The organism is Rouxiella sp. T17 (genome assembly GCF_036663475.1).
Classification (GTDB): domain Bacteria; phylum Pseudomonadota; class Gammaproteobacteria; order Enterobacterales; family Enterobacteriaceae; genus Rouxiella.
Map to the genome: position 1 here is coordinate 55,644 of NZ_JAWUEA010000008.1, position 49,090 is coordinate 104,733.

Annotated in this window: 39 protein-coding genes and 1 pseudogene (1 of these 40 running past the window's edge); 23 read left to right on the forward strand and 17 right to left on the reverse strand. The window is 51.8% G+C overall.

Going from position 1 to position 49,090, the window contains the following annotated elements; genetic code table 11:
- Positions 1-186, reverse strand: partial view of a DUF4236 domain-containing protein gene (locus SC206_RS02205; RefSeq protein WP_332733759.1) — the beginning only. The gene continues 909 nt to the left of window position 1, outside the view; 186 of the gene's 1,095 nt are visible here — the first part of the coding sequence; the start codon lies at positions 184-186; the stop codon falls past the left edge of the window.
- A gap of 284 nt (positions 187-470) precedes the next feature.
- Here SC206_RS02205 and SC206_RS02210 point away from each other — a divergent pair.
- Positions 471-1,299: pseudogene (locus tag SC206_RS02210) on the forward strand (IS3 family transposase); the annotation flags it as partial.
- 517 nt (positions 1,300-1,816) lie between these two features.
- On the opposite strand, the gene SC206_RS02215 reads toward SC206_RS02210, so the two are convergent.
- Together SC206_RS02215 and SC206_RS02220 are read right to left on the reverse strand one after the other, a co-directional pair.
- Entirely contained in the window at positions 1,817-2,410 is a 594-nt protein-coding gene (locus tag SC206_RS02215; protein WP_332733761.1) for a hypothetical protein, read from the reverse strand.
- Complete coding sequence (locus SC206_RS02220; protein WP_332733763.1) at positions 2,389-3,396, reverse strand: hypothetical protein; 1,008 nt, start codon at positions 3,394-3,396, stop codon at positions 2,389-2,391. The genes SC206_RS02215 and SC206_RS02220 overlap by 22 nt, the downstream gene beginning before the upstream one ends.
- A 460-nt stretch (positions 3,397-3,856) precedes the next feature.
- On the opposite strand from SC206_RS02220, the gene sbcB reads away from it, so the two are divergent.
- Positions 3,857-5,287, forward strand: a complete 1,431-nt coding sequence (gene sbcB / locus SC206_RS02225) for an exodeoxyribonuclease I (RefSeq protein ID WP_332733765.1) — start codon at positions 3,857-3,859, stop codon at positions 5,285-5,287.
- A gap of 88 nt (positions 5,288-5,375) precedes the next feature.
- On the opposite strand, the gene SC206_RS02230 is transcribed toward sbcB, so the two are convergent.
- Entirely contained in the window at positions 5,376-6,749 is a 1,374-nt protein-coding gene (locus tag SC206_RS02230; RefSeq protein WP_332733767.1) for an APC family permease, read from the reverse strand.
- Positions 6,750-7,247: 498 nt separating this feature from the next.
- Complete coding sequence (locus SC206_RS02235; protein ID WP_442976027.1) at positions 7,248-8,681, reverse strand: glutamine synthetase family protein; 1,434 nt, start codon at positions 8,679-8,681, stop codon at positions 7,248-7,250.
- 388 nt (positions 8,682-9,069) lie between these two features.
- Between SC206_RS02235 and puuD the strand changes: the two genes are divergently transcribed.
- The 5 genes from puuD to SC206_RS02260 all read left to right on the forward strand — a co-directional run bounded on the left by puuD (position 9,070) and on the right by SC206_RS02260 (position 15,307).
- Positions 9,070-9,909 carry a gamma-glutamyl-gamma-aminobutyrate hydrolase gene (gene puuD / locus SC206_RS02240; RefSeq protein WP_332733769.1) on the forward strand — a complete coding sequence of 280 codons (840 nt, stop codon included), beginning with the start codon at positions 9,070-9,072 and terminating at the stop codon, positions 9,907-9,909.
- On the forward strand, positions 9,909-10,463 hold the full coding sequence (puuR, locus tag SC206_RS02245; protein WP_332733771.1) for an HTH-type transcriptional regulator PuuR: 555 nt from the start codon (positions 9,909-9,911) through the stop codon (positions 10,461-10,463). Before puuD ends, puuR begins: the two co-directional genes overlap by 1 nt.
- A 58-nt stretch (positions 10,464-10,521) precedes the next feature.
- Complete coding sequence (locus SC206_RS02250) at positions 10,522-11,850, forward strand: NAD(P)/FAD-dependent oxidoreductase (RefSeq protein WP_332733773.1); 1,329 nt, start codon at positions 10,522-10,524, stop codon at positions 11,848-11,850.
- A 983-nt stretch (positions 11,851-12,833) separates the two neighbouring features.
- Entirely contained in the window at positions 12,834-14,315 is a 1,482-nt protein-coding gene (locus tag SC206_RS02255; RefSeq protein WP_332733833.1) for a sugar ABC transporter ATP-binding protein, read from the forward strand.
- Positions 14,312-15,307 (forward strand): ABC transporter permease, encoded by a 996-nt coding sequence (locus tag SC206_RS02260; protein WP_332733775.1) that lies wholly within the window; start codon positions 14,312-14,314, stop codon positions 15,305-15,307. Before SC206_RS02255 ends, SC206_RS02260 begins: the two co-directional genes overlap by 4 nt.
- 62 nt (positions 15,308-15,369) lie before the next feature.
- Here SC206_RS02260 and SC206_RS02265 read toward each other — a convergent pair whose 3' ends face one another.
- The 4 genes from SC206_RS02265 to yieE all read right to left on the reverse strand — a co-directional run bounded on the left by SC206_RS02265 (position 15,370) and on the right by yieE (position 20,106).
- Positions 15,370-16,194: an ABC transporter ATP-binding protein gene (locus SC206_RS02265; RefSeq protein WP_332733777.1), complete on the reverse strand. Its 825-nt coding sequence runs from the start codon at positions 16,192-16,194 to the stop codon at positions 15,370-15,372.
- Complete coding sequence (locus tag SC206_RS02270) at positions 16,191-17,288, reverse strand: FecCD family ABC transporter permease (protein WP_332733779.1); 1,098 nt, start codon at positions 17,286-17,288, stop codon at positions 16,191-16,193. Before SC206_RS02270 ends, SC206_RS02265 begins: the two co-directional genes overlap by 4 nt.
- 260 nt (positions 17,289-17,548) lie before the next feature.
- Positions 17,549-19,021, reverse strand: coding sequence for an amino acid permease (locus tag SC206_RS02275; RefSeq protein ID WP_332733781.1), 1,473 nt, complete (start codon positions 19,019-19,021; stop codon positions 17,549-17,551).
- 212 nt (positions 19,022-19,233) lie between these two features.
- Positions 19,234-20,106: a DNA-binding transcriptional regulator YeiE gene (gene yieE / locus SC206_RS02280; RefSeq protein WP_332733784.1), complete on the reverse strand. Its 873-nt coding sequence runs from the start codon at positions 20,104-20,106 to the stop codon at positions 19,234-19,236.
- A gap of 338 nt (positions 20,107-20,444) precedes the next feature.
- Between yieE and SC206_RS02285 the strand changes: the two genes are divergently transcribed.
- A complete protein-coding gene (locus SC206_RS02285) occupies positions 20,445-21,509 on the forward strand; it encodes a YeiH family protein (RefSeq protein WP_332733786.1) in 1,065 nt (354 codons plus the stop codon).
- 130 nt (positions 21,510-21,639) lie between these two features.
- Positions 21,640-22,506 carry a deoxyribonuclease IV gene (nfo, locus tag SC206_RS02290; RefSeq protein WP_332733788.1) on the forward strand — a complete coding sequence of 289 codons (867 nt, stop codon included), beginning with the start codon at positions 21,640-21,642 and terminating at the stop codon, positions 22,504-22,506.
- An 80-nt stretch (positions 22,507-22,586) separates the two neighbouring features.
- Here the strand turns inward: nfo and fruA are convergent, their stop codons facing one another.
- From fruA to SC206_RS02310, 4 genes are all read right to left on the reverse strand, one after another.
- Complete coding sequence (fruA, locus tag SC206_RS02295; RefSeq protein WP_332733790.1) at positions 22,587-24,296, reverse strand: PTS fructose transporter subunit IIBC; 1,710 nt, start codon at positions 24,294-24,296, stop codon at positions 22,587-22,589.
- Positions 24,297-24,312: 16 nt separating this feature from the next.
- A complete protein-coding gene (gene fruK, locus SC206_RS02300; protein WP_332733792.1) occupies positions 24,313-25,251 on the reverse strand; it encodes a 1-phosphofructokinase in 939 nt (312 codons plus the stop codon).
- Entirely contained in the window at positions 25,248-26,378 is a 1,131-nt protein-coding gene (gene fruB, locus SC206_RS02305; protein ID WP_332733794.1) for a fused PTS fructose transporter subunit IIA/HPr protein, read from the reverse strand. The genes fruK and fruB overlap by 4 nt, the downstream gene beginning before the upstream one ends.
- 267 nt (positions 26,379-26,645) lie before the next feature.
- Complete coding sequence (locus tag SC206_RS02310) at positions 26,646-26,900, reverse strand: YkgJ family cysteine cluster protein (protein WP_332733796.1); 255 nt, start codon at positions 26,898-26,900, stop codon at positions 26,646-26,648.
- A gap of 221 nt (positions 26,901-27,121) precedes the next feature.
- Between SC206_RS02310 and yeiP the strand changes: the two genes are divergently transcribed.
- A complete protein-coding gene (yeiP, locus tag SC206_RS02315; protein WP_332733798.1) occupies positions 27,122-27,691 on the forward strand; it encodes an elongation factor P-like protein YeiP in 570 nt (189 codons plus the stop codon).
- A gap of 334 nt (positions 27,692-28,025) precedes the next feature.
- Positions 28,026-29,501, forward strand: a complete 1,476-nt coding sequence (locus SC206_RS02320) for a mannitol dehydrogenase family protein (protein ID WP_332733800.1) — start codon at positions 28,026-28,028, stop codon at positions 29,499-29,501.
- Positions 29,502-29,528: 27 nt separating this feature from the next.
- Here the strand turns inward: SC206_RS02320 and SC206_RS02325 are convergent, their stop codons facing one another.
- Positions 29,529-30,260, reverse strand: coding sequence for an FCD domain-containing protein (locus SC206_RS02325; protein ID WP_332733802.1), 732 nt, complete (start codon positions 30,258-30,260; stop codon positions 29,529-29,531).
- A gap of 273 nt (positions 30,261-30,533) precedes the next feature.
- On the opposite strand from SC206_RS02325, the gene SC206_RS02330 reads away from it, so the two are divergent.
- The 7 genes from SC206_RS02330 (at position 30,534) to yejF (ending at position 39,467) form a co-directional block, all read left to right on the forward strand.
- Complete coding sequence (locus tag SC206_RS02330) at positions 30,534-31,523, forward strand: CobW family GTP-binding protein (RefSeq protein WP_332733804.1); 990 nt, start codon at positions 30,534-30,536, stop codon at positions 31,521-31,523.
- Between the two features lie 59 nt (positions 31,524-31,582).
- On the forward strand, positions 31,583-32,284 hold the full coding sequence (locus tag SC206_RS02335) for a phosphatase PAP2 family protein (RefSeq protein ID WP_332733807.1): 702 nt from the start codon (positions 31,583-31,585) through the stop codon (positions 32,282-32,284).
- 604 nt (positions 32,285-32,888) lie between these two features.
- Entirely contained in the window at positions 32,889-33,509 is a 621-nt protein-coding gene (gene mepS / locus SC206_RS02340) for a bifunctional murein DD-endopeptidase/murein LD-carboxypeptidase (protein ID WP_332733809.1), read from the forward strand.
- A gap of 398 nt (positions 33,510-33,907) precedes the next feature.
- Positions 33,908-35,716, forward strand: a complete 1,809-nt coding sequence (locus tag SC206_RS02345) for an extracellular solute-binding protein (RefSeq protein ID WP_332733811.1) — start codon at positions 33,908-33,910, stop codon at positions 35,714-35,716.
- Between the two features lie 10 nt (positions 35,717-35,726).
- Positions 35,727-36,821 (forward strand): microcin C ABC transporter permease YejB, encoded by a 1,095-nt coding sequence (locus tag SC206_RS02350; RefSeq protein WP_332733812.1) that lies wholly within the window; start codon positions 35,727-35,729, stop codon positions 36,819-36,821.
- Positions 36,818-37,843: an ABC transporter permease gene (locus tag SC206_RS02355; protein WP_332733835.1), complete on the forward strand. Its 1,026-nt coding sequence runs from the start codon at positions 36,818-36,820 to the stop codon at positions 37,841-37,843. Before SC206_RS02350 ends, SC206_RS02355 begins: the two co-directional genes overlap by 4 nt.
- 10 nt (positions 37,844-37,853) lie before the next feature.
- Entirely contained in the window at positions 37,854-39,467 is a 1,614-nt protein-coding gene (yejF, locus tag SC206_RS02360) for a microcin C ABC transporter ATP-binding protein YejF (RefSeq protein ID WP_332733814.1), read from the forward strand.
- A gap of 10 nt (positions 39,468-39,477) precedes the next feature.
- On the opposite strand, the gene SC206_RS02365 is transcribed toward yejF, so the two are convergent.
- Positions 39,478-39,828, reverse strand: coding sequence for a YejG family protein (locus SC206_RS02365; protein WP_332733816.1), 351 nt, complete (start codon positions 39,826-39,828; stop codon positions 39,478-39,480).
- Between the two features lie 684 nt (positions 39,829-40,512).
- Between SC206_RS02365 and SC206_RS02370 the strand changes: the two genes are divergently transcribed.
- From SC206_RS02370 to SC206_RS02380, 3 genes are read left to right on the forward strand one after another with little or no spacing between them, the layout of a single operon-like run.
- Positions 40,513-41,130, forward strand: coding sequence for a sorbitol dehydrogenase family protein (locus tag SC206_RS02370; protein WP_332733817.1), 618 nt, complete (start codon positions 40,513-40,515; stop codon positions 41,128-41,130).
- Complete coding sequence (locus tag SC206_RS02375; RefSeq protein WP_332733837.1) at positions 41,130-42,785, forward strand: GMC family oxidoreductase; 1,656 nt, start codon at positions 41,130-41,132, stop codon at positions 42,783-42,785. The genes SC206_RS02370 and SC206_RS02375 overlap by 1 nt, the downstream gene beginning before the upstream one ends.
- The gene (locus SC206_RS02380; protein ID WP_332733819.1) at positions 42,782-44,215 is read left to right on the forward strand and encodes a cytochrome c; all 1,434 of its coding nucleotides are present in this window, start codon (positions 42,782-42,784) and stop codon (positions 44,213-44,215) included. Before SC206_RS02375 ends, SC206_RS02380 begins: the two co-directional genes overlap by 4 nt.
- A 131-nt stretch (positions 44,216-44,346) precedes the next feature.
- Here SC206_RS02380 and SC206_RS02385 read toward each other — a convergent pair whose 3' ends face one another.
- Positions 44,347-45,102 carry an SDR family oxidoreductase gene (locus SC206_RS02385; RefSeq protein WP_332733821.1) on the reverse strand — a complete coding sequence of 252 codons (756 nt, stop codon included), beginning with the start codon at positions 45,100-45,102 and terminating at the stop codon, positions 44,347-44,349.
- A 45-nt stretch (positions 45,103-45,147) separates the two neighbouring features.
- Positions 45,148-45,912 carry a gluconate 5-dehydrogenase gene (gene idnO, locus SC206_RS02390; protein WP_332733823.1) on the reverse strand — a complete coding sequence of 255 codons (765 nt, stop codon included), beginning with the start codon at positions 45,910-45,912 and terminating at the stop codon, positions 45,148-45,150.
- A gap of 357 nt (positions 45,913-46,269) precedes the next feature.
- Between idnO and SC206_RS02395 the strand changes: the two genes are divergently transcribed.
- Positions 46,270-47,253, forward strand: coding sequence for a LacI family DNA-binding transcriptional regulator (locus SC206_RS02395; protein ID WP_332733825.1), 984 nt, complete (start codon positions 46,270-46,272; stop codon positions 47,251-47,253).
- A 250-nt stretch (positions 47,254-47,503) separates the two neighbouring features.
- A complete protein-coding gene (locus tag SC206_RS02400; protein WP_332733827.1) occupies positions 47,504-48,853 on the forward strand; it encodes an MFS transporter in 1,350 nt (449 codons plus the stop codon).
- Positions 48,854-49,090 lie beyond the last annotated feature (237 nt).

Here is a 49,090-nt window from a genome sequence, read left to right on the forward strand (position 1 = left end):
TGAATGCTTACTCATAGTTGACCATGACAGTCCTGAACCGGGTATGCCTAAAGTAGTCTTAACGCCCCTACTACTCAAATTTACTGTTGCGCCTGGTCGCCCAATACTCGTACTTACGCCTGTTTTACTGATGTTAATTTTTACGCCAGGCAAAATTTTTATGCTGCGTCGAAATCTAAATCCCATATCATTTGTATCCTACTAAAATGTTTAGGCAATTTTTCTAACGGGAGAATTATGCGTTTTTTTTCAAATTACACTAGAAAACCAATTTTTTAAACAACAGACCAAAATCTCGTTTTTGGTGAGATAAACTCTCGTTCTATGATTTCTCACCCGTCTTTTTATGTTGAGCAGGTGTCCACTTATCCACCATCCTCTTTTTAAGACCTTTTTTTCTTTTTAAACCTTTTCAAACCCTTTTTAAACCTTTTTAGCTCCCCGCTAGGCCACGCCTGGACTGATCGGGCATCGATATGGAGATAGCCCAAGTTACTGTGGGAAACACCCCAATCATGTGTGAGACAACGGGTCTGTCGCAACGCCGTGCCTCCAGGCTGGCCGGCTTGTCCCTTTCGACCTGCCGTTATTCGGCTCAACGTCCGGCTGCTGACGCGCAACTGTCTCTACGCATCACAGAGCCGGCACTTGAACGCCGCCGATTTGGTTACGCAGTTACTGCGTCGGGAGGACTTTCACGTCAACCACAAGCGGGTTTACCGCATCTATCACCTTAGCGGTCTGGGTGTAAAACGCAGGCGACGCCGTAAGGGTCTGGCGACTGAGCGGCTTTCGCTTCTTCGCCCGGATGCGCCGAACCTGACATGGTCGATGGATTTTGTCATGGATGCACTTGCCAGCGGCCGCCGGATTAAGTGCCTGACCTGCGTGGATGATTTCACGATGGAGTGTCTAACCATCACCGCTGCTTTCGGTATTTCAGGCGTGCAGGTCACGCGTATTCTGGACAGCATTGAGCTGTTTCGCGGCTATCCGGCAACGTAAGAACTGATCAGGGCCCGGAATTTACCTGTCGTGTGCTCGAACAATGATCCTTTGAGCATGGCGTGGAGCATCGATTTATCCAGCCCGGCAAGCTGGCACAGAACGGATTTATTGAGAGTTTTAAGGTTACTTTCACGATGAATGCTTGAATTAACACGGGTTCAGCGAATTAAGCCATGCCAGGAAAACCATCAGGGAATATTGTCAGGATTATATCGAGTGTCGCCCGCACTCCATGCTTAATTTGCGGCGGCCTGGAGAAAGGGTAATTCTGTTAGTGAAGGATCCGACATTCCTAAGCGAGCGTTGTATCTAATCCTAGGGGCAGGTCAGGCGACATCTTATAGATCACAACACAAATTTAAGGCATAAAAAAACCCGCTTATAGCGAGTTTAATGTGTATCAGGAAGCTTATAAAGCAGCTACTTTCCTAACACGACGCGGGCCTTGAACCTCGCGGGTTGGTGCTTGCGCACGCTCTAACAGCTGTGGCATCGATTTGGTTAGAAGCTCGATAGATGCACCGAGGCGGACGTAAGTTCCGACAGTATCGAACTTTGCATCTTTAACATGTGACATGTGGCATCCCCTCTCTAATATTCGCTGCGCTTTGTAACCGGCATTTCAAACAGAAGATTTATTGATACTCAATTAACGTGTTACCAAATACCAAACGTAAACGCTTAGGTGAGTCTGACAGGGTGCCCCTCAACCCAAGACTCTTCATATCGACAGTTTCTAATTCCAACAAACCTAAAAATCTGTTCATATCAGAATATATTTCTTGAGGCAGGATGATCTGGGTTTCGTTTAGCAAAACTGTAAGATGTCATTACGATGCTTAAGAATGTCCTTACTGTCGATTTTTTCTCCCTTCTGCTTTCTTGCAGACAAATCGAGCCAGGCACGCATTTTGAAAGGGATAAGACGATCGGCATTGATGACGGATAACACAGTGTTATGCTCCCGCCCCTCGAGCAAAAAAGAATAATATTCATCATTCAATAAAATTGCCGATAGGCTGGCAATCGCCTCACCAGCCGCGAGTGGCGTGAGTGTCGCTTCGTCTTCTAGTTTTAACCCTTCGGGCATTCTCGAAAAAAACTCAAGCTGATACGGATAGATTTCATTTGAAGGTTTATTGAATCGATAAAATGCAGGCCCCGCTACTCCTTTCAACTGGACCTGATAGCCACCTGCTTTAATAAAACTCCATAGATGGGCAACAAAATCAGGATTTATCACTTCAATAATCAATACAATATCCAGATATTTGGTTGTCCTGAAATGTAAACCCGCATCATCCATCGCCAAGCTAGATGCTACGCCACCTATAAGTACAAAATGCTCTTGCCAATCGCTGAAGTGTTCTGCAAAAATCTTTAATCCCCGGACTTCAGCCATCCTATTTTTTCCTTAATCTCATCAAGTGCTATCTGGATGCGTTCATCTTTATCAGTAGCAAAACTCAGCATAAGTGAAAGCTCGTCGGCGACCTGTTTCTTCTGGCTTTGATAGGTCCCAATCTCGACATAAGCTGCTATTTGGTCGATACCTTCTGCAATTGAAAATTGGCTAATAGACAACCTTTTTGAGAAAGTCTGAGCCGTCATTGCGTAAACAGGAAGAGTGGGTTCAGCCAGCATGCTATAACGCGCCAACGCACTTTCACCCGATACGAATACGTCATCATCGACTTCGATTATGCGATTAATTGCCACGCGATTCTTGATGGGAGATTTTAAGAAAGGATAGGCTTTTTGATAGATATCAGATTCAGATCCTGTGAATTGATAGTGATTAGTTTTGTTACCCGTATCGATAATGCCGTGCGATATAAACTGCTCTACCACTTTTGCTAGCGTGACTCGGCTATAGTTATACGTGCCCATCAACTGCCTTGCGGTGTACTCCTGATTGGTAGACCATCCACTGTGCAGATTTGCTATCAATATCGCCTGCGCCGCAGGGAACAATTTTACTGCGACCCTCTTTTCTCTCCTTATCCGCCTTGCCTCCCTTAAATCCAAAGCCAGTTCCGGGATATACATTTGGAATCCAGGTTGCAGGAAATTGATTTGATCACGGATCATACTTCGGCGATCTGAAGCGCTGAAACAGCTATTGAGAAAGATCAGCGTGTCATCGGTGACTTTTTCTATTTGACCCAAATTTTTTCTGAGGGTGACCACGCCAGGATATGTTCCCGTTACTGGCTCAATCAGCAGTGCGCTAAAGATGGCGTTATCCCCCAGCTTTAAACAAATAGGGAAAAACTTGTAACTATCTTGAATAAAGAAAGGAAGCTTAAACTTTCTTGTGGGCTTGAATTCAACATTTAGTCCTAAAGTTGCCTCAATATATTCTTTTGCCTCATCAATAGCATTCATTAAATATCACCCTTCTGTAAACCCATTTTTTCACTGTAAACCTATTAGATTTACTCGTCAAAAGTCACTTTACAGAATGCGATAACGACTTACTCTACCCTCCAGTTTCTGCCTTTACTTCATCCTATTTTAAATCCCGGCGGTAACGAAATTGGAAGGCCATGGCACCTAGAGATGTTATCCTTACATCTAAGCCACCTGCGTCTAAAAGCACGGAATTGATTGCGTAAGATTCTCATGATGTGCACACAGTCTGGTATTGCCAAGAGCTATACATTTTGTACACACGGATTATTGGATTTTGTACTCACGCTGTACACAATCCTCTTCAGATGTGACTGTAATGCCTGTTTCATCATCAGGCGCGCTAATGAATGGAACAACCTGAGTTTTCAAAGACCTGCTTTTAATCTCATGTTTTTAAAGCCTATTTCCAAACACTTTAAGGCCCGGACCTGTAATGCAAGACAAGAGTGTAGTGCCAAGTTTCTACTTTCATGACTATGAAACCTTCGGAAAGCATCCGGCGCTGGATCGCCCTGCGCAGTTTGCCGGCGTGCGTACCGATGCAGATTTCAATATTATTGAAGAACCTCTGGTCATCTATTGCCGCCCTTCCGATGACTATCTGCCCCAGCCCGAAGCCGTGATGATAACCGGCATTACGCCACAGTTGGCGTTAGCTAAAGGTCTGCGCGAGAACGAATTTGCCGCGCAAATCCACGAGGCGTTTAGCGTGCCGGGCACCTGTATCGTGGGCTATAACAATATTCGCTTTGATGATGAAGTCAGCCGCAACATCTTCTATCGCAACTTTTATGACCCGTATGCTTACAGCTGGCAGAACGGCAATTCACGCTGGGACCTGCTCGACGTGATGCGCGCCTGCTATGCGCTGCGTCCGGAAGGCATTAACTGGCCTGAAAACGATGACGGTTTCCCAAGTTTTCGCCTCGAACATTTGACCAAGGCCAACGGAATCGCTCATGAAAACGCGCACGACGCGATGTCGGACGTTTACGCCACGATTGCGATGGCCAAGCTGGTGAAACAGGCTCAACCGCGATTGTTTGAATATTTGCTCAGCCATCGTGGCAAAAATAAAATTAATACGCTGATCGATATTCCCGCCATGTCGCCGCTGGTCCACGTGTCGGGCATGTTTGGCGCAGCGCGCGGTAACACCAGCTGGGTCGCGCCGCTTGCGTGGCATCCGGAGAACAAAAACGCGGTGATCGTCTGCGATTTGGCGGGCGATATGTCGCCTTTGTTGTCATTAGATTCCGATCAGATGCGCGAGCGTTTATACAGCCGTCGCGAAGATCTTGCGCCGGGCGAGTCGCCGTTGCCGATTAAGCTGGTACACATTAATAAGTGTCCGATTCTGGCTCCGGCCAAAACGCTGCTGCCTGAGAATGCCGAACGGTTGGATATCGATCGCGCACGCTGCCTTGAAAATCTGCAAATCCTGCGCCAAAACACCCAGATTCGGGAAAAAGTGGTGGCGCTGTTCGCCGAAGCCGAACCTTTCGTCGCCTCACAAAATGTCGACGCTCGCCTGTATGACGGCTTTTTTGGCGAGGCGGATCGCGCCACGATGCGAATTATCCAGCAAACCGCGCCCGAAAATCTGCCCGCGCTGGATCTGCGTTTTCAAGATTCTCGCCTCGAAGAGCTGCTGTTCCGCTTCCGCGCGCGTAATTATCCAGAAACGCTGACCGACGCAGAACAGCAGCGCTGGTTGACGCATCGTCAGGAATCACTGACTCCTGAGCAAGTGCAGGATTACGTGTTGCAGCTTGAATCACTGTATAACTTGCACGAAGAAGATAGCGCAAAAACTGCGCTGCTCAAGGCGCTGTTTGATTACGGCAAGAAGCTGGTTGGCTAACAGCAGTCATTCTCGGACAGCATAAACGCAAAAAGGGACTCAAATGAGTCCCTTTTTCTTATCGCTTTGACGCTGTTTTCGTCGCGAATTAGTCGATGTTTTCGCTCATCTGCGGCGGAGACTGGCGGAACATACGGGTGATGTAAGCCAGATAAGCCAGACCGATCGCGCCCCACACCAGACCCAATGTCATTGAGCTGGATTCCAGATTCAGCCACAGCGCGCCTACCGTCAACGCACCGATAACCGGCAGAATCAGGTAATGGATATGATCGCTCACCGTTTTATTACGCTTTTCGCGAATGTAGAACTGGGAGATTACCGACAGGTTAACGAAGGTAAAGGCCACCAGCGCACCGAAGTTAATCAGCGCGGTTGCAGTCACCAGATCAAACCAGATAGCAGACAGCGCAACCAGGCCAACCAGCAGCACGTTGAACGCCGGAGTACGCCAGTTCGGGTGCACGAAACCGAAGATTTTTTCCGGGAACACGCCGTCACGACCCATCACGTAAAGCAGACGAGAAACGCCCGCATGTGCCGCCATGCCTGAGGCCAATACGGTCACGCAGGAGAAGCACAGGATGATGAACTGGAACAGTTTTCCGCCAACGAACAGCATGATTTCCGGCTGGGACGCGTCCGGATCGTGGAAGCGCGCGATAGTCGGGAAATAGAGCTGCAGGAAGTAAGAAACCACCACAAAGATAATGCCACCAATCAGCGCAGTCAGGAAAATCGCGCGTGGAATGACTTTATCCGCGTTTGGCGTCTCTTCGGACAGCGAGCTGATGCCGTCAAAGCCAAGGAACGAGAAGCACAGGATGGTCGCGCCGGTAATCATCGGCACGGTATGCGCGTTTTCAGACCAGAACGGTTTTGAGCTCACCAGCGTGCCGGCACCTTCGCCGTGATAAACGCCGTAAATTAGTAGGCCAACGATCAGCGCCATAATAGCAACCTGCACCACCACAACTACGCTGTTCATGTTGGCAACCAGCTTGATGCCGCGCAGGTTAAAGGCGGTCATCAGGCCGACCAGCGACACGACCCAGATCCACGAAGGCGTGCCCGGGAAAATGGCTTCCAGATAGATTTTCGCCAGCAAGATGTTGATCATCGGCATAAACAGATAATCAAGCAGTGACGACCAGCCCACCATAAAGCCGACGTGCGGGCTAATGGCTTTCTGCGCATAAGTGTAAGCAGAACCGGCCGACGGGAAGCGTTTAACCAGCTTGCCGTAGCTCACCGCGGTAAACAGCACGGCGACCAGCGCGAACAAATAGGCGGTCGCGACGTGGCCGTCAGTCAGGCTGGTGACAATGCCGAAAGTATCGAAAATGGTCATCGGTTGCAGATAGGCGAGGCCCATCATCACGACTTGAACCAGCGTCAAGGTACGACGAAGTTTTACGCGCGGCGGTGCGCCCGTGAGAGTAGCAGTGTGATTATGCGCCATGATTCAGGTTCCCCTTACCGGCTACGTGTTGATTCAGCAAGCTGGCAGGTGACGACCTTCGCGTTAAGCGACTCAATGATAAAAATGGGGGATTGATCTTTACGTCGTGGATGAGTGACGCAAAGGTGGCCGGTAGCGGCGCACGATTAAAAGCAACACCGGAGTGGACCGGTATAGGTGTGAAAAATTGCCCCATCTTACATTTCCTCATAGTGTCGACCGTTATTTATTTGGGGTCGAACACGAAATCTGGTTATCTATCCGGATCTAGGTCCGGCCTCTGTTAAATTAGTGTAAAAAACCATGCAAAAAAAATAACCGGCGCGTTTAGGCGTCGGTTATTTTGCAAGGCCGGTATTTTGCCCCAAGTCGAAGCCTTATTACAAGGTATTGCGGCTTAAATTGGGCAATTAATTTTTATCACTGCAATAGGTCATTTTTATAACGCATTAAGCAGAAACAGCGTGTCTTAATGCGTTATTAATAAGCGGTGTAAAATCAGGCGCTTCTAAGCATCCAATCTATTTCCGTTTCCGTAACGCGGCGTTCGAACTGCAACAGCTCGTCTGATTTACAGCTGTGATAAACGCGACTAAAACGTTCACCCAGATATTTCTGCAGCTCGCCTTGTTGTTCAAATTCATATAATGCATCGCTTTGACGAATAGGTAACGGGATCCCTTCCTGCTCGAGACCATTCCCGGTTACGGGTTCTGGCAGCGGCAAGATATTATCCAGCCCGTACAGCACGCCGGCCAATACGGCGGCGACCACTAAATAAGGATTGGCATCGGCACCGGCAACGCGATATTCCACACGATGATTTTTGGTGTCCGAACACGGCACGCGCAGCGCGACCGTACGATTATTGTGTCCCCACGACGCCTGCACCGGCACGTACATGCCCGGCTGGAATCGACGAAACGCATTAATGTTCGGCGCGAGAACCGCCATCGAGGCAGGCATCAGGGCAATCATGCCGGCCAGCGCGCGTTTCATCAGCGCGGAGTCTTCACCTTCCGGCGTGGAAAACAGATTTTTGCCGTTGTCATCAAGCATGCTGACGTGAATATGCATGCCGCTACCGGCGTATTCGTCATACGGTTTCGCCATAAACGTGGCGTCCATATCGTGATTTTCTGCCACCAGCCGCACCAGCCTTTTCAGGGCGAGCGCGTGGTCGCAGGCAGCAAGAATGTTGTCTGTGTGATGCAAATTAATTTCAAATTGACCCGGGGAGGATTCCGCCACGGCACCGTCGGCCGGTAATCCCTGAATGTGCGCCAGTCGGTCAATATCGCTGAGAACGTCGGCGAAATGGTCTAGATTGTCGAGAGAATAGCACTGACTTTGGGTGTTTCTATCCTGCGTACCCGGCGTGCACGGAGGTTGCAGGGCACCCTCGGCGTCGCGCTGCCTGTCGAGCAGATAAAACTCCAACTCTACCGCTACCACGGGGAATAATCCTCGCTGGCGCAACGTCTGCCAAATGTGATTCAGCACGTTGCGGGGTTCAACGTCAAAGGGAGTACCATCTTCGTCAAGCATGGTGAGCAGCAGTTGCCCAATGTGGTCAGGGTCGGCCGCTGAAGGGGTCAATGTGCCGGGAACAGGGAGACAAATACGGTCGGGTTCGCCCAACTCCTGGCCTAATCCGGCCTCTTCAACCACGTTACCTAAAATATCCATGGCGAAGACGGAAGCAGGGAAATAACAGCCTTTTTCGAGTTTACGAAGTGCCGAGAGGGGAATGCGTTTACCGCGGAAGCTGCCATTTAAATCGGTGAGAAGGACATCTACGTGCTGAGTTAAAGGTTGACGCTCCAGGTACTGAGTAACTTCATCCTGGAACGCGCTACTTCGCGTTTCTTCGCCGGGAGTGACGAAGCTGTCAACTTCGAGATTTTTGGTGATCAGGTCGATTGCTTGCATAGGTTTTCCGCCGTTTGCCTGTGACTGGCGTTTCTCGCATTACCCTTATGGTAATGCACGCCACGGTTAATTCGCTCTATTCAATTGCTTAATTCCCGTGATTGAAGGTGCCTGAGTGAAGGTAAAAACACCGTTAATTTAAATTAATGTGTCGTAAAAACATTATAAATATAGACCAATAACCGCCTGTTACGTAGTCCATAACAAAAACCATAGCGTCATCCGAAACGCTTTGCAATAGTTACAATCCATTTACATTGGCGTTTGAAAAAGCAGCAATGGGCTGGTAGATTGATAAAATATTGAACACGTGAGGTCACTTTTATTGAACCAACGCTGGGCAATGGGAGGGCTGTGAACATTTTAATCAACTCAAAGAGGCGGTAAAATGGACAATATTTCTTCCACAACAGACACTGCAGATCCTATCGCGGAACCTCTTCACTCACTCTATGTCGACGACGCGGCTTACCGGCCAATTATCGGCGTAGTGATGTGCGAAAACTCGATCGACGAAAATCCGGCACTTACGGTGCATGAGAAATATCTCGACGCCATCTTCAACGCCAACGGGCTCCCCGTTGCCCTGCCCCACGATCTTGCTCTGCACGCGGGCGCAATCGACAGCGTTTTGGCGCGCCTCGACGGCATCTTCTTGACCGGCAGTCCGAGCAATATCGAGCCGCATAATTATGGCGAAGAAGGTATTGAGGAGCTGGCAGATCCCGGACGCGACAAGCTAAGCCTCGCGCTCATCAACGCCACGCTGGAAAAAGGCATGCCGCTGTTTGCGGCCTGTCGCGGCATGCAGGAGTTGGTGGTCGCGACCGGCGGTGCGCTGTATCGAAAAGTGCAGGAGCAGCCGGGCTATATGGATCACCGCGAAGACACCTCGCTGCCTCACGATAATCAGTACGATTTAGTGCATCCGGTCGAGATTGCGCCGGGCGGCCTGCTCGCCGAACTGCTGCCCGATTATCAGCATTTTCAGGTTAATTCGCTGCACGGTCAGGGGGCAAAACGGCTCGGGCCGCTGCTTACTGTAGAAGCCGTCGCGCCGGATAATCTGGTCGAAGCCGTCAGCGTTCGTCATCACCCGTTTGCCTTGGGCGTGCAGTGGCATCCGGAGTGGCACAGTCTGACCGATCCCGTTTCCAAACAGCTGTTTGATGCGTTTATCAGCGCCTGTCGAACCCGCCACGAAATTTTCCACGGGAGTGAGGGTTAATGGCGGCAACGGCGCTGGCGCCCGGACGTAAACTTTCGGCAATTCGCCAGCATCTGGGCATGTCCCAACGCAAGGCGGCCGAGCTTTCCGGATTGACGCACAGCGCCATCAGCACTATCGAGCAGGACAAGGTTAGCCCCGCTGTCAGTACATTACAGAAACTGTTGCGGGTTTACGGGCTCTCGCTTGCCGAATTTTTTGCCGAAAAGGAGTCAGAAGGTGAACCCCGCGTCGTGTTCAACGCCGATCAGCTGCTGGAAATTGGCAGCAGCGGCGTCTCGCTGAAGATGCTGAGTCACGACGTTCCTGCTCATTCGACCATCATGCTGCTCGAAACCTATCAACCCGGCAGCCGGATTAGCGAGAAACTTAAACACCACTGCAAGGAGGTCGGCACCCTGCTTGAGGGTGAAATTATTCTTACTCTTGACGGCCTGCGTTATCCGCTGCGTGCGGGCCAAAGTTACATTATTGATTCGGCAGCGCCGCACAGTTTCAGTAATCATTCTACGCGGGTCTGCCGACTCGTCAGCGCACATAGTCCACACCTTTAATCTCTTCTTTTCGTGTCGGTAAGCTGACAAGAACGGGGGCCTGAAGAAGGAAGTCATCATGGATGCTCAAACAAAAAGCATTTTCGCTGTTGATGGTCTTGCACACGTTGAAAGCTATTACGCCGACACGGCTCACGCCACACTACCTTGGCCGCAACTTTCTGAATCTATAGAGTGTGATGTCTGTATCGTGGGGGCCGGATTCACCGGCCTCTCCTCTGCCCTGTTTCTCGCCGAAGCCGGTTATGACGTGGTGGTGCTCGAAGCCAACCACGTGGGCTGGGGGGCCAGCGGCCGAAATGGCGGACAGGTGGTCAACTCTTACAGCCGCGATATTGACGTTATCGAAGACCGCTACGGCAGCCGTACCGCCGACATGCTCGGCAGCATGATGTTTGAAGGCGCCAACATTATTCGCCAACGCATCGATCAATACGCTATCGACTGCGACTATCGCCCCGGCTGCATTTTCGCCGCGCTCACGCCTCGCCAGTTAGGTGGATTACGCGAGCAGCGATTACTCTGGACCCGCTACGGCCACACCGATTTACAGCTGCTCGACAAGCAGGAGATCCAGCAGGAAATTGCCACCGATCGCTACGTCGGCGGGCTGCTTGACCGTAACGGCGGCCACGTTCATCCGCTCAATCTTGCTCTCGGCGAAGCCAACGCCATCAGAAAGCACGGCGGCAGAATCTTCGAACAATCTGCCGTCACGCAGATAGACAGCGGCAATCCGGCGTTAGTCCACACCTCAAAAGGTCAGGTGCGCGCCCGATATGTCCTTTTGGCCGGCAATGCCTATCTGGGTCACAATCTCGGGCATAAATCCTTGCCGCGTCTCGGCCGATTAAGCATGCCCTGCGGCTCGCAAATCGTTGCCACCGCGCCTCTCGATGACGCGACCGCGAAATCTTTAATTCCCAATAATTACTGCGTCGAAGACTGCAACTATCTGCTGGATTATTTCCGCCTATCCGCCGATAACCGGCTGCTGTATGGCGGCGGCGTGAATTACGGCGCTAAAAAGCCGTTGAGTATTGACGAGGTGATCCTGCCGAAACTTTACCGAACCTTCCCGCAGTTAAGGGGCATTAAAATCGATTTTCGCTGGAGCGGAAACTTCTTGCTCACCCTTTCGCGCATGCCGCAGTTTGGTCGTTTGGATGACAACGTCTATTACATGCAGGGCGACAGCGGCCATGGCGTCACGCTGACTCACCTTGCCGGCAAGCTGATTACCGAGATGTTGCGCGGTGATGCCGAGCGTTTCGACGCTTTCGCCAATTTGCCCCACATGCCGTTTTTGGGTGGGCGCAGCCTTCAAGTTCCCTTTACGGTGCTGGGAGCAGCTTATTACTCGTTGCGGGACCGCCTAGGGGTTTGACTTTTTATTGCAAAAGGTTTTTCAAGTTCAAGTTCAAAAGCATGCGCTTCGCTTACTGCGCGTTGCCGAGGCTTGACCGAGCTTTGACGGTTTTTAAATTTTAGGGCATGCGCTTCGCTTACTGCGCGGCGGCGCAGACCGCCCAAAGAGGCGCAGTCGCTCGCCCCTTTGGAATCCCAAGCTTTTTTTCCACAGATGTAACTTGAGGACGAGAAAGGGAGATCTTTCCAGGCACATTGGTGAGTGGCGTTGGTCGCGGTGCTTCGCACTCCCTTCATTACGTTCGCAAGCCAAAAACGTCTTGCTCGACTCCATTCCGCGCCGCCCTGAAGCCGCCAATTAAAGCATCTACGGCAAGGGCGAAAACTTTTCAGCGGTCAAGGGCCGATCCTTCAACCTAAAAATTATTGTTTGAGGGATCGGCTTTTGACCGCCTAAGAGTTACCGGTTTTTCTTTTTAGCTATTATTGGCGGGATCGGGGCGGCGCTGAATGAAGTGATTTGAGACGTGTTTGGCTCAAATCCGTAATGAAGGAATGGCGAAGCCGCGCGACCTACGCCACGCGCAGTGGTCACTGGAAAGATGTAACTTTCTCGTCCTCAAGTTACAGCTGTGGAAAAAAAGCGCGGGATTCTCAAGGGTGTTCGCTTAGGAACATCCTTGAGGCGGTCTGCGCCGCCGCGCAGTAAGCAAAGCGCATGCATTTGAATTTGAATTTGAATTTGAAATTGAAGTTGAATCTAAAGAATTTGAATCTAAAGAAAAATTTGAAATTTAAACCCTACTTTTTTTACTTATTCCTTTTAGGAATACAAAATAATTTATTAGAGTTTTCCAAAAACCGCCCCTAGTGATATAAATTTCTGCTTAATTTTTTCCAGTAATCATTTCAACACTGAATTAATCAAATTTTGATGCTTAAACAAGCATAATCAAGGGCCTGCTTATTGTGAGTTCTCAGCCGCTTTCTTCGCGTCTGGAGATGCGTAACATCTCCATCTCTTTTGGCGGCTTTTCGGCGCTGCATCAGGTCGACTTTACGATTGAAGGCGGGGCCGTGCACGCGCTGGTCGGGGCTAACGGCGCGGGGAAATCAACGCTGATGGCGGTGCTTTCAGGCGCCTACGACCACTACACGGGTCGAGTGCTTATCGATGGGAAAACCGTTGATATCAGCCAGCCGCACCACGCGCGTCAACACGGGATCCACCTCGTGCAGCAGGAAGTCGATGTCGCGCTGATCCCGACATTAAACGTCGCCGAAAATATTATGCTCGATGAACTCTCCGAGCCGGGTCATCTGCTCAACTGGTCGCAGCTTTATAAACAGGCTCAAAAACTTACCGAGCAACTGGGGCTGAAGATTAATCTGCGTCAGCGCATCGAAAATTGCACGCTGGCAGAAAAACAGCTGATCTTGCTGGCCCGCGCGCTGTCGCACAAATGCCGCTTCTTAATTCTCGATGAACCTACCGCGCCGCTCGATCACGCAGAAAGTAAACGCCTATTTGCGCTGGTTCGTCGGCTGCGCGATGAGGGCATGGCGATTGTGTTTATCTCCCACCGTATTCACGAGCTGCGCGACATCTGCGATCGCATGACCGTGCTGCGCGACGGACGACTGGTCAGCGACGACAGCATGAACGGCCTGACCAACGAACACATTATCGAAAAGATGATTGGTCACCAGTTAGATGATATTTATCCGCCGCGTCGCCCGCCGCATAGCCACGAAACGCTGCTCGACATTCAAGGTTTGCACGATAAACACAAGCTGCGCGACATCAGCCTGAAACTGCATCGCGGCGAGATTCTAGGCATTGCCGGACTCGCGGGCGCAGGTAAAACCGAGCTGTGCAAGGCGCTGTTCGGCGCGTCGCCTAGCCAGATTGAACGCGGAGAACTTTACGGCAAGCCGTGGAAACCGCGCGAGCCTTATCTTTCCGTTGAGCAAGGGATCGCGCTGGTGCCGGAAGAACGCCGTAAAGAAGGGATTTTTATCGAGGAAGATATCCCGATGAATCTTTCCGTTACCGCCGACAACAGCTTCTCGACCTTGAGTATTTTTAATCGTAAGGCTTCGCTGAATTGGGCAAAAGAGATCATTAATCGCCTCGGGATCCGCGCGTCTGGGCCGTTGCAGAAGCTGGTGCGGCTGTCGGGCGGCAATCAGCAGAAGGTCGCCATCGGCAAATGGCTGCGCAGCGAAAGTCAGATTCTGATTTTCGATGAACCCACCAAAGGCGTCGATATTCGCGCCAAACAGGACGTGTTCAGGCTGATCGACGGCTTGGCTCAGCAGGGAAAAGGCATCATTTATGCGTCGGGCGAGTTCGCCGAACTGGTCGGATTATGTGACCGAATTGTCGTGCTTTGGGATGGCCGCATTGTAGCGGAGCTCGACGCCGCCAACATTGACGAGCAAACCCTTTTAGATTATTCAACCGGAGGAACACCCGCGTGAGCAAAGAACTGCCTTTGAACGCCCCCCAACCTTGGCGTCACCATGTTTTTGAATTTCTCTATAAATGGGGGATGTTGCTCACCGTGGTGGCGCTGATTGCGCTATTTGGTCTGGCTTCCGACAATTTCCTTGAGATGTCGAATATTATCAACATCATGCGATCGATCGCCATCGTGACGGTTATCGCCATCGGCGTATCGCTTTCGCTGTCGGTCGGCGGCTTTGATCTGTCGGTGGGATCTACGGCGTCGCTCGCCAACGCGCTGGTGATTTCGATGTTCGTCTGGCACGGCTTTGGCACCGTCGAAGCGATCGCTATTACTTTGGCGCTCTGTTTGCTGGTCGGGCTATTCAACGCCTTTCTGATTGTCATTCTTAAAATTCCCGATATGTTGGCGACGCTCGCCAGCCTGTTTGTGATTCAAGGCGCGGCGATGACCTACAGTTACGGCGGGTCGATTACCGAAAACATGCTGCTGCCGAGCGGCGACATGGCCGAAGGCACGGTGCCGCCGGTGTTTAGCCTGCTCGGACAGGTGCCGGTTATCGTCATCGTGATGCTGGTGGTTACCGTCGTGGTTCAGCTGTTTATGTCGCTGACCAAGCACGGCCGCAGGATGTATGCGATTGGCGGCAACCCGCTGGCGGCGCGCCTTGCCGGGATCCGTACCGCGCGTTATCGCGTGATGGCGTATTTAATGTCCTCTGTTTTAGCGGGTGCGGGCGGAATTTTACTGGCCTCGCGTATCGGTTCATCGCAGGTCAACGCGGGCGGGGGTTATCTCATGGACGCCGTCGCAGCGGCCTATATCGGCTTTTCTCTGGCGGGTTCCGGCAAGCCAAACGCGCTCGGAACGCTGCTCGGCGCGGTGATCCTTGGCGTGCTGCAAAACGGGTTGGTGATGCTGTCGGTGCCGTATTACGCGATGGATATCATCAAGGGATTGGTGTTGGCCGTCGCGCTGGCGCTGACCTACATACAGAAAAGATAGTCAGAAGAGATAGTCATGAAACACAAAGGCCGTCACCTCTTTTGAGGGAACGGCCTTTTGCTTTACATCATCGGCGTATTGACCAGCCCGTCGATCAGAATCTGCGGCGTGCCTTGCGAACAGCGCTCGATGCGCCCTTTCACGCCGTAAACTTTCGCCAGACTCTCGGCGGTAATCACCTCTTCAGGCTTGCCGTCGGCGATCAGCTGACCGTCTTTCAGCATCAATACGTTATCGCCGTGACGCAGCGCGATATTAATGTCGTGAACCACCACCACGGTAATAATGTTTCTTTTACGCGTTTCGCGGCGCACTAAATCCATGACGTGAAACTGATAATTGAGATCCAACGCGCTAAGCGGTTCGTCTAGCAGCAGGAGCGACGGTTGACGAATCAGCGATTGCGCCAGCCCCACCAGCTGTTTCTGGCCGCCGGAAAGCTGGTCCAGATACCTCAACGCCAGATGTTCGATGCCCAGCATTTTGAGCAGCTCCATCACCTGCGCGGTAGTTTGCGCCTGATGGGTCATGCCGCCGGAAGCGCGCTGCGCGACAATAATCGACTCAAGCACGTGCAAATGCACGCCCGCAGGCAGCGATTGCGGCAGATAAACCACCTGCTCGGCGCGTTTGGCGAACGGCATTTTCATCAGGTCGTGGCCGTCGAGAATCATTTCGCCCGTGGCGCGATTAAGCCCGGCCAGCGCGCGCAGCAGAGTTGATTTGCCACTGCCGTTCGGGCCAAGCAGCACGGTGATTTCGCCGCGCGGCAGCTTGGGCACCTGCAAATTGGCAATCACGGCGCGCTTGGGATAACCCGCCGTAAAGTGACGAATTTGCAAACCCTGCCCGGCGCCAACTGGCGGCTTTTCGATAGTCAGGCTCATACGGTGCCTCTATGACGCAAAATAATGCTCAGGAAGAAAGGCACGCCAACCAGCGAGGTCACAATGCCGACCGGAATAATGACGCCGGGCACCAGATTTTTCGAGGCGACGGAAGCGAGTGACAGCACCAGTGCGCCAATCAGCGCGCTGGCAGGCAGATAAAAACGGTGATCTTCGCCAAACATCATGCGCGCAATGTGCGGCGCGACCAGCCCGATGAAACCAATCGGCCCAACAAACGCCACTGCCAACGCGGAGAGAATGCTGATACGCAGCAGCGTGCCAAGGCGAAGTCGACGCACATCAATGCCGAAGCTGACCGCGCGGTCTTCACCGAGACGCAGCGCGGTCAGTTTCCACGCGCTTTTCATCGACAGCGGCAGCATCAAGACAAACGCGGCGGCCATTACGCCGAGCTTGGTCCAGTCAGCGCGCGAGAGGCTGCCCATGGTCCAAAATACCAGTCCCTGCAAAGTATCTTCCGAGGCGATAAACTGCATCAACGACACCAGCGCGTTAAAGGTGAACACCAGCGCGATGCCAAACAGCACCACGCCCGAGCTGGCAACCTGCGTCCAGCGCGTGATGCCATCGAGCATCAGCGCGGCCAAAAGCGCGAAGATAAAGGCGTTGGCCGAGATAAACCACTGGTCTGGAATACCGGGAATGCCGATGTTCAGCACGATAGCCAACGCGGCACCAAATGCGGCGGCAGAGGAGACGCCAAGGGTAAACGGGCTGGCCAGCGGATTGTTCAAGATGGTTTGCATCTCGGCACCCGCAAGCCCGAGCGACATGCCGACAATCACCGCCATCAGCGCGTAAGGCATGCGAATATCCCAGACAATCACGCGGGTTCCAGCGTCGGCGGCCTGCGCGTGAAACAGCGTCTGCCACAAAGTATGCAGCGACAGCCCCGCCGGACCCATCACAAAATCGAGCACCAGCGAGCCGAGAATGGCGATAACCAGAATCAACATCATCGACAGGCGACGTCGCAAAATAGACTGATAACGGTCCATCACGCTGCCGTCTGCGCCGTTTTCTCTAGGCTGAGCGGCTGATTGAACAAGAGGATCGGTTGAAACACTCATGATTAGACTTAATTCTCGTTGGCTACTGCGTGGCGATAAACGACGGAGTCAAAATTCTAAAGGGACGTTACAGTAATATAAACGATAACGATTATCAATCCAGTATAAATCTTGAGCAGCGTTCAGACCTAAACCTAGGTTAAACGTGCCGCCCCGCCGCCTAAATTTCGTCTGCTTGCAGATAAAAAAATAGCGGAGCCAAAGTCTCCGCTATTTTTACTGACGTGGTCATTTTTTAAAATGACTGTTTAAACGATGGCTTAAACGTCGCTTTCCGGGAATTCCATATCGCGATATTTAACGAACTTGGTGCCCTTAACCAGCTTGTAACCCAACCAGATAACCAGGAACAGCGGAATGCCGATGTAGGTCGCCGCGACGCCGTACCAGTCAATCTTGTCGGCCAGAAACGCCTGATAGTTCTGACCCAAAGTGATGATCAGACACAGCACGAAGGCAAAAATCGGCCCCAGCGGGAACAGCTTCGATTTATACGGCAAAATATCCAAATCACGTCCCTGCGACACATAGCCGCGACGGAAACGATAATGGCTGATAGCAATGCCTAACCAGGCGATAAAACCGGTCATTCCCGAGGTGTTCAGCAGCCACAGGTAAACCGACTGATTGCCGTACATCGAGCTCAGGAAGCAGAGCGCCGCCACCAGCGTCGTCGCGTAAAGTGCATTGCGCGGCACGCCGCCTTTTGACAGCTTGGCAAAAAAGCGCGGCGCTTTGCCTTCGCTCGCCAGGTTATAAAGCATGCGCGTCGAGGCGTACATTCCCGAGTTACCCGCCGACAAGACCGCCGTCAGAATGACCGCGTTCATCACCGCCGCCGCCGAAAGCAGGCCCGCGTTACGGAATACCAGCGTAAACGGACTGACGCCAATATCTTTAACATCGTTACGCAGCAGGCTTGGATCGGTATAAGGAATGATCAGGCTGATGATCAGAATCGCCAGCACATAGAACAGCAGGATACGCCAGAATACCTGACGCACCGCGCGCGGGATATTTTTGCCCGGATCTTCAGACTCGCCCGCCGCCACGCCGATAAGCTCGGTGCCCTGGAAGGAGAAGCCCGCTATCATCGCTACGCCAATCATCGAGGCAAAGCCACCGGCAAACGGCGCGTCGCCGATAGTCCAGTTGTGCCAGCCCGCCGATTCTCCGCCCTTCATAATGCCGAAAATCATCAAGACGCCGACGGCGATAAACACGATAACGGTCAATACTTTAATCAGGGAGAACCAATATTCCGCCTCGCCGAAACCGCGCACGGAAATGTAGTTAAGCAGGAAGATGATGCAGAGGAACAGTGCGCTCCAGATCCAGCCGTCCATGTTGGGGAACCAGTAGTTCATCACCAGCTGCGAGGCGACCAGTTCGACGGCGATAGTGACCGCCCAGTTGTACCAGTAGTTCCAGCCGAGCGCGAAACCAAAGCCCTCTTCGACATATTTTGCGCCGTAGGTGGAGAAGGATCCGGCTACTGGCATAAAGGCGGCAAGCTCGCCGAGGCTGGTCATCAGGAAGTAAACCATCAGGCCGATCAGCGCGTAGGAAAGCAGCGCGCCGCCGGGTCCGGCTTGAGAAACGGTGGCGCCGGAAGCCACAAACAGACCGGTTCCGATTGAGCCACCAATGGCGATCATGGTTAGGTGACGGGCCTTCAGCTCTCGACGCAGTGTGGGAGCCACCTGCTGATTTTTTGTATGTTGTTGAGCCATATTTGCCCTATTTATACTCGTTATGACAATTTTTAGCCGCGGATTGTAGCAAAAACTGCTGTGCTGAGTAGCAGGAACACCATGACATAAGAAGGGTTCATGATCGGCCGCTAATTATTAGCAGACCCAATATCATTGATAAGAAGGATTATTCACCCGCTACGCGAGAGAAATTGCCGCCCAAGTGCGAGACTTAGGCCAGCTTTTGGCAATTAAGCCAACTCTTTGCAATAGGTCAGAAAACGCGAAAGCGCGTTGGAGATGTGTTTCTGTCGATGATGAATCAGATAGAGTTTTCGCACCAAAGGCGGCAAAGGAAGGCGGAGTTCGACCAGCGATCCGCTGCTGAGCTGTTCGGCAATCACGCGGCGAGAAAGGCAGCTGATACCGATACCATGACGCACCGCGTGTTTTATCGCTTCAGAGTTACCCAACTCCATGACCAGATTAAAATCAGGCAGTTGGGATAACAGCAGGTGATCCAGCACTTCGCGAGTACCGGAACCGCGCTCGCGCAGGATCCACGGCGCGTCGGCCAGCAGCTGCAAGGTGATAGTTTTGCCCACCAGCGGATTGTCCGGCGCGGCAAAAACCACCAGTTCATCGTCTAACCAGGATTGCGTAACCAACTCCGGCATGCGGCACGGCCCTTCAATCAGGCCCAGATCGACACGAAAATCGGCGACGGCGTTGATGACGTCATCGGTGTTACCGACGTTCAGCTCCAGCGGCGTTTCCGGAAAATCGAGTCGATAACCGGCGATCATCGCGGGCAGCATATAGTTGCCAATGGTGCTACTGGCACCGATTTTTAACGATCCGCTGTCGTGACTGAAAAGACGTTCAATTTCGCCTGCCTGTTCGAGCAGCGCCAGCGCTTTCGGATACAACAAACGTCCGTGCTCATTGATAACCAAACGCTTACCCACGCGGTCAAACAGTTTAACTCCAAGCTGCCCTTCGATATCCGCCAAGGCTGCGCTGACCGCCGACTGCGATAAAGACAGGACAACGGAGGCCTGCGTGGTTGACCCACTTTTCAGCACCTCGGAGAAAACTTCAAGTTGACGCAGTGTTATATGCATAGAGTCTCGTTATCGATTAACCGACAAATATTCAGTCGACTAATGTGATTGATTCAAAAGTAAAAAGTGCCAATACCTTTTGTAACCCCCGGCATTGCCCCCTTTGGCCGAATCCGCGCCTCCTCCATAGAGTATAGCGCTTACCGCACCGTCCATGTGGCGTGCCCTGTTATCATTCTATACCAGTTTTATAGATTGGTTATAGGATTACAATCAATTTCATTTTTATATCACGCTGAAATATGCTGTTTTCAGAACATTCCAGCGGGAGCAAAAACATGCGTCTTTATCATCCAGAATTATCGTCAATACGGCTACTACGTCTTAAATCTGGAACAATGTTCAATCTCTCCTCTCCCATTGGACGCGTTTTACCGGGTTTAGTTCTAACCTTGGCGATTTCCGGCCTCGCTTTGTGGTTAGGCAATTTTCCTGCCTTCGCCTCTGTCGGCCTGAGCGCCCTGACGATGGCGATCGCGCTGGGCATGGTGGCGGGCAATACTTTCTTTCCAAAAGCAAAGCCGCGCTGCGCGGAAGGGGTTAATTTCGCCAAGCAGAAGCTGCTGCGTTTGGGCATTATCCTTTACGGCTTCAAGCTGACCTTTGCGCAAATCACCGATGTGGGCGCGTCGGGCATCGTTATCGACCTGTTGACCCTGAGCAGTACTTTTTTGCTCGCCTGCTGGTTAGGGAAAAAGGTGTTCAAGTTAGATGAGCACACGACTTTGCTGATTGGCGCGGGCAGCAGCATCTGCGGCGCGGCGGCTATTATGGCGACCGCGCCGGTGATAAAAGCGGAAGGTGAAAAAGTCACGGTGGCGGTAGCGACGGTGGTTATTTTTGGCACGCTGGCAATTTTTCTTTATCCGTGGCTGTGGCAGCTTAATCTGGCTCATCACTGGCTAACGTTAAGCGAGACGCAGTTCGGCATTTATAGTGGATCAACCATTCACGAGGTGGCGCAGGTGGTTGCGGCGGGCCACGGCGTTTCTCCAGAGGCCGAAAACACGGCAGTGATCGCCAAGATGATCCGCGTGATGCTGCTGGCCCCATTTCTTTTATTACTAGGATTATGGCGCGGACGTCAGCACACCAAACGGGTTGGAACACTCGAGAAGCCAAGCAATCTGCTTTCGACGATCGCTATTCCGTGGTTTGCCGTAGGATTTATCATTGTCGCAGCGTTCAACAGCTTTAATTTGCTGCCCGCCACGTGGGTGCAAAACCTTCTCAAGCTGGACACCCTTTTACTGGCGATGGCGATGGCCGCGCTTGGCTTAACCACGCATTTCAGCGCGTTACGGCAGGCCGGAATCAAACCGTTGCTGATGGCCGGCCTGCTTTTTGGCTGGCTTATCCTCGGCGGTGCAGGAATAAATCAGCTGGTTCAGCAGCTGTTTTAGTTTCTTGCGAAGCCGTTATTCATAAGCGTTTTCACATTAATTGGCTGCCCCCTCGCGCGCAAAGCAGTTATTATTCCGACCAACGGGACATTCACCCAATCAGAATGACGGAAAAATAACCGGGGGTAACATGAAATTTGTAGGGGCACACGTTAGTGCAGCGGGCGGCGTCGATCAGGCAGTCTTGCGAGCACACGAGCTGGAAGCCACGGCCTTTGCGCTATTTACCAAGAATCAAAGACAGTGGCGCGCGGCGCCTTTGGCAGAAGATGTTATCGAACGTTTTAAAGCCGCCTGTGAACAATTCGGTTACAGCAGCAATCAGATCCTGCCACACGACAGCTTTCTGATAAATCTCGGCCATCCGGTTGACGAAGCGCTGGAAAAATCCCGCGAGGCGTTTGTTGATGAGCTTCAGCGCTGCGAGCAGTTGGGGCTTTCGCTGCTGAACTTCCATCCGGGCAGCCATTTGATGCAAATCGATGAAGACAAATGTCTCGCCAAGATTGCCGAGTCGGTAAATATCGCGCTGGATAAAACGCAGGGCGTGACGGCCGTAATAGAAAACACCGCCGGTCAGGGCAGCAATTTAGGCTTTCGTTTCGAACATCTGGCGGCAATCATTGACGGCGTTGAAGATAAAAGCCGAATCGGAGTGTGCATCGATACCTGCCACGCCTTTGCCGCCGGTTATGACCTGCGCACGCAAGAGAGCTGCGAGCAGACATTTAAACACTTCTCTGACGTGGTCGGATTCCAGTACCTGCGCGGCATGCATTTAAACGACGCCAAAAGCGCCTTTAACAGCCGCGTTGACCGCCACCACAGCTTGGGCGAAGGCAATATCGGCAAAGTTCCGTTCAGCTACATCATGAGCGACGCGCGTTTCGATAATATCCCGCTGATTTTGGAAACCGTTAACCCCGACATCTGGGCCGAAGAAATCGCCTGGCTGAAATCACAGCAAAACGCAAAAGGTGACGAAGCGGCAGCATGATCGTTTCGTAAACTAGAATAAAAAAAACGCCCGATGATTATCGGGCGTTTTCATTTGAGGTTTAAATAAACCTATAGATATTAGCTATTTGCCACAATCTTGGCCGCAACGGCGGCGTCGGAGCGTTTCAGGATAGCGTATGACACGCCTGCCAGCAGCGTACCGGCGATGATTGCCACCAGATACAGCAGAACTGGAGTGATTGCGCCTGGAATCAGCAGCACGAACAGACCGCCGTGTGGTGCCATCAGTTTCGCGCCAAAGGCCATCGACAGTGCGCCAGTCAGTGCGCCACCTGCGATACAGCAAGGCAGAACGCGCATCGGGTCACGGGCAGCAAACGGAATCGCACCTTCGGAGATAAAGCACAGGCCCAGAACCAGCGCCGCCTTGCCCCCTTCTCGTTCACCCTGTTCAAATTTGTGACGCGCCAGCAGTGTCGCGACGCCCATCGCCAGCGGTGGCACCATACCGGCCGCCATAATCGCCGCCATCGGCGCATAAACAGAGGAACTCAGCAGTGCGACACCAAACGCGTAAGCCGCCTTGTTAACCGGACCGCCCATGTCAGTACACATCATCGCACCGACAATCGCGCCCAGCAGAATCGCATTGGTGGTGCCCAAAGATTGCAGCCACGCCGTCAGACCCGCCATGATTTTAGCGACCGGCGTACCGACCACGTAAATCATGATCAGACCGGTAATCAGACTGGCGACCAGCGGAATAATCAGGATCGGCTTCAGCGCTTCCATACTTTGCGGCAAACGCAGCTTGTTACTGATAAATTTCGCCACGTAACCCGCGAGGAAACCAGCAATAATACCGCCGATAAAGCCTGCGCCCGTGCTCACGGCCAACATACCGCCGATCAAACCCGGAGTCAGACCCGGACGGTCGGCGATGGAGAAGGCGATAAAGCCCGCCAGTACCGGCACCATCAGCGCAAAGGCCGACGCGCCACCAATCTGCATCAGCGCCGCAGCCAGCGTGCCTTTAACTTCAAAGGCCTTGATACCAAAGATAAATGACAGCGCGATACACAAACCACCCGCCACGACCATCGGCAGCATGTAAGAGACGCCGGTCAACAGGTGACGATAAGGACCCGCACTGGTTTCGTTTCTTTTACCCGCTGAATGACCCAGCTTTTTCGGCTCGTAGAGTTCGGCTTCAACTAACGCCTTATCCAGCTCCTGTTTAGTCTTTTTCAAGGCCAAACCGGTAGAAGTACGGTACATCGGTTTGCCGGCAAATTTCTCGAGGTCAACTTCGATATCTGCCGCGACAATGACCAGATCGGCCGCCGCCACTTCTTCTGGTGTGATCGCGTTACCCGCGCCCACGGAACCGCGCGTTTCGACCTTCACCCACCAGCCGCGTTTTTTTGCTTCACTTTCAATGGCTTCGGCAGCCATAAAGGTGTGGGCAACGCCGGTTGGACATGCGGTAATCGCGACAATACGTTTTGGACCCGCCGCCGCAGGGGCAGCAGTGGCCGTTTTGGCAATTTGCACCGGAGCCTGATACGCCTTGGCCTCAGACACGCCGCGCTGAACGAATTCGTCCGGCGCACGCACTGATTCGGCCAATGGGCCCAGGTACAGATTTTTACCGTTGAGCTGAGCATCTTCAGGAACAACATCGCCTACGGCCAGTACAACGTCAGCCTCGGCAGCCGTCGTCACTACCTGATGTCCCGCTTTTTGTGCAGCCGCCGCCAGCATGTTTTTTGCCAGCTGCGCGCTTGCCTGTCCAATTGATTTATCTACAATCAGCAGCGTTTTCATTCTTTCTCTCCTGCTGTCAATTAAAGGGTTTCAGATCAACGCGGGCCATCATCGCCGCCAACTGAGGGCGATCTTTGACACCAACATTGCTTTGGCTTACTGCTAATGCGGCGACGGCGGTAGCCAGACGCAGCGTGTGTTCGCTTGATTCTCTCATCAGCAAACCGTAAATCAGGCCGCCAACCATGGAGTCACCCGCACCTACGGTGCTGACAACTTCACAAGCCGGTGGCTTCGCTATCCATGCACCCGAAGCATTGACCCACAGCGCGCCTTCTGCCCCGAGAGAGATTACAACGTGCGCAATACCCTGATCGCGCAACGCATGAGCGGCTTCGACGACGTCGCTCAAGTCATTGAATTTACGGCCTGCCCAGATTTCCAGCTCGCGGCGGTTTGGCTTGACCAACCACGGCGCGGCTTTCAAACCGGCAACGAGCGCTTCACGGCTGCTGTCGAAGATGATGCACGGACATTGGCTGCGAAGACGGGTCATCCAGTCGGTAAAGGCTTCCGGCGCGACGCCCGCAGGCAAGCTGCCGCAGACGGCGACCATGTCGAATTGGCCTAACCAGCTCAGCGAATCGGTGACGAAACGTTCCCAATCCTGCGGCGTGACTTCAAAGCCGGAGAAGTTAAAGTCGCTGACTTCGCCATCTTTTTCGGTCAATTTCACATTGATGCGGGTGCGGCCTCCGACCACTTGAAAACGGTTGGCGATGCCGAGGCTGCTAAACAGGTGCTGGAAACCGTCCTGATTTTCTTTGCCCAGGAAGCCGCCGACGGTGACGTCAATACCTAAATCTTTCAATACCTTGGCGACGTTAATGCCTTTACCTGCCGCGTGCAGACCCGCAGTTTGAACCAGATTGACTTCACCGCGTTCGATTTCAGGGCAAAAGCCCACTAAATCGTAAGCAGGATTTAACGTGATGGTGGCGACTCGACGGCTCATGCGCCCTCCCCGAGACCTTCGGCAATCGCTTCGCCGATGGATTTCAATGCAACTTCGGCATCTTCACCGCTGGCGGTAAAGCGCAGGTGGTGACCTTTTTTAACGCCCAGCGCGACTACTTTCATCAGGCTGCGGCCGTTAGCGGGTTTACCGCTGCCGTCGAGATTGGTGACAGTAATGTCGCTGTTGAATTTTTTGATGCAGTTGACCAGCGCCGTGCCCGGACGCGCGTGCAGGCCGTGTTCATTACGGATCACATATTCGGCGGTCAACACTTCGCTTTGTTCTTCAACTTCGCTGGTCAGTAACGCCAGAACGCCCACGGCGTCGGCGTTCAGCAGACGTTCTGCTTTGCCTGCGCGCAGCAGGTCGCCCAAATAGTTCAGCACGTCGAGCGGCTTGTCGTCAGCGGCGGCGAGCGTTAACAGCAGCGCGACTTTTTCACCTTCATGATCAAAAGCTTTAGCCGGACGGCTCACGGCGGCGGCACTGGCCAGATTGCCCGTTACGCTGTCGCTCAACCAGATGCCCTGACCCAAGCTCAGCGGCTTGCGAATGATAACGTCGCTGACGAACGAGGTATCGACCGCGCCAATCTGCTGCAAACGTCCGGCGTTCAGCGCCTGTAAGGTAATCAGGCTGTCAGCGGCGACGTCGACAGAAATCAGCTGCGTATCGAAACGGAATTCGGCGGCGGTTTTTTCGCCCATCAACAGGCTGCGCAGCTCTTCGGCAGAGTCAGTTTTAGCCAGTTGTTCGGCCACGCTGTCGTCACTGAGCACGTGAGTCAGCTGGCGAAGCAAGGTGAGATGTTCGTCGGACTTGGCGGCAATGCCGATCACCACGTAGGCGGTTTGGCCTTCGCCCCATTCAATGCCATGCGGAAACTGGAACACCTGCACGCCGGTGTTCAACACCAGATCACGGGTATCGGTTGTGCCGTGCGGAATGGCAATCCCGTTACCAAGATAAGTCGAGGTTTGCAGTTCGCGAGCCAGCATACCGTCGACATAACCTTCGCTTACGCGACCCGCTTCGGTCAGCGCGGCGGCGACCTGGCGAATAGCATCTTGCTTGGTACCGGCGGCTGCGCCTAAATGGATATCTTGCTGTGACAACTGGAACATAATTCTCCTCTCGCGCCGAACTTGAATCGTTTCAGCTTTACTGAGAAAAAAGGAGCGCCGTTGGATTAAATCAAATAATCGAACAACGCTGAAACGTTTCACTGAGTCTCATTCTGCGCCGCTTAATTTGCAAGCATTGCCTGTTTTGGCGTTGCATTTTTATGATGCTACGCACATTTTTCCTTTTCACCCGTTAAACGACGGACGAGACTCAGGAAAAAGCTGAAGTATAGCTGACGATTTTTACTGTGATGGGCAAAGTTTGGCTTACGGTGCCGTGTCGCGCTCGAGTTGCAACAGATAGGTGAAGGCTTCATCGCGATTGGAGTGGCACATATCGCGTCTAGCCTCCAACGCGCCGCACACTTTTGGTCGCAGAGGTGAGGTAAAAATTTTGCAACGCATGGATTCGTCGAGCTGAACGCAGCGCGTATTGGCCGGTTTGCCGTTTGGCATGCCTGGAATGGGGCTGGATATTGAAGGCGCGATACAACACGCGCCACAATCTGAACGACAGTCCATCGGTAGCTCCCTTTGGGCTGCAGATTGAGGGGGGAATTGGGTCGGTGACCCATCAGCGGCAGACAATAGCAGTACGCCAAAATTCCCACCAGCGAATTCGCAGCAATCCCCCTAAAAATCGGGCTTTTCAGCACTCTTTTTCTGTTAGCCACTTGCCTGAAATCACGCTCGCGAGTAACGTGTCGCCCAATATCCAAAACTTATCGCAAACAGGTTATTTTATGGCACGTGCTAACGAAATTAAACGCGGCTTCGTTGTAAATTACGACGGTAAATTGCTGCTGGTAAAAGATATCGATGTTCAGAGCCCAAGCGCACGTGGCGCAAGCACTCTGTACAAAATGCGTTTCTCCGATGTGCGCACCGGCATGAAGGTAGAAGAGCGCTTCAAAGGCGACGATATTTTAGATACCGTCACCCTGACCCGCCGCAAAGTAAACTTCTCTTATATTGACGGCGACGAATACGTCTTTATGGATGATGAAGATTTCACCCCTTACACCTTCAACAAATCTCAGATTGAAGAAGAGCTGCTGTTCATTCCTGAAGGCGGTTTGGCCGGCATGCAGGTATTGACGCTGGACAGCCAGCTGCTGGCGCTGGAAATGCCGCAGACCGTCGAGCTTGAAATTGTTGAAACTGCGCCGGGCATCAAAGGTGCATCGGCCAGCGCCCGCAACAAACCGGCAACGCTGAGTACCGGTTTAGTGATTCAGGTTCCAGAATACCTGAGCGCAGGCGACAAAATTCAGATCCACATCGCGGAACATCGCTATATGGGTCGCGCATAACGCTTTAGCCGTTTCGATGAACAGATGAGAGCGCTTCGGCGCTCTTTTTTTGCCCGCTTATTACGATCCCGGTGCAAACGCCGCTTTTCGCCCCCGAAGTTATGATCCTCTTCACAAAGCCTGCCAAAATTTGGCCTTACCAATTTCTATCTTCACTCTAAATCTCTACACTGAAAGCCATTAAAAGCCGCTATTGTGACTAATAATGACCGTTTTAGAACCTTTCCCTACAATTTTGGCCTGACCAATTTATAGTTCTTTTATTTCACTAGAAATTATTCCACCAGCATTTATTTCACAAAAACTTATTTCACCAGAAGATGATGGAGTCAACATGAATAAGATTTCCACCTGCTCCCTGCCTGCCGATGTTCAGCTGCCTCAGTACGATCGTCAGCAGCTAAAAACGCGGATTGTACACATAGGTTTTGGTGCGTTTCATCGCGCCCATCAGGCTTTAATGACCGATCGAGTGCTGAATCAGCAAGGCGGCGATTGGGGGATTTGTGAAGTGTCGCTGTTCGGACGCGATACGTTGATCAGGGCGCTTCGGGAGCAGGATCATCTTTTTTCCGTGCTGGAGAAAGGCGCGACGGGCAATAAAGCGATCGTCGTGGGCGCAGTAAGTGAATCAATGCACGGCAAAATCGAAGGGATCGAGGCGATCGTAGAGAAATTGGCTGAACCGCAGGTGGCGATCGTTTCTCTGACTATCACCGAGAAAGGTTATTGTATTGAACCGGTTAGCGGAAAGCTTGATTTCTCTCATCCTGACATTGTCAAAGATTTGGCCGGCGGACTTCCGCCCGCTACTGTGCCCGGTTTGCTGGTTGAAGCCCTGCGTGTGCGCCACCAGCGCCAATTGCCGGGATTTAGCGTGCTCTCCTGCGACAATATTCCCGAAAATGGTCACGTGGTAAAAAACGCCATTCTGGGTTTAGCGGAGGCGAAAGATCCGCAGTTGGCGCGCTGGATCCACGAATCTGTCAGCTTCCCGAGCACCATGGTTGACCGCATTGTTCCGGCCCTGACGCCCGAGTTTGAAAGCGAGATCCGCGAGGCGCTTGGCGGCGTTGACGATCCCTGCGGGATTGCGGCCGAACCATTTTTACAGTGGGTCATCGAAGACAATTTTGTGGCCGGTCGTCCAGCCTGGGAAAAAGTGGGCGCCCAATTAGTCGCCGACGTTTTACCTTTTGAGCAGATGAAGCTGCGAATGCTCAACGGTAGCCATTCGTTTCTGGCCTATCTTGGCTATTTGGCGGGTTATCCTTTCATTAACAGCTGCATGGAGGATGAACATTATCGTCAGGCGGCTTATCAACTGATGTTAAAGGAGCAGGCCCCTACATTAAGCGTCAGCGGCATTGATCTGGCCGCTTACGCCGACAGCCTGATTGAACGCTATAGCAACACGGCTTTGAAGCATCGCACCTGGCAAATCGCGATGGACGGCACACAGAAACTGCCGCAGCGTATGCTGGATTCTATTCGCTGGCACCTGAAACATGGCAGTGATTTTAGCTGTCTGGCGCTCGGCGTGGCGGCGTGGATGCGCTATGTCGGCGGCGTCGACGACGCGGGACAGCCGATCGATATCAAAGATCCGCTGGCCGATAAGGTAAAGGCTATTGTTGAAAACAGTGAAGATGGCGAAGCGCGAGTTCACGCCCTGCTCGGCTTGAAAAATGTTTTCGGCGAAGAACTGCCTGCCAACGCGGAAGCCGTCGAGGCAATCACCCGCGCCTATCTCAGCCTGCAACGTCAGGGCGCGAAAGCTACCGTAGCCGAACTATTTATCAAAAAATGAGAGTATAAACTTTTGATTTCAGACCCGTCAGTCGTTAAGGCTGGCGGGCACCGAGCTAAACAGAAAGCCGTCGAAAGCGGGATCTTCTGCGTCGGAGACTTCCAGCAGTTTGCTTTTTACATTTTCCAAATGCTGCCACATGGCCTGTTTTGCGGCTTTCGGTTCGCGACGCAGCACTGCGCGCAGAATTTGCTGATGGTCGTTAAGCCACAGTTCACTGTAATTTCGCTTACCAACGTGCTGATTCAGCCCCTGCCACATGCGGCTATTTTTACGTACCTGCCACAGTTCATAAACCATGTTAGCCAACACGCTGTTTTGCGACGCCTGCGCCAGTAAGGTGTGAAACAGCTCGTCGGCACTTTCGTCGATAATCCCCTGTGCAACAAAGCTTTTTTCCAGCTCGATAGCTTCGCGCATCTTGAGGATGTCGGATTTTGTCGCCTGTACCGCCGCAAAGGCCGCGACCTCGCTTTCTAAAAGCTGGCGCGCCTGCAACAGTTCAAACGGGCCATAGCCGCTGTCGGCGATTGTCGCGGATGTTTCAGCATTAGGCTCAAGCACGTAAACGCCGGATCCTTTGCGCACCTCAACCACCTTTTCAAGCTCTAGCATAATCAACGCTTCGCGCACCACGCTGCGGCTCACCGCAAACTGTTCCGCAATATCACGCTCGGGCGGCAGCCTTTCACCAGGCAGATGCAGCCCCGAATCAATCGCCTCACGCAGCTGGTTACCAATTTCCTGATACAGTCGCATTCGCCTGCTCCTATGCCTTGATGCAAAGAGAAACAGTTTATCATGCAATCAGTTAGCTCGGCGTGAAGTCGCCTATTTGGTAGGACCAAAATTGCGGTTTTGCGATCCTTCTCCCTAGTTTCGATGATAATGGATGATTACGTGCGCAATGGCCGCTTTTGACTGGATTTTATTGTCGCGTGGCGGCATCTTATAGGCGGAATTTTTAACTCATCATCGAGAGGTCGTTTGCCGTGGCCGTGAATGACTTCTTCATGAAAGCAAGGACTTAGCATGACTAAAACAAATCTGATCACCGGTTTTCTCGGCAGTGGCAAAACCACCACCATTCGCCACCTGCTCAGCCAAAAGCCTGAAAACGAAAAATGGGCGGTGCTGGTCAACGAATTTGGCGAGGTCGGTATTGATGGCGCATTGCTGGCCGATACGGGCGCGGTATTAAAAGAGATCCCGGGCGGCTGCATGTGTTGCGTCAACGGTTTGCCGATGCAGGTCGGGTTAAACATGCTGCTGCAACAGGCCAAACCCGATCGCCTGCTGATCGAGCCAACTGGTCTGGGCCATCCGAAACAGATTCTGTCTTTGCTAACCTCTGAAGTGTATCAATCCTGGCTCACGTTGAACGCCTCGTTTTGCCTACTGGACGCCCGTCAGCTGGGCGACGCGCGCGTGGTCGCCAACGAAAACTTCCGTGACCAGCTAGCCGCCGCAGATATTGTGATCGTTAATAAAATTGATGCCTATACTGAAGACGATAAAAATAAATTGGCTGAATGGATTGCGACTCAGGACGCCGATTTGCTTATCGAACAGGTCTCGCAAGGGCAGATTGATTACGCCCTGCTCGACCAGCCGCGTAAAAACCAGCGTGAATTGCCGGACGGTAAACATCATCACGGGCATTCTGCAAAGCCGGGTTTGGCGGCACAAGGATTGGCGGCGTTAAGCTTGCCGACTCATCAACGCTGGCGTCGTGCATTAAATCAGGCGGGCGAGTATTCCAGCTGCGGCTGGATATTTGATGCCGACACGCTGTTCGACACCGCCGGTTTTCTCGATTGGGCGCGCTTGGCTCCCGTCGACCGGTTAAAAGCGGTGGTACATATAAAGGAAGGAACGTTGAGAGTGAACCGTCAGGGCGACGATCTCCATATCGAAACTCTGCCGTCGGCCCCCGTAGACAGCCGAATCGAGCTAATTTCACGTAACAACAGCGACTGGAATGCGCTGCAATCACAATTGTTGAAGATTCGTTTAACTTAGCAGGCTTACCGTATTCGGCAGTTTGACTACTCTATCCAAATTTAAACAGGTTTTAATCTATGCTTCGCCGTAATCTCCCTGCGATACTGCTGCTTAATGTGCTCGGCATTGCACTATTTTTGTCTTATTACCTGCCTGCAAACCATGGTTTTTGGGCTCCTATCGACGCGTCGGTATTTTTCTTCTTTAATCGTCATCTCGCCACCAACGAGACGTTTCTGCATGTCGTAGCGATCACCAACAATCGCGCCTTTGACCTGTGCTCGCTGCTGGCAATGGGTCTGCTCTATCTTTCTTATTACCTTAAGCAAGACAGAGTCGGTCGCCGCCGACTGATCATTATTGGCGTCGTGATGTTACTGAGCGCCGTGGTGCTTAACCAGCTGGGGCATTTGCTGCCGGAATCCCACAAAAGCCCGTCATTAAGCTTCCCGCACGTTAATCGCGTGAGCGAACTGACCGGTATTCCAACCAAAGATTCTTCCGGCGACAGCTTCCCGGGCGATCACGGCATGATGCTGATGGTCTTCACCGTCTTTATGCTGCGTTATCTCGGCGCGCGCGCCTTTGCCATCGCCCTGCTGATTACGGTTATTTTCTCAATGCCACGTTTAATGATTGGCGCGCACTGGTTCACCGATATTATGGTCGGTTCGCTGTCCGTCGTATTAGTGGGTGCAAGCTGGTGGTTAATGACGCCTGCAAGCGACATTTTAGTCAATTGGCTCGATAAGAAATTGCCAAAACTATTATCACGCTAATTTATTATTAATCGTTTGTTAATGTTTATCGAAACTACGACGATAAAAAAAGCTTTTTGAAGTTATCGGTTTTTATTATGGCCCGAACAGCATTTTACTGTTTTCGGGCCATTTTATTTTGCGTCATTGTAAATAGGATAAACGGAAAATATGCTCGCAGGCCGCATTCTGCTGCGCTTTTACACCAAATTCGCATAAATCCTAATCAACGTTTTTAACACCAATAGTTACACTGACTTACATCATTATTTCTTATTAAAAAAACGTTAAAACATCTCGCATTCCCCTAATCATTGCGGTAATCTCGACCTCGTTGCACAGAAATGTGGCATTACTGGCTTGATTCCAATAAAAAGTGTGGGGTACTACACAATTTCCTGGCTGAGCCTTTGCCCAAGCTGATTGCAACAGGTAGTCTCGCTTGGTTTCGGCACTCAACCCTGCCCAAAATAGATAAATGACCAGTCCGGCAGCAATGAGTGATTCCCAATTAACAGCAGTCATGTGGTTATTTGGATGAACGTAAAACGCGTCGCCCCTGAAATTTAACTGTGTAAGGCAAAACGATTTATATCGTTAAGGACAGCAAGGGAAAATAACATACATGGTCAAGTCTCAACCGTTTCTGAGATATTTATTGCGGGCAATACCCGCGATTGGCGCGGCAATCCTTCTCTCCGCGTGTAGTGGCACACATTCTTCGAACACAGAAAGCGCACAAACTGAGATGCATGCAGTTAAGGACCAAGACGGTCTTTTACTTCAAGCCTCTCAGGATGAATTCGAAGCAATGGTTCGCAACGTCGATATTAAATCCAAAATTATGGATCAATATGCAGACTGGAAAGGCGTTCGTTATCGGTTAGGCGGCGACAGCAAGCGTGGTATTGATTGCTCAGCCTTCGTACAGTTAACATTCCGCGAACAATTTGGTCTGAATCTGCCTCGCTCCACCTACGAGCAGGAAGATACAGGCAAGAAGATCCAGCGTAACAAGCTGCGTCCCGGTGATTTAGTGTTGTTCGGTGCAGGTTCTACCGGACGTCACGTAGGTATTTATCTCGGTAACAATCAGTTCGTCCATGCTTCCACCAGCAATGGCGTAATGATTTCAAACCTGACTGAAGCCTACTGGACCAAGCGTTATCGTGAAGGAAGACGCGTATTGTCTGGCTCAAGACCTGCGAGCAATACCGAGAGTCTAGCGACTGCGATGCTGCAATAGCAGCGACACAACGCCACCTCTTGCTGTCCAAGCCAAGCGACATGTATTTTTAAAGCGACATGTTTTTATAAAGCGAATAGAAAAAGACTCTCTCGACAGGGTCTTTTTTTATTGCCGTTTCTTTTATGCTCTCTCCCCTTTCCAACAAAAATTCTTTGCAACCTCTCTCTTTTTTGATGAATGTTCTTCCCCTTAAATCTCTTGCTAGAAAAGCCTCTTTTCTTAAAAACCTCGCCTTTTTCTGTTTATTCCGCCCTCTGCTTTCAACTCTGCCCCTAGCTGTGTTACAACTGCCGACTTAGTGAGTAAACTTATTCAATTTATTAAACTATTACTCTAAACAATCTATTATTGAATCAGTCAGCGTCAGCAGTGTTTAACAGGAGTTAACTTTCGGAATGTTTCTTCGCGCAATCACTGCCCTTTTACTGTCGTTCGCTGGATTCTTGGCCCACGCGGCCTCCATTGAAGACGGTTACGCCTTCGCCATTCTCGGCGATCCGAAATACATCTCGAACTTCAGCCATTTCGATTACGTTAATCCGGCCGCGCCAAAAGGCGGCAGCATCACGCTCGCGGCGATTGGCACCTTTGATAATTTTAATCGTTACGCCTCGCGGGGCAATGCGGCGGCTCGCAGCGATTCGCTGTATGACAGCCTGTTTACCCCTTCCAGTGACGAAATTGGCAGCTATTATCCTTTAATCGCCGACTCGGCGCGTTATGACAGCAATTTCAAATGGGTTGAAGTCGAAATCAATCCGCACGCCGTATTTCAAGACGGCAGCGCGATTACCGCCAACGACGTCGCCTTTACCTTTCAAAAATTTATGACCGAAGGCGTGCCGCAGTTTCGGGTGGTCTATAAAGGCGTGGTCGTGAAAGCTATCTCTCGTTTGACCGTGCGTTTTGAATTTCCGACGCCGAGCAAAGAGCAGATGCTCGGGCTGCTTGGTCTACCTGTCATTCCGCAAAAGTTCTGGAACCAGCATAAATTCAATGAGCCGCTTTCTAAGCCGCCATTAGGCAGCGGGCCCTACCGCATCAGTGATTATAAGCTGGGTCAATATGTAACCTATTCGCGTGTGACAAACTATTGGGCGGCCAATCTGCCGGTTAACCGAGGACGCTACAATTTTGACACTATTCGCTACGACTATTATCTCGATGACAACGTGGCGCTAGAAGCCTTCAAATCCGGGGCTTTTGATTTTCGCATGGAGCCGTCACCCAAAAACTGGACCACCCAGTATCAGGGCAGCAACTTTACGCGCAATTTAATCATCAAGCAGGATGACGAGAACAAGGCCGCGCAGGATACCCGCTGGCTGGCGTTCAATATTCAGCGGCCGATTTTTAAAGACGTTCGCGTCAGAGAGGCGCTGACGTTGGCGTTTGATTTTGACTGGATGAACAAAGCGCTCTATTACGGTGCCTATCGCCGTGCCGACAGTTATTTCCAGAATACCGATTACGCGGCCAGTAATTATCCCGATGCCGCCGAGCTCGCCTGGCTGGCGCCGCTAAAAGGCAAGGTGCCTGACGAAGTCTTTAGCCAGCTTTATCAGCCGCCGCGCACCAACGGCAGCGGCAATGATCGGACCAACTTGCTCAAAGCCACGGCCTTGCTGAAACAGGCGGGCTGGACGGTGAAGAATCAGCAGCTGATTAATAACGCCACCGGCAAGCCGTTTAACTTCGAATTACTCCTGCCAAGCGGCGGCAACGCGCAGTATGTGCTGCCGTTCCAGCATAATTTGCAGCGTCTAGGCATCACCATGAGTATTCGACAGGTCGATAATTCCCAGTTTATCAGCCGATTACGCAAACGTGATTACGACATGATCCCGACCGTCTATCGCGCCGTGCCCTATCCCGGTACCGATTTGCAGATTATGTGGAATTCAAAGTACCTGAATTCGACCTATAACACGCCCGGCGTTAGTGATGCGGCGATCGACCAGCTGACCAATGAAATCGTCGCCCATCAGGGACAGCCCGACGCGCTGCTGTCGCTGGGCCGCGCGCTGGATCGCGTACTGACCTGGCACCATTACATGATCCCGATGTGGTACTCCAATCGCGATCGCTACGCCTATTGGGACAAGTTTTCGATGCCCGCCATTCGCCCGCCCTACTCGCTGGAGCTGGACACCTGGTGGTTTGACATGAACAAGGCCGCGCGCCTGCAAGCGGCGAAAAAGTGAGGAGCCGACCTTGAACGCCTATCTGATCCGTCGACTCCTGCTGGTCATTCCCACGCTGTGGGCGATTATTACCATCAACTTTTTTATCGTGCAGATTGCGCCGGGCGGGCCGGTCGACCAAGCTATCGCGTCGATTGAAATGGGCCAAAGCAGCGGTTTACCGGGCGGCAACGGAGGCAGCGGCACCGGTCATGCGATTAGCGGAGTCGGACAGGTTGGCGACAGCCAGTATCGCGGCGCGCGCGGGCTTGACCCGGAAGTCATCGCCGAAATCACTAAACGCTACGGTTTTGACAAGCCGCTGCACGAACGTTACTTCACCATGCTGTGGCAATACGCGCGGTTTGATTTTGGCGATAGCCTGTTTCAGGGCGCGTCGGTGATGCAGCTGGTTAAAGCCAGCCTGCCGGTTTCGATAAGTTTAGGTTTATGGAGCACGCTGATTATCTATCTGGTGTCGATTCCGCTCGGCATCCGCAAGGCAGTGAAAAACGGCAGTGCATTCGACACCTGGAGCAGCACGGTCATCATCATTGGCTACGCCGTGCCTTCGTTTTTGTTTGCAATCCTGTTAATCGTCTTCTTTACCGGCGGCAACTATCTTGACTGGTTCCCGCTGCGTGGCCTGACCTCGGCCAATTTCGATACCCTGCCGTGGTACAGCAAAATCACCGATTATCTGTGGCACATTACCTTGCCCGTATTAGCGACGGTGATTGGCGGATTTGCAACGCTCACTATGCTGACCAAAAATTCGTTTCTCGACGAAGTGCAGAAACAGTACGTGGTCACCGCGCGAGCCAAAGGCCTGGATGAAAATAAAATTCTTTATCGCCATGTTTTCCGCAACGCCATGCTGCTGGTGATTGCCGGTTTTCCGGCGACCTTTATCAGCATGTTTTTCACCGGCTCGCTGCTGATTGAAGTGATGTTTTCCCTGCACGGGCTCGGCCTGCTGGGCTACGACGCCACCTTGCAGCGCGACTTCCCGGTGATGTTCGGCACGCTTTACATCTTCACCCTCATTGGACTGCTCCTTAATATCATCAGCGATATCACCTACACGCTGGTTGACCCAAGAATTGACTTCGAGGGCCGCCAATAATGCCGCTGAATCCGATTAATCAGGCGCGATGGGCGCGATTTCGACACAACACGCGCGGCTTTTGGTCACTGTGGATTTTCGTTGTGCTAATGGTGATGGCACTGCTTTCCAACGTTATCGCTAACGAAAAGCCGCTACTGGTGCGCTATCAGGGCCAGTTTTACCTGCCGTTCATGATTGATTACAGCGAATCGACTTTCGGAGGCGAAATGCAAACCGTCACCGATTATCAGGATCCGTTTGTGATTAAACAGCTCGAAAGCCACGGCTGGGTGATGTGGGCGCCCTTACGGCAAAGCTACAACTCGATAAACTTTTCGACTACTCAGCCTTTTCCCTCGCCGCCTTCGCGACAAAATCTGCTCGGCACCGACAGCAACGGCCATGACGTGCTGGCCGAAATTCTTTACGGCCTGCGTATTTCGCTGCTGTTTGGCCTGATGTTGACACTGATGTCATCGATTATCGGCATCGTGATTGGCGCGACGCAGGGCTATTACGGCGGCCGCGTCGACCTCTGGGGACAGCGTTTTATTGAAGTCTGGTCCGGCATGCCGACGCTATTTCTGATTATTATGCTGTCGAGCGTGGTCCAGCCGAATTTTTGGTGGCTGCTGCTGATTACCGTGCTTTCCGGCTGGATGGTGCTGGTCGGCGTAGTCAGGGCCGAGTTTTTGCGCACCCGCAATTTCGACTATATCCGCGCAGCGCAGGCGATGGGCGTCGGCGATCGCACCATCATGCTGCGCCATATGTTGCCTAACGCCATGGTCGCCACGCTGACCTATTTGCCGTTCATTCTTTGCGGTTCGATAACCACCCTCGCCTCGCTGGATTTTCTGGGTTTCGGTTTGCCTATCGGCTCGCCCTCGCTCGGCTCGCTGTTGCTTGAAGGCAAAAATAACATTCAGGCGCCGTGGCTCGGCATCAGCGCCTTCTTCGTGCTCGCTATCCTGCTGTCGCTGCTGATTTTTATAGGCGAAGCCGTGCGCGATGCCTTTGACCCAAGCCAATCACGATAGGTAAATGCCGATGTCATCTGCGCCTCTGCTTTCAATCGAAAATCTGGACATTGCCTTTCGTCAGCAAGGTGCGCTGTCGACAGTGGTCAGCGATTTGTCATTACACATTGCGCCGGGTGAAACGCTGGCGCTGGTGGGCGAATCGGGTTCAGGTAAAAGCGTAACGGCGCTGTCGATACTGCGGCTTTTGCGTTCGCAATCGGTGGTCTATCCGCAGGGCGATATCATTTTCGAAGGAAAAAGCCTGCTGCACGCCAGCGAACCGGCGCTGCGTAAAATTCGTGGCGACAGAATCGCGATGATTTTTCAGGAACCGATGGTCTCCCTTAACCCGCTGCACAGCATCGAAAAACAGCTGGCGGAAGTGTTGGCGTTACATCGCGGCATGCGCCGAGAAGCCGCGCGGACAGAAATCATTAAATGTCTCGATCGCGTGGGCATCGCGCAGGCCGCCTCGCGATTGGGCGATTTTCCGCACCAGCTTTCGGGCGGTGAACGTCAGAGGGTGATGATTGCGATGGCGATTCTCACCCAGCCAAAGCTGTTGATCGCCGATGAACCGACTACCGCGCTCGATGTTTCCGTGCAGGCGCAGATTCTTGAACTGTTACAGGAGCTTAAAGACGAGCTTGGCATGGCGATGCTGTTTATCACCCACAACCTGCGCATCGTGCGTTCCATTGCCGATAACGTTGCGGTGATGCAGGCGGGTCGTTGCGTGGAATATAATCGCCGTGATGCTCTGTTTGCTTCCCCGCAGCACGCTTACACCCGCCAACTGTTGCAGGCCGAACCTAAAGGCAGTCCGCTGCCCGTGCCTGCTAACAGCCCGCTATTGCTGAAAGTTGAAAATCTTGGCGTCGGTTTTCCGGTGCGCCGCGGCCTGCTGCGCCGCACAGTGAGCAGTAAACAGGCGTTGAACCAGCTCAGTTTTACCTTAAGGCGCGGTGAAAGTATCGGCTTGGTGGGCGAATCAGGGTCTGGCAAAAGTACGACCGGGCTGGCCCTGCTGCGACTGCTGAAATCTTCTGGCCGTATCGAATTTGATGGTCAGCCGCTCCACCAGTTTTCACGACGCGAAATGCTGCCGTATCGCAGCCGTATTCAGGTCGTCTTCCAAGATCCCTATTCCGCATTAAATCCGCGACTTAACGTCTTGCAGATCATCGCCGAAGGTTTGAAAGTCCATAAAAAACTCACCGAATCCCAGCGCGAGCAGCAGGTTATTGCTGCCATGCAGGAGGTTGGGCTGGATCCTGAAACGCGCCATCGTTATCCAACCGAATTTTCGGGCGGCCAGCGCCAGCGTATTGCCATCGCCCGCGCGCTGATCCTTCAGCCAGAATTAGTGATTCTCGACGAACCGACCTCTTCGCTCGATAAGTCAGTGCAGGCGCAAATACTTGAAATTTTGCATAATTTACAGCGTCGTCACGGATTATCTTATCTGTTTATCAGCCATGACTTGCAGGTAATACGCAGCCTGTGCCATCAGGTAATTGTGCTAAAAGGGGGGAATGTTATCGAGCAGGGCGACTGTGAAACGCTGTTCTCCCATCCGCAGGAGGCGTATACGAAAAAGTTATTGGCGTTGGCGGCAGGAAATGACGGTCAGCAACGATAGCCGACTATCATTAGAAAGGGTAAATAGCGGAAACAGAAACCGATTCGGCAATTGCCGTTCCGATATTTTTGAGACGGCACATGGTGGCGCTCTCATCGTCGCGTTTAACGAACAGGCAAAGCTCGCCGTCACATTCGATGATATTGCTCTCAACCTGAATTTCACGCAGCGATAAATTAAGCCCCTGCAATACCTGACGCGCGGTGTCGCCTTCAGGGCTCAATAGCTTGAGTCCGATCAGATTGTTTGCTTCTTCATTCATCGGCAGTGGAATGGCTTCCACTTTGATGCCCGCTAATCCTGAGGACCAGCGATAACTTTGTGGTAATCGATGCACCACGGAAAAATGGTTACTGTTCACAGTACACCCCAGAAATATTCAACATAACATTCACAAAGAAACTTACAAAGTTGCAACGCATGAACCAAGTTATAACTCAGTTCTGCCCTTTTTGCCTGATAAATAGCTTAAGTACAACTAATATTTTACAAGCCATTAACCATTTAAGTACAGATAGGCTATTTTGTGACGTTTTTTTGACCGCTCGCGACTCATTTTGCGATCCCGCTCTCATTTCGGCTTATTTGTAACCCTTTCAGACCCATTTCTCAACCAATTTCATGCATAGCCGTTACCTTTTGGACGCCAAAATGCTACAAAAAACACACAAAAAGAGGCGATATAAAATTTTAATCACTATTAAATCATAAAGTTATAAAAGACACATTTGCTTAATATAAAACGAACCACAAGGTTCGTAACGTGTTGGACGTTTTTGCCTTTTTCGACTACCTGTAGTTATAAATTTGTTAACCGCCCTTCAAATGAAAACAAAATGTTATTTTTTTAGCACGATTTGTTAGCGCTTTTTTGCAATTTGACGATTATCATCCACACCGTTTTTACTGGTTTACCCTATCGAAGAAGCTAGACCCTTTCAAAGAGGGCATCCGCTTCCGTGTAACCTCAAAACAATAATAATAATTTTACCAAGCCGTTGGCTTACTCCTCATTTCATGAGAACCCCATTCCAAGAGAATTAAGATGAGCAAAAATCGTTCACTTTTTAACGAAAACCCCCGAAATAATGGTACCGGTTTCAGTCGTCGTGACATGCTGAAAGGCGTGGGCTCCGCGATGGTTGCGGCTACCCTGCTCGGTTTTCCGTTTTTAACCCAGGCAGAAAAAGAGACCGCAATCGGCGATCCTGTCATTTTTACCCAGTTCTTTAGGGTTTCACAGGCGATTACCGAACACCAAGATTTAAGCCCCGGCATGTCGGCACGCATTTTTAATGCCTTCTATCAGGGTAATCCGCAGTTCCCGGCGCAGGTTGCCAAACTGTTCGGCTTGTTAACGCCAGGTCAACGTGCCAAACAGTTTCAGGAAGTGGCCAAGCAGCACGATCTCGGTGAAATCCTTACCGCTATCATCACTGGCTGGTATACCGGCACGATTAAAAATGGTAACGATTCCATCCTAATCGCCTATAAAGATGCGCTGATGTATCGTCCTGTGAGCGACGGCTTAATCGTTCCGACATACTGCGGCAACGGTCCGTTATGGTTTACCGCCCCACCTCCGGCCGCCCCGATGCCGGAATATATGAAAGAAGAGCGCTTGAAAGCGACGCCAGATACTGTAAATGCGAGCAAAGCATGATGAATAAACCCATTTTTAGCGCGAACGGCGACGTTTCTGCCGACGTCATTGTTGTAGGTTCCGGGATTGTTGGCGGCATGATCGCCGATCAGATGGTAAGCCTTGGGCATTCGGTTTTAGTGCTCGAAGCCGGCTTGCGAATCGAACGCGCACAGGCCGTTGAGAACTGGCGCAATATGCCGTTTTCCAATCGTGCCGGCTCTGATTTCCAGGGTTTGTATCCGCAATCAAAACTGGCACCTGCCCCGCTCTATTTCCCCAAAAATAACTATGTGAATCTGACCGGTCCGAGTGCCAGCAGTTTCCAGCAAGGCTATTTGCGTACCGTCGGCGGCACGACCTGGCACTGGGCAGCGTCCTGCTGGCGGCATTTACCTAACGATTTCAAGATGAAAACCCTGTATGGCGTGGGCCGCGACTGGCCTATCTCTTATGAAGAGCTGGAGCCTTACTACTGTCGTGCCGAAGATGAAATTGGCGTGGCCGGACCAAACGATCCAGAACTGCAATCCCCCGCGGAACGCAGCAAGCCGTATCCGATGGAACAGGTTCCGTATGCTTACGGCGATACCCGGTTTGCAGAAGTGGTCAACCCGCACGGCTTTAAATCTGTTCCGATCCCGCAAGGGCGCAGCACGCGTCCGTGGAATGGGCGCCCAACCTGCTGCGGTAATAATAATTGCCAGCCTATTTGCCCGATTGGCGCGATGTATAACGGCATCAGCCACGTTGAACGCGCTGAAAACAAGGGCGCGGTGGTGTTGGCCGAAGCCGTGGTTTACAAGATTGATACCGACGAAAACAATCGCGTGACCGCCGTACATTGGTTGGACAACAACAAAAAATCGCACAAAGCGACAGGCAAAACTTTTGCGCTGGCCTGTAACGGCATCGAAACGCCACGACTGCTGCTGATTGCCGCCAATGAAAAAAACCCGAACGGCATCGCCAACTCTTCAGACCACGTGGGCCGCAACATGATGGACCACTCTGGTTTCCACTGTACCTTTATTGCCTCTGAACCTCTGTGGATTGGTCGCGGTCCGGCGCAAAGCAGCTGTTTGGTAGGACCACGCGACGGCGAGTTCCGCAGCCAATATTCTGCCAATAAAATGATCGTCAACAATATCAGTCAGGTGATCCCCGCGACCAACAAGGCGTTGGAGATGGGGCTAGTAGGCGAAGATCTGGACAACGAAATTCGTCGTCGGGCCATTTACGGCGTGGATCTTTCAATCAGCCTCGAGCCGTTGCCAGATCCGAATAATCGCCTGACGTTAAGTAAAACGCGTAAAGATCCGCACGGTTTACCGTGTCCAGACATTCATTACGACGTGGGTGATTATGTGCGTGAAGGGGCAGTAGCCGCTCATAAGCAGCTGGAATATATCGGTAAATTATTCATGGCCGAAGATTTCAACATCACGACCAACCTGAATGCCAACAACCACATCATGGGCGGCACCATTATGGGTAATGATCCAAAGGATTCCGTGGTCAACGGCAACTGCCGCACCCACGACCATGAAAACCTCTGGTTACCGGGCGGCGGCGCGATTCCTTCTTCAAGCGTGGTTAACAGCACATTAACGATGGCAGCATTGGCATTGAAAGCAGCGGACGACATGGCGAAATCTCTGGCAGGTCAGGCATGAAAAATATCCTGAATGTAGCCTTGCTCGGCGCGGCGTTGAGCGTTTTTAGCAGCCTGGCCGTTGCACAAGAAAGCCAGTTGGACCTGATTGCCAAAGGCAAATTGGTTGCCACGGCGGCCGACTGTCAGGCCTGTCATACCAATCCTGAAGGGGGTCGACCATTTTCGGGTGACTACGCGATTCATTCGCCGATGGGTACGATTTATACCACCAACATTACCCCGTCCAAGCAGTTTGGTATTGGTAATTACACCTTGCAGCAGTTTAGCCGTGCAGTACGTGAAGGCGTGCGTCCCGATGGCGAAAACCTCTATCCTGCGATGCCTTATACCTCTTACAGCCATATGAGTGATGAAGATATTCAGGCGATGTATGCCTATTTCCAACTCGGCGTAAAGCCGGTCGAACAGCCGACCAAGCAGACCGCACTGCCCTTCCCGTTCAACATGCGAATTGCGATGGCGGGTTGGAACATGATGTATCTCGACAGCGCGGCCTTCAAACCTGATGCGACTAAAAGCGCAGAGTGGAATCGCGGTGCCTATCTGGTTAACGGCGCGGGCCACTGCGATACCTGTCATACGCCGCGTAACCTGATGATGGGTTCAGTAATTGGTCAACCCTTAGCGGGCGGCATGGTAGGACCCTGGTATGCACCGAACATCAGTTCCGATCCCGTGAGTGGAATTGGTAATTGGTCGCAGGCGCAATTGGTCGAATATTTGAAAACTGGCCGGACCGTGGGCAAAAATCAGGCGGCAGGTCCGATGGCGGAAGCCGTACAAAACAGCCTGCAATATCTGCCGGATGCCGATCTCAACGCTATCGCGTTTTACCTCAAAAACGCTCCGGCGGTGCGGGACCCCGCAGATAAACAGGCGGCTGACAGCTTTGGTTCAAGGAAGGTTAACGTCGAAGAAGGCCTGCGCGGCGTTCATCCATCCAATGCCAATAACACCATTACCGGTGGCGCGGCGTTGTTCAGCGGCTATTGCGCCAGCTGCCACCAGCCAGACGGCGGCGGCAGTAAAAATCAGGCTTATCCGTCGTTGTATAACAACACCGCGACTGGCCTGACCAATGCCTCCAACCTGATCTCCACCATCCTTTACGGCGTGGACAGACAGGTTGGCGATGAGCACGTGCTGATGCCGAAATTTGGTGAAGGCTCTTACGTGGCGCAACTTACCGATGCGCAAATTGCCGACATCTCCAACTATGTGTTGACCAATTTCGGCAATCCGCAAATTCAAGTTACCACCTTGGATGTTGCCGTATTGCGCGGCGGCGGTCCGGTCACTTTGCTGGCGAAACTGCAGCCTTATATGGCTCCGGCTATGGTGATAGGCGTTATCGTGGTTCTGGCGCTGATTTTCTGGCTGTTTAGAAGACGTCAGGCTCGACAAAAATTGGCTCACGCGGATAAATAACGCTTTCGTAACTTAATCACGTACGTGAAAAAAGGAGAATGCATCAGGCATTCTCCTTTTCATTTATGACGTTAACAAATATGACGTTAATAAAATGACGTTAACGAATTTGATAGTCGATAAGACAAGACTTAGCCACGGCCTACTAATGGCATGGCGGTCGCCATCACTGTCAGGCTCAAAATGTTGGTGCCATCCGGTTGATTTGCCATAAACGCCACCGCTTCGCCGACGCGCTCTACCGGCATTATCGGCTCCTCGGCGGTTTCGCCATTGGCCTGCATTCTGCCAGCCAACGCTTTATTGCCCATGTCTGTCGCCGCATTGCCGACGTCAATTTGCCCGCAGGCGATATTATATTTGCGGCCATCCAGCGCCGTGCTTTTGGTCAGGCCAGTTATTGCGTGCTTACTTGCCGTGTAGGGCGCTGAGTTCGGACGCGGACTGTGCGCCGAAATCGATCCGTTATTGATGATGCGCCCGCCCATTGGCGTTTGCTGTTTCATCAGTCGAACAGCGGCCTGCGTGCATAAATAAGCACCGTTCAAATTGGTATTGATAACGGTCAACCAATCTTCGAAAGGCTGATCTTCAATCGGCTGATCCGCCACATTGGTGCCCGCATTGTTAAATAGCACGTCAAGACGACCAAAAGTCTCTTCAACACTGGCAAACAGTGCAGCGACGGAACGCGGATCGGCGACGTCTACCGTCAACACGTGGGTTTGCTCAGGGGCAAACTGCGCGGCCACTTTCTCCAACTTATCCCGATTGCGCCCGGTTAAAATAACTTTAAATCCGCTGGCAACTAATGATTTGGCGGCGCTTAATCCAATGCCGCTGCCTGCACCCGTGATCAGGGCAATTTTCTGTTCATTCGAGCTCATAAAGTTTCCAAGTCGTGGAGGAAAGAAGCATGACAAATGAATAGCTTAGACCGCGGCCATCATTCCGCCATCAACGAACAATAAATGGCCGTTAACGAAATCGGAAGCGCGGGATGAAAGATAGACAGCGCCGCCGATGAGTTCTTCCGGATTACCCCAGCGCGCGGCCGGCGTACGTTTGCACAACCAGTCGGAAAACTCTTTGTTATCAACCAACGCCTGCGTCATATCGGTTTTGAAGTAGCCCGGCGCGATGCCGTTAACCTGAATATTGTAGCGGGCCAGCTCAACGCACATGCCGCGCGTCAGCATTTTAACGGCCCCTTTCGACGCGGCGTAAGGCGTGATGGTGTCGCGACCCAGCTCACTTTGAATTGATCCGATGTTGATAATCTTGCCGCGCTCGCGGGTAATCATGTAACGGGCAACGGCCTGAGAAACCAGAAACACCGATTTCTGATTAACGGCCACGATGTCATCCCAATCCTTTTCCGGAAATTCGGTAAACTTGTGGCGGCGCTGAATACCGGCATTGTTGACCAATACGTCAATTGGTCCGATCTCTTTCTCGATGTTATCGATAGCCTGCTGTACGGCCTGACTATTCGTCACATCGAAAGCCACCGGATAGGCAATATAACCTTCTGCGCGCAGACTTTCCGCCGCCTTATTGGCCGATTCCTGCGTGGTGCTATTAATAATAATTTCCGCGCCGTGCTCGGCCAACCCTTTAGCCAGCAAGAATCCTAGACCTCGTGAGGAGCCTGTAACCAGAATTTTTTTGTTATCCAGCGAGAACAGATTAGTCATAATATTTTTCCTGACGTTACACATGAAAATGTCCGTATTACCCACGAGCGAGGCAAATACAACATGGCAAAGAGATATAGCTTCATCAAAGCGGTTTATACGGCTTAAAACTGTGATGAAGATCACTTTATTCCGTGTTAGTAAACTCTGTTACAGCAAGCGTGATCGGGGTCATCCGCTTTCCTGACCTAAGTCAAATAATAGGTCCGGCATGGAGAAAATAACGGCAACAGAATGTGTCATCATCCTGAAAGTAAAAGTTTTTTGCGCCGTTTCGCTGCGTTGTTAACCGTTGTGCAATTTGGTAACATAAGCCGTATCATTTACCTCTTCTTTTGGCACCATCAGGACTCCCGGATGAGAAACCAACGCGTCACCCTGCAAGATATCGCGTTACTCGCCGACGTCACGAAAATGACTGTCAGCCGCTTTTTGCGCACTCCAGAAAAAGTTTCACCCGAAACGCGAGAACGTATTACCAAGGTGATGCAGGAAGTCGGATTCCCGCTGGAAGAGACCGAAAAAAAGAATCAAAGCAAAAAGATAGGTATTCTTGTTCCTTCGTTTAATAACCAAATATTTTCCGATTTACTTGCCGGAATTGAATCGGTGACTTCGGCACAGGGTTATCAAACGCTGGTGGTGAATTATGACTACAGCAAAGAGCGTGAAGAAGAACATATTATTAACCTTCTCACCTACCGGTTAGCCGGATTAATTCTGACCGATTCGGTGCACACGCTTAAAGCCGATAAATACCTTAACGCTGCGGATATTCCCGTCGCGCAGGTGATGGATCTCGACGACAATCACGGGCGCATCGCCGTGGGTTTCGATAATTTCCAGGCCGGATTTGATATGGCTACGGCGTTAATTGCCAGTGGAAAACGTCATGTGGTTTATTTCGGTTCGATGTCAGATCCACGTGATATGAAACGCTACGAAGGCTACAGCAAGGCGATGGAAAATAACCAGCTTTCTCCGCAGCATATTACGCCGAATAAGGTGTCGTCAGTCTCTATTGGCGCGGGTATGTTAACCATGGCTCGTCAGCTTAATCCCGAGGTAGATGCTGTCCTTTGCACTAACGACGATATTGCCGTCGGCGTGCTGCAAGAGTGTCTGCGCCTTGGCATTCAGGTGCCGCAGCAGCTGGCAATATCGGGCTTTCACGGGCTGGATATTGGCCTTGCCACTACGCCGCCGCTCGCCAGCGTTATCACCCCACGCTTCGAAATTGGCAAAGTCGCCGCCGAAATCATGCTGAAAAAAATCAATAAAATCCCGACAATTGAACGAGTTGACTTACATTATCGTATTTCTCTTGGCGGCACTATCTAGCTTTATCCCCCTCTAAAATACCTGCCCAAACATTATGGGCAGGATCACGTTACCAGTAACATCCTTTTTTAACATGGCCTAATGTGACTTACGTCTCATAATATAATGGTAGAAATGCTTTTATTAGGACATCGTCGGATCAGGTTAATAAGAACATTATTCCCAATGCCTTATTTCATATACCAACCGAATTCGCGTATTAATTCATTCCTCTTGCTGGAATGCTTCTGTGAATAAACGAGGTGTACCCATGGATAAAACAATACCAAAGGCCCGCTGGTTACGCGTAATTACGCCAATATTGATCGCCTGCATTATTTCTTTCATGGACAGGGTTAATATCAGCTTCGCGATGCCGGGCGGAATGGACAGTGCATTAGGTATTACCTCTTCCATGGCCGGACTCGCAGCCGGTATTTTCTTTATCGGTTATCTGTTTTTACAGGTGCCGGGCGGCAGTATTGCGGTCAACGGCAGCGGGCGTAAATTCATCGCCTGGTCACTGGCCGCGTGGGCGATTATCTCAGTGCTGACCGGTTTGGTTACCAATCAGTATCAACTGCTGTTCCTGCGCTTTGCGTTGGGTGTCGCGGAAGGTGGGATGCTGCCCGTGGTGCTGACCATGGTCAGTAATTGGTTCCCAGATGCGGAACGTGGTCGGGCCAATGCTTACGTGCTGATGTTTGCCCCTATCGGCGGCATGATTACTGCTCCCCTGTCCGGCTTTATTCTTGACGCCCTTGACTGGCGCTGGTTGTTCATCCTCGAAGGTATGCTGTCTGTGGTAGTGATGGCGTTCTGGTGGTTTACCATTAGCGACCGTCCGGAAGAGGCGAAATGGCTGTCGGATCGTGAACGCGACTATCTGGTTACCGAATTGAAACGCGAGCGTGAAGCGTTGCAAGAATTGGCCACCGTGAAAGATGCGCCGCTTAAGGAAGTGTTCCGTAATAAATCGATTCTTAAACTGATTGTGATTAACTTTTTCTATCAGACCGGGATTTATGGCTACACCCTTTGGCTGCCGACTATCCTGAAATCGCTGACCGGCGGCGACATGAGTTCTGTCGGTATGCTGGCTATTATTCCTTACGTGGGCACGATGCTGGGTATTTTGACCATGTCGATCCTTTCCGATAAAACCGGTAAACGTCGGATGTTCATCATCCTGCCGCTGGTCGGATTCGCCGCGAGTCTGGCACTTTCGGTCACCTTTAAAGGCAACGTGATCGGTTCTTACTGCTTCCTAGTGTGCGCGGGCTTCTTCCTGCAGGCTGCGACCAGCGCCTTCTGGACTATTCCCGGCAAGGTCACCACTCCCGAAGCCGCCGGTCGCGCGCGTGGCGTTATCAATGGCTTAGGTAATCTTGGTGGTTTCTGCGGCCCTTATCTGGTCGGCGTATTAGTAAGTTTGTATGGTCAAAACACGGCTATTTACGCGCTTTCTGGTTCATTGCTAATCGCTGCGCTGGTTACCGCGCTGTTACCGAAAGAGTGTGATATTGCCCTTGTGCCTGGGGCAAAAGCTATCGCCCTAGCGGATCAGTACTCGAAGGCGAGGGCCAAGTATAAGGGACTTAGGGAACCACTAAGCTCGTAGATTTAGATTTAGATTTGGAATCTAAAGGCAATTTTTTTAAGGTCAAAATCTGATGGTCAATGGATTTTGACCTTTAATCTTTTAGATTCAAATTCTGATGGTCAATGGATTTTGACTTTTAATCTTTTTGATTCAAAGTCTTTAGGGGCAAAGTCTTTAGGTTCAAGTTCAACTGCATGCGCTTCGCTTACTGCGCGGCGGCGCAGACCGCCTCAAGGATGTTCCTAAGCGAACACC

Coding starts and splice junctions, on each gene's coding strand:
- SC206_RS02275 (WP_332733781.1), bottom strand. CDS start 19,021: ATGGCTCAACAACATACAAAAAATCAGCAGGTGGCTCCCACACTGCGT.
- sbcB (WP_332733765.1), top strand. CDS start 3,857: ATGCAAGACAAGAGTGTAGTGCCAAGTTTCTACTTTCATGACTATGAA.
- yeiP (WP_332733798.1), top strand. CDS start 27,122: ATGGCACGTGCTAACGAAATTAAACGCGGCTTCGTTGTAAATTACGAC.
- SC206_RS02220 (WP_332733763.1), bottom strand. CDS start 3,396: ATGAATGCTATTGATGAGGCAAAAGAATATATTGAGGCAACTTTAGGA.
- idnO (WP_332733823.1), bottom strand. CDS start 45,912: ATGACTAATCTGTTCTCGCTGGATAACAAAAAAATTCTGGTTACAGGC.
- yieE (WP_332733784.1), bottom strand. CDS start 20,106: ATGCATATAACACTGCGTCAACTTGAAGTTTTCTCCGAGGTGCTGAAA.
- SC206_RS02325 (WP_332733802.1), bottom strand. CDS start 30,260: ATGCGACTGTATCAGGAAATTGGTAACCAGCTGCGTGAGGCGATTGAT.
- nfo (WP_332733788.1), top strand. CDS start 21,640: ATGAAATTTGTAGGGGCACACGTTAGTGCAGCGGGCGGCGTCGATCAG.
- fruB (WP_332733794.1), bottom strand. CDS start 26,378: ATGTTCCAGTTGTCACAGCAAGATATCCATTTAGGCGCAGCCGCCGGT.
- SC206_RS02330 (WP_332733804.1), top strand. CDS start 30,534: ATGACTAAAACAAATCTGATCACCGGTTTTCTCGGCAGTGGCAAAACC.
- SC206_RS02345 (WP_332733811.1), top strand. CDS start 33,908: ATGTTTCTTCGCGCAATCACTGCCCTTTTACTGTCGTTCGCTGGATTC.
- SC206_RS02335 (WP_332733807.1), top strand. CDS start 31,583: ATGCTTCGCCGTAATCTCCCTGCGATACTGCTGCTTAATGTGCTCGGC.
- SC206_RS02250 (WP_332733773.1), top strand. CDS start 10,522: ATGGATGCTCAAACAAAAAGCATTTTCGCTGTTGATGGTCTTGCACAC.
- SC206_RS02395 (WP_332733825.1), top strand. CDS start 46,270: ATGAGAAACCAACGCGTCACCCTGCAAGATATCGCGTTACTCGCCGAC.
- SC206_RS02285 (WP_332733786.1), top strand. CDS start 20,445: ATGTTCAATCTCTCCTCTCCCATTGGACGCGTTTTACCGGGTTTAGTT.
- mepS (WP_332733809.1), top strand. CDS start 32,889: ATGGTCAAGTCTCAACCGTTTCTGAGATATTTATTGCGGGCAATACCC.
- SC206_RS02370 (WP_332733817.1), top strand. CDS start 40,513: ATGAGCAAAAATCGTTCACTTTTTAACGAAAACCCCCGAAATAATGGT.
- SC206_RS02255 (WP_332733833.1), top strand. CDS start 12,834: ATGCGTAACATCTCCATCTCTTTTGGCGGCTTTTCGGCGCTGCATCAG.
- fruA (WP_332733790.1), bottom strand. CDS start 24,296: ATGAAAACGCTGCTGATTGTAGATAAATCAATTGGACAGGCAAGCGCG.
- puuR (WP_332733771.1), top strand. CDS start 9,909: ATGGCGGCAACGGCGCTGGCGCCCGGACGTAAACTTTCGGCAATTCGC.
- SC206_RS02380 (WP_332733819.1), top strand. CDS start 42,782: ATGAAAAATATCCTGAATGTAGCCTTGCTCGGCGCGGCGTTGAGCGTT.
- SC206_RS02270 (WP_332733779.1), bottom strand. CDS start 17,288: ATGAGTGTTTCAACCGATCCTCTTGTTCAATCAGCCGCTCAGCCTAGA.
- SC206_RS02310 (WP_332733796.1), bottom strand. CDS start 26,900: ATGGACTGTCGTTCAGATTGTGGCGCGTGTTGTATCGCGCCTTCAATA.
- SC206_RS02320 (WP_332733800.1), top strand. CDS start 28,026: ATGAATAAGATTTCCACCTGCTCCCTGCCTGCCGATGTTCAGCTGCCT.
- SC206_RS02400 (WP_332733827.1), top strand. CDS start 47,504: ATGGATAAAACAATACCAAAGGCCCGCTGGTTACGCGTAATTACGCCA.
- SC206_RS02235 (WP_442976027.1), bottom strand. CDS start 8,681: ATGCAAGCAATCGACCTGATCACCAAAAATCTCGAAGTTGACAGCTTC.
- SC206_RS02375 (WP_332733837.1), top strand. CDS start 41,130: ATGAATAAACCCATTTTTAGCGCGAACGGCGACGTTTCTGCCGACGTC.
- SC206_RS02215 (WP_332733761.1), bottom strand. CDS start 2,410: ATGGCTGAAGTCCGGGGATTAAAGATTTTTGCAGAACACTTCAGCGAT.
- yejF (WP_332733814.1), top strand. CDS start 37,854: ATGTCATCTGCGCCTCTGCTTTCAATCGAAAATCTGGACATTGCCTTT.
- fruK (WP_332733792.1), bottom strand. CDS start 25,251: ATGAGCCGTCGAGTCGCCACCATCACGTTAAATCCTGCTTACGATTTA.
- puuD (WP_332733769.1), top strand. CDS start 9,070: ATGGACAATATTTCTTCCACAACAGACACTGCAGATCCTATCGCGGAA.
- SC206_RS02265 (WP_332733777.1), bottom strand. CDS start 16,194: ATGAGCCTGACTATCGAAAAGCCGCCAGTTGGCGCCGGGCAGGGTTTG.
- SC206_RS02230 (WP_332733767.1), bottom strand. CDS start 6,749: ATGGCGCATAATCACACTGCTACTCTCACGGGCGCACCGCCGCGCGTA.
- SC206_RS02385 (WP_332733821.1), bottom strand. CDS start 45,102: ATGAGCTCGAATGAACAGAAAATTGCCCTGATCACGGGTGCAGGCAGC.